Annotated in this window: 50 protein-coding genes and 1 tRNA gene (2 of these 51 cut by a window edge); 29 read left to right on the top strand and 22 right to left on the bottom strand. The window is 63.5% G+C overall.

Annotation, left to right across the window (positions count from 1 at the left end; all coding sequences use genetic code 11):
* Nucleotides 1–622, top strand: the 3' portion of a protein-coding gene (gene moeZ / locus R4P70_RS16665) for an adenylyltransferase/sulfurtransferase MoeZ (RefSeq protein WP_243617119.1). The gene continues 566 nt to the left of window position 1, outside the view; 622 of the gene's 1,188 nt are visible here — the last part of the coding sequence; its start codon lies beyond the left edge, outside the window; the stop codon is at nt 620–622.
* A 45-nt stretch (nt 623–667) separates the two neighbouring features.
* Nucleotides 668–1,522 (top strand): TIGR02569 family protein, encoded by an 855-nt coding sequence (locus R4P70_RS16660; RefSeq protein ID WP_007731227.1) that lies wholly within the window; start codon nt 668–670, stop codon nt 1,520–1,522.
* Here R4P70_RS16660 and R4P70_RS16655 read toward each other — a convergent pair.
* Entirely contained in the window at nt 1,519–2,199 is a 681-nt protein-coding gene (locus tag R4P70_RS16655; protein ID WP_243617120.1) for a FadR/GntR family transcriptional regulator, read from the bottom strand. The two genes, R4P70_RS16660 and R4P70_RS16655, sit on opposite strands and share 4 nt — an antisense overlap.
* 93 nt (nt 2,200–2,292) lie before the next feature.
* Here R4P70_RS16655 and R4P70_RS16650 point away from each other — a divergent pair, with 93 nt between their 5' ends.
* The 7 genes from R4P70_RS16650 (at nt 2,293) to R4P70_RS16620 (ending at nt 10,609) form a co-directional block, all read left to right on the top strand.
* Nucleotides 2,293–3,555 (top strand): MFS transporter, encoded by a 1,263-nt coding sequence (locus tag R4P70_RS16650; RefSeq protein ID WP_019747810.1) that lies wholly within the window; start codon nt 2,293–2,295, stop codon nt 3,553–3,555.
* Nucleotides 3,556–3,668: 113 nt separating this feature from the next.
* Nucleotides 3,669–5,069: an MFS transporter gene (locus R4P70_RS16645; RefSeq protein ID WP_085989607.1), complete on the top strand. Its 1,401-nt coding sequence runs from the start codon at nt 3,669–3,671 to the stop codon at nt 5,067–5,069.
* A gap of 49 nt (nt 5,070–5,118) precedes the next feature.
* The gene (gene nirB, locus R4P70_RS16640) at nt 5,119–7,620 is read left to right on the top strand and encodes a nitrite reductase large subunit NirB (RefSeq protein WP_084326442.1); all 2,502 of its coding nucleotides are present in this window, start codon (nt 5,119–5,121) and stop codon (nt 7,618–7,620) included.
* A 90-nt stretch (nt 7,621–7,710) separates the two neighbouring features.
* The gene (gene nirD, locus R4P70_RS16635; RefSeq protein ID WP_019747813.1) at nt 7,711–8,124 is read left to right on the top strand and encodes a nitrite reductase small subunit NirD; all 414 of its coding nucleotides are present in this window, start codon (nt 7,711–7,713) and stop codon (nt 8,122–8,124) included.
* Entirely contained in the window at nt 8,121–9,281 is a 1,161-nt protein-coding gene (locus R4P70_RS16630) for a uroporphyrinogen-III synthase (protein WP_019747814.1), read from the top strand. Before nirD ends, R4P70_RS16630 begins: the two co-directional genes overlap by 4 nt.
* Nucleotides 9,268–10,017 carry a sirohydrochlorin chelatase gene (locus R4P70_RS16625; protein WP_243617271.1) on the top strand — a complete coding sequence of 250 codons (750 nt, stop codon included), beginning with the start codon at nt 9,268–9,270 and terminating at the stop codon, nt 10,015–10,017. The genes R4P70_RS16630 and R4P70_RS16625 overlap by 14 nt, the downstream gene beginning before the upstream one ends.
* Nucleotides 9,962–10,609, top strand: a complete 648-nt coding sequence (locus R4P70_RS16620) for a maleylpyruvate isomerase family mycothiol-dependent enzyme (RefSeq protein ID WP_243617121.1) — start codon at nt 9,962–9,964, stop codon at nt 10,607–10,609. Before R4P70_RS16625 ends, R4P70_RS16620 begins: the two co-directional genes overlap by 56 nt.
* A 35-nt stretch (nt 10,610–10,644) precedes the next feature.
* Here R4P70_RS16620 and R4P70_RS16615 read toward each other — a convergent pair whose 3' ends face one another.
* On the bottom strand, nt 10,645–11,412 hold the full coding sequence (locus tag R4P70_RS16615) for a hypothetical protein (protein WP_003942311.1): 768 nt from the start codon (nt 11,410–11,412) through the stop codon (nt 10,645–10,647).
* A gap of 89 nt (nt 11,413–11,501) precedes the next feature.
* Here R4P70_RS16615 and R4P70_RS16610 point away from each other — a divergent pair, with 89 nt between their 5' ends.
* The gene (locus tag R4P70_RS16610) at nt 11,502–12,080 is read left to right on the top strand and encodes a hypothetical protein (protein WP_243617122.1); all 579 of its coding nucleotides are present in this window, start codon (nt 11,502–11,504) and stop codon (nt 12,078–12,080) included.
* The gene (locus R4P70_RS16605; protein ID WP_020907125.1) at nt 12,077–12,430 is read left to right on the top strand and encodes a hypothetical protein; all 354 of its coding nucleotides are present in this window, start codon (nt 12,077–12,079) and stop codon (nt 12,428–12,430) included. The genes R4P70_RS16610 and R4P70_RS16605 overlap by 4 nt, the downstream gene beginning before the upstream one ends.
* Before the next feature lie 5 nt (nt 12,431–12,435).
* On the opposite strand, the gene R4P70_RS16600 is transcribed toward R4P70_RS16605, so the two are convergent.
* From R4P70_RS16600 to R4P70_RS16590, 3 genes are read right to left on the bottom strand one after another with little or no spacing between them, the layout of a single operon-like run.
* Nucleotides 12,436–14,187, bottom strand: a complete 1,752-nt coding sequence (locus tag R4P70_RS16600; protein WP_243617123.1) for an NTP transferase domain-containing protein — start codon at nt 14,185–14,187, stop codon at nt 12,436–12,438.
* Between the two features lie 49 nt (nt 14,188–14,236).
* Nucleotides 14,237–14,533: an MGMT family protein gene (locus R4P70_RS16595; RefSeq protein ID WP_019747820.1), complete on the bottom strand. Its 297-nt coding sequence runs from the start codon at nt 14,531–14,533 to the stop codon at nt 14,237–14,239.
* A 10-nt stretch (nt 14,534–14,543) separates the two neighbouring features.
* Nucleotides 14,544–15,332, bottom strand: coding sequence for an alpha/beta hydrolase (locus tag R4P70_RS16590; RefSeq protein WP_080909755.1), 789 nt, complete (start codon nt 15,330–15,332; stop codon nt 14,544–14,546).
* A gap of 52 nt (nt 15,333–15,384) precedes the next feature.
* Between R4P70_RS16590 and R4P70_RS16585 the strand changes: the two genes are divergently transcribed.
* Nucleotides 15,385–18,747, top strand: coding sequence for an ATP-dependent helicase (locus R4P70_RS16585; RefSeq protein WP_020969239.1), 3,363 nt, complete (start codon nt 15,385–15,387; stop codon nt 18,745–18,747).
* Complete coding sequence (locus R4P70_RS16580; protein WP_060938626.1) at nt 18,748–22,140, top strand: ATP-dependent helicase; 3,393 nt, start codon at nt 18,748–18,750, stop codon at nt 22,138–22,140.
* Here R4P70_RS16580 and R4P70_RS16575 read toward each other — a convergent pair.
* The gene (locus tag R4P70_RS16575) at nt 22,137–22,538 is read right to left on the bottom strand and encodes a membrane protein (protein ID WP_019747824.1); all 402 of its coding nucleotides are present in this window, start codon (nt 22,536–22,538) and stop codon (nt 22,137–22,139) included. The two genes, R4P70_RS16580 and R4P70_RS16575, sit on opposite strands and share 4 nt — an antisense overlap.
* 156 nt (nt 22,539–22,694) lie before the next feature.
* Here R4P70_RS16575 and R4P70_RS16570 point away from each other — a divergent pair, with 156 nt between their 5' ends.
* A complete protein-coding gene (locus R4P70_RS16570; RefSeq protein WP_003942296.1) occupies nt 22,695–23,762 on the top strand; it encodes a potassium channel family protein in 1,068 nt (355 codons plus the stop codon).
* Between the two features lie 38 nt (nt 23,763–23,800).
* Complete coding sequence (gene nudC / locus R4P70_RS16565; protein WP_007731249.1) at nt 23,801–24,700, top strand: NAD(+) diphosphatase; 900 nt, start codon at nt 23,801–23,803, stop codon at nt 24,698–24,700.
* Between the two features lie 30 nt (nt 24,701–24,730).
* Here the strand turns inward: nudC and R4P70_RS16560 are convergent, their stop codons facing one another.
* Nucleotides 24,731–24,988, bottom strand: a complete 258-nt coding sequence (locus R4P70_RS16560) for a mycoredoxin (RefSeq protein ID WP_003942350.1) — start codon at nt 24,986–24,988, stop codon at nt 24,731–24,733.
* A gap of 103 nt (nt 24,989–25,091) precedes the next feature.
* Here R4P70_RS16560 and R4P70_RS16555 point away from each other — a divergent pair, with 103 nt between their 5' ends.
* Together R4P70_RS16555 and R4P70_RS16550 are read left to right on the top strand one after the other, a co-directional pair.
* Complete coding sequence (locus tag R4P70_RS16555; RefSeq protein WP_029537946.1) at nt 25,092–27,230, top strand: ATP-dependent DNA helicase UvrD2; 2,139 nt, start codon at nt 25,092–25,094, stop codon at nt 27,228–27,230.
* Nucleotides 27,231–27,742: 512 nt separating this feature from the next.
* A complete protein-coding gene (locus R4P70_RS16550; protein WP_003942321.1) occupies nt 27,743–28,066 on the top strand; it encodes a WhiB family transcriptional regulator in 324 nt (107 codons plus the stop codon).
* Nucleotides 28,067–28,071: 5 nt separating this feature from the next.
* Here R4P70_RS16550 and R4P70_RS16545 read toward each other — a convergent pair whose 3' ends face one another.
* The 3 genes from R4P70_RS16545 to R4P70_RS16535 all read right to left on the bottom strand — a co-directional run bounded on the left by R4P70_RS16545 (nt 28,072) and on the right by R4P70_RS16535 (nt 31,833).
* Complete coding sequence (locus tag R4P70_RS16545; RefSeq protein ID WP_243617124.1) at nt 28,072–29,415, bottom strand: ABC1 kinase family protein; 1,344 nt, start codon at nt 29,413–29,415, stop codon at nt 28,072–28,074.
* Nucleotides 29,416–29,419: 4 nt separating this feature from the next.
* Entirely contained in the window at nt 29,420–30,331 is a 912-nt protein-coding gene (locus R4P70_RS16540) for a hypothetical protein (protein WP_243617125.1), read from the bottom strand.
* A 101-nt stretch (nt 30,332–30,432) separates the two neighbouring features.
* Nucleotides 30,433–31,833: a zinc-dependent metalloprotease gene (locus R4P70_RS16535; protein WP_024487215.1), complete on the bottom strand. Its 1,401-nt coding sequence runs from the start codon at nt 31,831–31,833 to the stop codon at nt 30,433–30,435.
* Nucleotides 31,834–31,956: 123 nt separating this feature from the next.
* On the opposite strand from R4P70_RS16535, the gene R4P70_RS16530 reads away from it, so the two are divergent.
* Nucleotides 31,957–32,979 (top strand): PDZ domain-containing protein, encoded by a 1,023-nt coding sequence (locus R4P70_RS16530; protein ID WP_020907134.1) that lies wholly within the window; start codon nt 31,957–31,959, stop codon nt 32,977–32,979.
* Nucleotides 32,980–33,020: 41 nt separating this feature from the next.
* On the opposite strand, the gene R4P70_RS16525 is transcribed toward R4P70_RS16530, so the two are convergent.
* A complete protein-coding gene (locus R4P70_RS16525; protein WP_019747831.1) occupies nt 33,021–33,623 on the bottom strand; it encodes a PPA1309 family protein in 603 nt (200 codons plus the stop codon).
* Between the two features lie 174 nt (nt 33,624–33,797).
* Between R4P70_RS16525 and R4P70_RS16520 the strand changes: the two genes are divergently transcribed.
* Nucleotides 33,798–36,713: a UPF0182 family protein gene (locus R4P70_RS16520; RefSeq protein ID WP_020907135.1), complete on the top strand. Its 2,916-nt coding sequence runs from the start codon at nt 33,798–33,800 to the stop codon at nt 36,711–36,713.
* Between the two features lie 88 nt (nt 36,714–36,801).
* Here the strand turns inward: R4P70_RS16520 and R4P70_RS16515 are convergent, their stop codons facing one another.
* Nucleotides 36,802–37,356: a transglycosylase family protein gene (locus R4P70_RS16515; RefSeq protein ID WP_019747833.1), complete on the bottom strand. Its 555-nt coding sequence runs from the start codon at nt 37,354–37,356 to the stop codon at nt 36,802–36,804.
* Nucleotides 37,357–37,806: 450 nt separating this feature from the next.
* Here R4P70_RS16515 and R4P70_RS16510 point away from each other — a divergent pair.
* Nucleotides 37,807–37,880: transfer RNA gene (locus R4P70_RS16510), tRNA-Met, on the top strand.
* A 73-nt stretch (nt 37,881–37,953) separates the two neighbouring features.
* The gene (locus tag R4P70_RS16505) at nt 37,954–38,730 is read left to right on the top strand and encodes an esterase/lipase family protein (protein WP_069145909.1); all 777 of its coding nucleotides are present in this window, start codon (nt 37,954–37,956) and stop codon (nt 38,728–38,730) included.
* Nucleotides 38,731–38,734: 4 nt separating this feature from the next.
* Here R4P70_RS16505 and R4P70_RS16500 read toward each other — a convergent pair whose 3' ends face one another.
* From R4P70_RS16500 to R4P70_RS16485, 4 genes are read right to left on the bottom strand one after another with little or no spacing between them, the layout of a single operon-like run.
* On the bottom strand, nt 38,735–39,379 hold the full coding sequence (locus R4P70_RS16500; RefSeq protein WP_020907137.1) for a GntR family transcriptional regulator: 645 nt from the start codon (nt 39,377–39,379) through the stop codon (nt 38,735–38,737).
* 47 nt (nt 39,380–39,426) lie between these two features.
* Nucleotides 39,427–40,497: an isopenicillin N synthase family dioxygenase gene (locus R4P70_RS16495; RefSeq protein WP_243617126.1), complete on the bottom strand. Its 1,071-nt coding sequence runs from the start codon at nt 40,495–40,497 to the stop codon at nt 39,427–39,429.
* Nucleotides 40,494–41,399 carry an ABC transporter permease gene (locus tag R4P70_RS16490; RefSeq protein ID WP_020969249.1) on the bottom strand — a complete coding sequence of 302 codons (906 nt, stop codon included), beginning with the start codon at nt 41,397–41,399 and terminating at the stop codon, nt 40,494–40,496. Before R4P70_RS16490 ends, R4P70_RS16495 begins: the two co-directional genes overlap by 4 nt.
* Nucleotides 41,396–42,178, bottom strand: a complete 783-nt coding sequence (locus R4P70_RS16485) for an ABC transporter ATP-binding protein (RefSeq protein WP_243617127.1) — start codon at nt 42,176–42,178, stop codon at nt 41,396–41,398. Before R4P70_RS16485 ends, R4P70_RS16490 begins: the two co-directional genes overlap by 4 nt.
* 251 nt (nt 42,179–42,429) lie before the next feature.
* On the opposite strand from R4P70_RS16485, the gene R4P70_RS16480 reads away from it, so the two are divergent.
* Genes R4P70_RS16480 through R4P70_RS16470 form a run of 3 tightly spaced genes read left to right on the top strand, consistent with a single transcriptional unit; the run spans nt 42,430 to nt 45,982 of the window.
* Nucleotides 42,430–43,620 (top strand): nitrate ABC transporter substrate-binding protein, encoded by a 1,191-nt coding sequence (locus R4P70_RS16480; protein ID WP_243617128.1) that lies wholly within the window; start codon nt 42,430–42,432, stop codon nt 43,618–43,620.
* Between the two features lie 15 nt (nt 43,621–43,635).
* Nucleotides 43,636–44,613, top strand: a complete 978-nt coding sequence (locus R4P70_RS16475; protein ID WP_020907141.1) for an isopenicillin N synthase family dioxygenase — start codon at nt 43,636–43,638, stop codon at nt 44,611–44,613.
* Between the two features lie 40 nt (nt 44,614–44,653).
* Nucleotides 44,654–45,982 (top strand): amidohydrolase family protein, encoded by a 1,329-nt coding sequence (locus tag R4P70_RS16470; protein ID WP_243617129.1) that lies wholly within the window; start codon nt 44,654–44,656, stop codon nt 45,980–45,982.
* Nucleotides 45,983–45,988: 6 nt separating this feature from the next.
* Here R4P70_RS16470 and R4P70_RS16465 read toward each other — a convergent pair whose 3' ends face one another.
* The 3 genes from R4P70_RS16465 to R4P70_RS16455 form a co-directional block, all read right to left on the bottom strand.
* Entirely contained in the window at nt 45,989–47,623 is a 1,635-nt protein-coding gene (locus tag R4P70_RS16465; RefSeq protein WP_084326428.1) for an acyl-CoA synthetase, read from the bottom strand.
* Between the two features lie 173 nt (nt 47,624–47,796).
* The gene (locus R4P70_RS16460; RefSeq protein ID WP_003942363.1) at nt 47,797–49,002 is read right to left on the bottom strand and encodes an acyl-CoA dehydrogenase family protein; all 1,206 of its coding nucleotides are present in this window, start codon (nt 49,000–49,002) and stop codon (nt 47,797–47,799) included.
* Nucleotides 49,003–49,029: 27 nt separating this feature from the next.
* Nucleotides 49,030–50,478, bottom strand: coding sequence for an acyl-CoA dehydrogenase family protein (locus R4P70_RS16455; protein ID WP_029255064.1), 1,449 nt, complete (start codon nt 50,476–50,478; stop codon nt 49,030–49,032).
* A gap of 142 nt (nt 50,479–50,620) precedes the next feature.
* Here R4P70_RS16455 and R4P70_RS16450 point away from each other — a divergent pair, with 142 nt between their 5' ends.
* Both R4P70_RS16450 and R4P70_RS16445 read left to right on the top strand, forming a co-directional pair.
* Nucleotides 50,621–51,727 (top strand): sensor histidine kinase, encoded by a 1,107-nt coding sequence (locus R4P70_RS16450; protein ID WP_243617272.1) that lies wholly within the window; start codon nt 50,621–50,623, stop codon nt 51,725–51,727.
* Entirely contained in the window at nt 51,724–52,362 is a 639-nt protein-coding gene (locus R4P70_RS16445) for a response regulator (RefSeq protein ID WP_069145913.1), read from the top strand. Before R4P70_RS16450 ends, R4P70_RS16445 begins: the two co-directional genes overlap by 4 nt.
* On the opposite strand, the gene R4P70_RS16440 is transcribed toward R4P70_RS16445, so the two are convergent.
* The 3 genes from R4P70_RS16440 to R4P70_RS16430 form a co-directional block, all read right to left on the bottom strand.
* On the bottom strand, nt 52,356–53,888 hold the full coding sequence (locus R4P70_RS16440; protein WP_317831017.1) for a multicopper oxidase family protein: 1,533 nt from the start codon (nt 53,886–53,888) through the stop codon (nt 52,356–52,358). The two genes, R4P70_RS16445 and R4P70_RS16440, sit on opposite strands and share 7 nt — an antisense overlap.
* Before the next feature lie 137 nt (nt 53,889–54,025).
* Nucleotides 54,026–54,808: a histidinol-phosphatase gene (gene hisN, locus R4P70_RS16435; RefSeq protein WP_243617131.1), complete on the bottom strand. Its 783-nt coding sequence runs from the start codon at nt 54,806–54,808 to the stop codon at nt 54,026–54,028.
* 19 nt (nt 54,809–54,827) lie between these two features.
* Entirely contained in the window at nt 54,828–55,322 is a 495-nt protein-coding gene (locus R4P70_RS16430; RefSeq protein WP_243617273.1) for a beta-class carbonic anhydrase, read from the bottom strand.
* A gap of 133 nt (nt 55,323–55,455) precedes the next feature.
* On the opposite strand from R4P70_RS16430, the gene prfB reads away from it, so the two are divergent.
* The 3 genes in view from prfB to R4P70_RS16415 are tightly spaced (at most 22 nt apart) and all read left to right on the top strand, a layout consistent with a single transcriptional unit that may run on beyond the window.
* Complete coding sequence (prfB, locus tag R4P70_RS16425; RefSeq protein ID WP_003942364.1) at nt 55,456–56,562, top strand: peptide chain release factor 2; 1,107 nt, start codon at nt 55,456–55,458, stop codon at nt 56,560–56,562.
* Nucleotides 56,563–56,584: 22 nt separating this feature from the next.
* A complete protein-coding gene (locus R4P70_RS16420) occupies nt 56,585–57,469 on the top strand; it encodes a mechanosensitive ion channel family protein (protein WP_019747849.1) in 885 nt (294 codons plus the stop codon).
* Nucleotides 57,466–57,671: the start of a hypothetical protein gene (locus R4P70_RS16415; RefSeq protein ID WP_317831016.1), read on the top strand. It continues 280 nt past the right edge of the window; only the first 206 of its 486 coding nucleotides appear in the window; it begins with the start codon at nt 57,466–57,468; its stop codon lies beyond the right edge, outside the window. The genes R4P70_RS16420 and R4P70_RS16415 overlap by 4 nt, the downstream gene beginning before the upstream one ends.

The raw sequence follows: 57,671 nt of genomic DNA, 5'->3' as shown, positions 1-57,671 counted from the left end.
TTATCGCGATCTTTACCCGGAGGCGCCGCCGCCCGGCATGGTCCCCTCGTGCGCCGAGGGCGGTGTTCTCGGAGTCCTGCCTGCGACCGTCGGTTCGATCATGGCGACCGAGGCGGTCAAGATCATCACAGGGATCGGCGAACCGCTTCTCGGGCGCCTGATGATCTACGACGCTCTTGCGATGACGTTCCGGACGATCCGCCTTCAGCGTGATCCGACCCGCGTGCCGGTCACCGCCTTGATCGACTACGACGCGTTCTGCGGTGTCGTGTCCGAAGAGGCGAGCGCTGCTGCTGTCGGCTCGACGATCACGGCGCCGGAGCTGGAGGCCATGATCGGCGAGGGACGATCGATCGAGCTGGTAGACGTACGAGAACCGGTTGAATGGGACATCATGCATCTGCCGGGGGCGGTGCTGATCCCGAAGGACCGCATCCTTTCCGGTGAAGCTCTGGCGACGTTGCCGCAGAACAAGCAGATAGTTCTGTACTGCAAAACCGGCATTCGTTCGGCCGAGGCACTGGCCTTTCTCAAGAACGCCGGTTTCTCCGACGCAGTTCACGTTCAAGGCGGCGCGATCGCCTGGGCGAACCAGGTGGATGCGAGTCTGCCGGTCTACTAGGCGCGCCTCGCGGGAGGCGGCGCCGCGCACCGGTAGCGTTGGGGTGTGAGCACAGGCCAACCTCCCCAGCACGTGTGCTCCACCTTCGGCCTCCGTGAAGTCGATCCCATCCCACTCGGTGCGGATTGGGACGGCGGGTGGCTGTGTGGAGACGTCGTCCTTTCAGCAGTCGCGGATCATGCCCGCGCAGCGTGGTCGGCGAAGGTGCGAGAGAACCTCGAAGTCGACGGCGTTCGGCTGGCTCGACCGGTGCGTTCGACCGACGGTCGTTACGTCGTCTCGGGCTGGCGTGCCGACACATTCATCGTCGGATCGCCGGAACCACGTCACGACGAAGTGGTCTCGATGTCCTGCCGACTGCATGCGGCGACGGCCTCGCTCGAGCGCCCGCGCTTCCTTGCACAACCGCCGGTGCCGCCGTGGGCCGAGGTCGACGTATTCGTCGCCGCTGATCGCGCGGCATGGGAAACGGTTCCGCTGAGGATCGCGAAGGGCGTCGAGCAACTCGAGACGCCCACTCCTGACGGTCGCAAAAGTCTGGAACTGATTGCCGGGCTCGCTACTTTGCGGAAGCCGGTGCAGAGCCCGGACCAGCTCGTGCACGGCGATCTGTTCGGGACGGTGCTGTTCTCGGGCAGTATGGCCCCCGGAATCACCGACATCACGCCGTATTGGCGACCGGCTGCGTGGGCCGCTGCCGTCGCTGTGGTCGACGCGATCTCGTGGGGCGGTGCCGACGAGGCACTGGTCGGCCGGTGGGAAGACCTTCCCGAGTGGCCGCAGATGCTTCTACGTGCGGTGATGTTCCGCTTGGCAGTTCATGTTCTGCATCCCCGCTCGACGGCGGACGCGTTCCCGGGGTTGGCCCGTACTTCCGACATCGTGCGCTTGCTGCTCTAGATCGGGGCGCCGGTACCGAAGTCCGAGACCAGGCCCTCGAACAGCTCGCGTGCGGCGTTCGAGGCGGCCACGGTGTTCCCGTCGACGACAGCGTTGACGAGGTTTGCGTGCTGCGAGTGGAATCCTTCGCCGGTTGCATCGATGTGCTGTTGGATCGTGGTCTCGATGACGGGGAGCAGGGAGTCGTAGAACTCCAGGTAGACCTCGTTGTGGCTGGCCGCGACGATTGCTCGGTGCAGGGCGACGTCCGCGGTGGTGGCAGCGTCGATGTCCTGACCCTCCCATGACACGGTGCGAAGCTCGAGTAGTCGCGTCAGTTCGGCGATGTCGTCTTCGGTTCGCCGTGCGGCGGCGAGGGTGGCCGCGGTGATGTCGAGTGCGCGCCGAAGTTCGAGTACATCCCGCTGGTGGGCGCCGGCAAAGTAGTTGCCGAGAGTGCCACCGAGGTCGGAGACAGCAACGACGTAGGTGCCCGATCCCTGACGACGTTCCAGCATTCCGGCGTGAACGAGCGCCTGGACCGCCTCGCGCACGGTATTGCGACCGGTCCCGGTCAGCTCCGACAGTTCCGGTTCGGTGGGGATTTTGGAACCGATCGGCCAGGTTCCGCTCCGGATCTCGTTGCGGAGTTGTTCGGTGACCTGCGAGATGAGACTTGCGCGTCGAACGGGTTGCACGTGGTTGTTTCCTCGGATCCGGGTAAGTGGTGTGAATGTGACGTTAGATTACCGCGCTTGTGCGAGTTCGTCCGGTCATCCTATGATTTCCCGGTGACTGCTCAACTGGAGAGAACCGAAACCCGCTCGTTGATACAAGGCCGTGTGCTCGTTTTCGCGGCGATTGCGATGTCTGCGCTCGTACTTCGACTTGCGGTGACCTCGTTCTCGCCCTTGGCGGCCGAGATTCGCGACGAGATCGGCTTCTCCGCCTCGATCGTCGGTGTCTTCGGCATGGTTCCGACCGCAATGTTCGCCATCTTCGGTCTCATCACTCCCGCCATCGCGAAACGTATCGGGCTCGAGCGAACGGCCCTCGTCGCGATGCTCATGGCCGGCGTCGGAATGCTGTTGCGCGCCATGATGTCTCAGACATGGTCGTTGCTGGCCCTCTCAGCTCTGGCACTGGCAGGCATGGGAATCGGCAATGTCGTGATCCCGCCGTTGGTCAAGCGGTACTTCTCGGATCGCCTCGCCACCATGAGTTCGGTCTACATCGTGGCCGTGCAGATCGGCACCATCGTTCCGGCGTTCGTCGCAGTCCCGGTCGCCGACGCCTTCGGGTGGCGGTTCTCGATCGGCTGGTGGTCCGCCTTCGGCTTCGCCGCAGCAGTGCCGTGGTTGATCACCCTCGCTCGCTCGCGCAAAGCTCGCGCGAACGAAGCCGGGTCCGTCGAGAATGCATCGGATTCGGTTGCGGCAGTGGCAGAACAGCCACGCGGTCAGGTCTGGCGTTCTCCCGTGGCCTGGGGGATGGCCGGCATGTTCGGCATGACCTCACTGATCACGTATTCGATGTTCACGTGGATTCCCTCGATCCTTCGTGACGCCGGAGCCAGTGATGCCTTCGGCGGAACGATGGTCGGAATGTTCTCGGTGATCGGGCTCGTCGCAGCGTTCGGTGCGCCGACCCTGTGCGCCCGCATGGCCAATCCCTTCCCTGTCGTGATCGCGTGTGCCGTCTGCTACCTGGTCGGCATGGGCGGGCTGTACTTTGCCCCGATGGCGGCGCCGGTCGTGTGGGTTGTCGTCCTGGGCCTCGGTCCGAGCACGTTCCCGATGTCGCTCACGCTGATCAACCTGCGTACTCGTTCGCACATCGGTTCCTCGGCACTGTCCGGCTTCACCCAGGGCATCGGCTACTCCGTTGCCTGCCTCGGTCCGCTCCTGTTCGGCGTTTTCCACGACGTGTCCGGTGGATACGCTGCGCCGTTCGGCCTGCTCGTCGTCGCTGTGATCGTGGTGCTCCTGGGCGCCTACCAGGCATGCAAGCCTCGGATGCTCGAGGATTCCTGGCACGCACCTGCGAAAAACTAGCTCACACCCGGTCTTGTTACCGGGTGAGGATCAATTGACTTCGCGGTCATCGCACGCAGCACCGGCGCAATAACCGTTTTCTACCTTTGGGTCTCCAACATATTCAGGAGGCCCTGGTGAGTCATTACATCGAGCATTGGGATGCAGAGGACGTCGACGCCTGGGAATCCGGCGGCAAGGACATCGCGAAGCGGAACCTGATCTGGTCAGTGGTAGCCGAACACGTCGGCTTCTCGATCTGGTCGATCTGGTCCGTGATGGTGTTGTTCATGCCGACGGATATCTACGGCATCGACGCGGCCGGAAAGTTCTTCCTCGTCGCAGTGCCCACACTTGTCGGGTCGGTCCTCCGCATTCCATACACGGTTGCCACCGCACGGTTCGGCGGTCGTAACTGGACCGTCATGAGTGCGCTGTTCCTCTTCGTACCAACACTTCTCACGCTCTACCTGATGATGAACCCGGGTGCGTCGTACACCACGTTCATGTTGGTAGCGGCCACTGCAGGTATCGGCGGCGGCAACTTCGCGTCGTCGATGACCAACATCAATGCCTTCTACCCGCAACGCCTCAAGGGGTGGGCGCTCGGTCTCAATGCCGGCGGCGGCAACATCGGTGTGCCGATGATCCAGCTGATCGGTCTGCTGGTGATCGCCACCGTCGGTAACCGTGCTCCGTGGATCGTGTGCGCTGTCTATCTCGTGTTCATTGCCGCTGCTGCCGTCGGTGCCGCGCTGTTCATGGACAACCTGGGCAACCAGAAGTCGGACCTGCGCTCGATGGCCAAGGCACTCAAGTTCTCCGAGTCGTGGGTGATCAGCTTCCTGTACATCGGTACGTTCGGTTCCTTCATCGGATTCAGCTTCGCCTTCGGTCAGGTTCTGCAGATCAACTTCCTCGCCGGCGGTGCCACTCCGGCCGCGGCCGCGCTGCATGCAGCACAGATCGCCTTCATCGGTCCTCTCCTCGGTTCGATCGCTCGCCCCCTCGGCGGCAAGCTGGCCGACCGGATCGGCGGCGGCAAGATCACCATGTGGACGTTTGTCGCCATGGCATTCGCTGCATCGATTCTCGTGACGGCCGGAACGATGGACGACAACACCGCGGGCGTCGCCAGCGCCGGAATCATGGTGACATTCGTTCTCGGATTCATCGCCCTGTTCCTGCTCTCCGGCATCGGAAACGGATCCGTTTACAAGATGATCCCGGCGATCTTCGAGGCGAAGGCTCAGAGCTTCGATCACATGGATCGAAGCGAGAAGGCAACGTGGTCGCGCAGTATCTCCGGTGCTCTCATCGGATTTGCCGGTGCGGTAGGCGGTTTGGGCGGCGTAGGCATCAACCTGGTGCTGCGCGCGTCGTACAGCAGCCCCGCGAAGTCGGCGACCATGGCCTTCTGGGTGTTCCTGGCCTTCTACATCGCCTGCATCGCAGTCACCTGGTTCGTCTTCCTGCGCAAGCCGTCGACGCTGACCACAGACGTCGACGAGGCGAAGGTCGCAGTCACGGCGTGAGCGGTCCGCAGAATCTCAGAACTATCTCGTACCTCAGGAAGTAGGCGTCATGAGCAAGTCGGTTGTTGTCATCGGACACGGAATGGTCGGACACCGATTCGTCGAGGCACTGCGTTCGCGCGACGAAGCGAACAACTGGTCGGTGACCGTACTCTGCGACGAGCAGTACGCAGCGTACGACCGAGTCGGGCTGTCCTCGTACGTCGGAGCGTGGGACCCCAAGGAATTGGCACTGGCCGGTAACGATTACGTCGGTGACGGCCTGGTCGATCTCCGAGTGGGGGAAGGCGCGCTCTCGATCGACAAAGATGCACGCACGGTCACGACGACAACCGGCGAGACGATCTCCTACGACGCTCTGGTGATGGCGACCGGTTCGTATCCGTTCGTGCCTCCCGTGCCGGGGCACGACGGCGACGGATGTTTTGTCTACCGCACCCTCGACGACCTCGACGGTATTCGGGCCGCCGCCGAGAAGGCGGGTCCTGGCGCTGTCGGCGTCGTGGTGGGCGGCGGTCTTCTCGGACTCGAGGCCGCAAATGCTCTCTCGCTCATGGGAATGACGGCACACGTCGTCGAACACAATGCGCGATTGATGCCGATGCAGGTCGACGAGGGCGGCGGCGCACTGCTCGCTCGCCTCGTCACCGAACTCGGTCTCACCGTTCACACCGGAGTCGGGACGGCGGGAATCTCGCAGGCCGACAACGGAATCGTGGTCGAACTCTCCGACGGCTCCACCATCGACGCTGCGCTGCTCGTCTTCTCCGCCGGAGTTCGTCCGCGTGATCAGCTGGCCCGCGACGCCGGCATCGCAGTGGGGGAGCGCGGCGGCATCCTGACCGACCTCGGCTGCGTGACTTCGGACGAGAACATCTATGCCGTCGGAGAATGTGCTGCGGTGGAAGGCCGTTGCTACGGTCTGGTTGCTCCCGGCTACACGACGGCCGAGATCGTGGCCGATCGTCTGCTCGGCGGCGCCGCGGATTTCCCGGGCGCCGACATGTCCACCAAGCTCAAGCTCATGGGCGTCGACGTCGCCAGTTTCGGTGACGCGATGGCGACCTCACCGGGAGCTCTCGAAGTTGTCCTCAGCGACGCGTCCAAGGGGACGTACGCGAAGCTCGTGGTCTCCGATGATGCGAAGATCCTGCTCGGCGGCATTCTTGTCGGTGACGCATCGGCCTACGCGTCACTGCGCCCGCTGGTCGGTCGCGAACTACCCGGTGACCCGGCGACATTGATCTCGCCTGCGGGGGAGAAGCCGGGTGCAGGCTCGCTGCCCGACGATGCCGAGGTGTGCTCGTGCAACGCGGTGACCAAGGGAGCCATCTGCGGTGCAATCGCGGCCGGCGCATGCGACATTGCTTCGGTGAAGGCGTGCACCAGCGCCGGAACCACCTGTGGCGGTTGCCTTCCCACTGTGAAGCAGCTGCTGGCCGATTCCGGCGTCGTGATGTCGAAGGCACTGTGCGAGCATTTCGCTCAATCGCGGGCCGAGTTGTTCCAGATCGTCCAGTCGACGCAGACCAGAACCTTCTCGGCGCTGATCGCCAAGTACGGCAAGGGCGCCGGTTGCGACATCTGCAAGCCCGTAGTCGCTTCGATTCTGGCATCGACGGACTCCGATCACATCCTGCACCGCCAGCAGGCGTCGTTGCAGGACACCAACGATCACTTCCTCGCGAACATCCAGAAGAACGGTACGTACTCCGTGGTACCTCGTATGCCTGGCGGCGAGGTCACGGGTGAGCAGCTCATTGTCATCGGTGAGGTGGCGCGTGACTTCGGCTTGTACACGAAGGTGACCGGCGGTCAGCGCATCGACTTGTTCGGGGCTCGTGTCGAACAGTTGCCCGCGATCTGGAAGCGTCTCGTCGACGCCGGGATGGAATCGGGTCAGGCGTACGGCAAGTCCCTGCGGACGGTCAAGAGCTGCGTCGGTTCGAGCTGGTGCCGCTACGGCGTTCAGGACTCGGTAGGAATGGCCGTCGACCTCGAGAACCGCTACCGCGGCCTGCGTTCGCCGCACAAGATCAAGTTCGGCGTCTCGGGATGTGCTCGTGAATGCGCCGAAGCGCGTGGCAAGGACGTCGGCGTCATCGCGACGGAGAACGGTTGGAATCTGTATGTGGGCGGCAACGGCGGACAGTCGCCCAAACACGCTCAACTGCTTGCCGGAGGCCTCGACGACGCAACCTTGGTCAAGTACATCGACCGCTACCTCATGTTCTACATCCGCACCGCCGATCGCCTCCAGCGCACGGCGCCGTGGGTCGAATCACTCGAAGGCGGACTCGATCACCTCAAGGCCGTTATTTGTGAAGACAGCCTGGGAATCGGCGAAGAACTCGAGGCTCTGATGGCCAAGCACGTCGAGGGCTACCAGGACGAATGGGCTGGTGTGCTGGGTGATCCGGAGAAGCTGTCGAGGTTCGTCTCATTTGTGAATGCACCGGAAGAAGCCGACCCGACGGTTGTGTTCGACGAGACCGGAGTGCGCAAGGTTCCAGTCCTGATGGGTATGCCGAGCATCCCTACGCGCCGGTAATAGTCGCGTAACCCGTGGGAAACACGGGGTCCGTAGAAACGTAGACAAGAACCCGCGCGACGTTGTCGCCGGATCGACAGGAGGACTTCGATGAGTGTCATCGATGCGCAGATCGCCAAGCTGGATTCGGATCGACTCGAATGGACGTCGGCCTGCCCGCTGAGCCATCTGATCCCTGGACGCGGGGTCGCCGTGCTTCTTCGCGGCGGCGAGCAGGTGGCGCTGTTCCTGCTAGAGGACGGCACACTGCGGGCTGTCAGCAACTTCGATCCGTACGGCCGCGCCGCGGTGATGTCACGCGGACTCGTCGGCGACCGGGACGGTGAACCGATCGTGGTCTCGCCGCTGCTCAAGCAGGCGTTCTCGCTGGTCGACGGCCGAGCGCTGGACGACTCCGCGGTCGCGCTGCCGGTATACGGAGTTCGCGTGTGGGCCGGCGTCGTTCAGGTACACAGCCTTCAGATGCAGGGCGTTCGCTCGACTGTCGCCGATGCAGTCTCGTGAGTGACGACATGCCGTTGGCTGGATTCACGGTAGGTATCACCGCTTCGCGCCGCGCCGAGGAATTCGCGACGTTGCTGACTCGTCGGGGAGCGGACGTCGTTCACGCTCCGGCGATTCGGATCATCCCTCTCGCCGACGACCGCGAGCTCGAAAGGGTGACACAGCAGATCATCTCGGATCCTCCCGAGGTGGTTGTCGCCACCACCGGGATCGGATTCCGGGGTTGGCTGGAAGCAGCCGACGGGTGGGGTGAGGCGGAAAATCTCGGATCCGCGTTGGGCTCGGCTCGTCTGCTCGCGCGCGGACCCAAGGCGAAAGGGGCAATCCGCGCGGCCGACCTTCGTGAAGAATGGTCTCCGGCATCCGAGTCTTCCGCCGAAGTGCTCGAACATCTTCTTGCAGAAGGTGTCTCGGGAAAACGAATCGCCGTTCAACTGCACGGCGCCACTACCGAATGGGAGCCGATTCCCGATTTCTGTCAGGTGCTGCGCGACGCGGGCGCCGAGGTCATCGCGGTCCCTGTCTATCGATGGGAACCGCCGGAGGATCCGACGCTGCTCGACCGGATGATCGACGCCATCGCTTCAGCCGGAATCGACGCCGTCAGCTTCACCAGTGCACCGGCCGTTGCGTCGATGTTGATGCGCGCCGACAAGACCGGGGATCTCGGCGACATTCTCGACGCGATGCGGGGTCCGGTGGCGGCAATGTGCGTCGGCCCGGTCACCTCGGCGCCGCTCGAAGCCTTGAATGTACCGACCACAGCCCCGGCGCGGGCGCGTCTCGGGGCGCTCGCGCGACACATCGTCGACGAACTCCCGCAGCGAGCCAACAAGATTCAAGCCGGTGAACACGAAATCAGCATCCGCGGCGGTTGCGTCGTCGTGGACGGTGAAGTGAAGCAATTGCCGCCGGCTGCGATGTCGTTGATCCGCACTCTCGGTGCCAGCCCCGGCCGAGTCGTCTCCCGCGACGAACTTCTGGCATCTCTTCCCGGAGGCGGCGGCGACACCCATGCCGTCGAGACCGCCGTCGCCCGATTGCGCGCGTGCCTCGGTGCGCCCAAAGCCGTTCAGACCGTGGTCAAGCGGGGCTATCGACTTGCCCTCGACCCCGGCGACTACGTACAGAATCCAGGTGACTATGCAACGCGATGACGATGTACTCGTACTGGTAGCTCACGGCACGCGTAGCCCACGCGGCGTGGAAATGGTTGCCGCCCTGGCCGAAGCCGTCGGCACGCGCGTCGGGCGCACGCGCGTTGCCTTTGTCGACGTGCTCGGTCCGTCACCTTCTGAAGTCCTCCGGGACACTCCGGGGCGAGCGATTCTCGTACCGGCCTTCCTGGCGTCCGGCTACCACGTTCACACCGATGTTCGACGCGAAGTGGCGATCAGTGAGCACTCGGCTGTGACTGTGACGCCCGCACTCGGACCCGATCCGGCGCTTGCGCGCGTGCTGCTCCGACGCTTGACCGAAGCGGGGTGGAGTCCAGGCGACGCGATAGTGCTTGCTGCCGCCGGGTCCTCCGATGCGCGGGCGCTGCGAGACGTCGAGCGTGCTGCGCTGATGCTCGCCGAAGCGGCGGGGATCCGGGTGGACATCGGATACATCGCGACCGGGGAACCGAAGGTAGCCGATGTCGTTGCAGCAGCACGCGTTCGCGGCGCGAAGCGAGTGTTCGTTGCCTCGTACCTCCTCGCACACGGACTGTTTCACGAAAGATTGCACGCTGCAGGAGCCGATGGTGTGACCGAATCGCTCGGCGTCGATCCGGGAGTGGTCGACCTTGTCGTGAATCGGTATGAGAGTGCGCGAAGGGAACTAGTATCGCTGAATGACGTCTCACTCCGTAACGCCGACGTATGCCGACCTGGTCGCCGCAGTTCGTGAATCCGACGTCAAGGCACAGGCTCTCATCGGCGGACTGACCGAAGAGCAGGCGCGGGAGCCCTCCGGGCTCCCCGGGTGGAGCCGGGGACACGTCGTGACGCACATGTCGCGCAACGCCGACGCGCTGGGCAGATTTGTTGCCGGAGTGCAGGGCGGCGAATCGGGGGAGATGTATCCCGGGGGACCGGACGCGCGCAATGCTGCAATCGAGGAAGGTGCAGATCGCCCGGCTGAGTTGTTGGCTCTCGACTACCGCTTCTCGGGAACGAGACTGGTCGACGCGTTGTGCGAGATCCAGGCAGATCGACTGGACACGCCGGTGCCGTGGCGCAAACCTGTGACGGCATTCGATCTGCCGATTCTGCGCTGGAACGAGATCGAGATTCACCTGATGGACCTCGACATCGGCTACACCTGCCACGACTGGCCTGCCGAGTTCGTGGAATTCACTCTCGCCCGTCAGTTGGGCGCACTGGAGACAGCGGTCCCGGTTGTACGTGTTCCTTCGCTGTCGGATGCGGAGACCTTGGCCTGGTTGGTCGGGAGGCCGACGAGGGTGGGGCTGCCTACCCTCCCTGCCTGGCCTTTCTGAGACACGGCCTTTCTGAGACACGGCCTTTCTGAGGATTAGAACAGGGTGGGGGCGCTGACGTCGTTGCGTGCTTGGGCCAACCGCGCACTCCACCGTTTCACCAACCACATCTCGACGATCTCGGGTTGGGTGCCGGCGGCATAGGCCCAACTGTCGAGCAGTTCGCAGTACCGGCGGTAGCGACGCGTCGTGAAGCCCGTGACGGAAGGATCCTCGAGCCAGCCCTCGTGGATGAGTGTCGAGACGCCGTACTGATCGATCATCTGAGCGCGTCGGCCTTCGTCCTGTACGCCCACCGCCCACATGAAAGCGGCCATGAGTGATACCCCCACGCCGGGGGTGAGTGGCCACCCGGACCAGGTGTCGCGCCGCACGACCGGCATCGACTTGTTTTTCGAACAGTGATCGAGAATGGCTGTGATCTGGGTCAGCGGATCCTCGTCTTCGCGGTGATGCGGATTGAAGACGTTGGGGAACCGCCGCGTGAACCGTCTGCTTTCGTGCGAGCCTTGCCAGGCCGCGCAGAGAAAGAGCAGTCCGAGGCCGTCGTGCTGGGCGACAACGAGGTCGCTCGACGGGCGAAGGTCGTTGCGTTGAACGATGGCTCGGCCTTCGGTGATCACTTTGCCGTCGAGGTCACGCCCGCGCAGGCTGATGGTGTGGCCGGCGTCCTTCAGGTGCGCGTTCCACCAATCCAGGTCGACGGTCGCTTCGTCGTCGAGGACGTGCAGTGGAAAGGTGCGGGAGCGGCACCACTCGACCAATGCGTCCGGCGGTTCGAATCCTTCGTCGACACGATTCATGGCGCGATGATCCCACGAGTCGCCGACAGGAATTCGTCCGACGCGCAGGTCACCGAGATGGAACCGGACACTCGCGGTACGCTCCGCTCATGAATTTGGCGTCCTCGCAGGTGCGGCCGGCGCTGTGGACGGTAGCCATCGCCTTGACGGCCACGGGTCTGAGCGGATGCATCGGTGCCGTCGATCGGATGGATTTCGACAACCAGATGCGCGAACGTGGCGGTGGGATGACGTCGGAGTTGGTGCGAGGCGGGTTCGACAGCCTCGCACATAGATACGGCGTCGCCGTGATATCGGTGACCAGCATCGACATCAGCCCGATCGAGACGCTCGGCGTCACCGTTCGTGACCCCGGGAAGCCGTCACAGCTCGACAGATTCTCTTTCGACGACGTCATTCTCGGCGAGCCCATCCCCGTGCAAGTCAGTGTCACCGACGATCTCGATGCGCGATCGTTCACGCTGGATCAAGTGCCGGCATTGGCGAATGTCGAGAAGTTGGTCGACGACGCGCTGGCGAGCAGCGGAGTCGACGACGGCGAAGTCTCCGGGATCTCGGTCAGTCGCACCGAGTCGATACACGCCTCCGTGATGGTGGAATCCCCACGCTCGCGAGTACTTGTGGTCTTCGAGCCTGGCGGAACTCCCTTTCTGGTGCAGCCGCTGTGAGCCGCCGAATCGCTCCGTTACTGATCTCGGTAGCGGTGATCGTGGTCGTGGGAATCTTTGCCGCACTGCTGTCTTCGGTGATCTGGCCCGGCCAGGTCGCGCACTTGGCGCCGATCTTCTGTGAAGAACCGACATCGAGCGCGATGGTCGTCTCGGATTCCTTTACCGACGGCGACGGTACGTCCACCAATTTCACGCTGTACTGCGTCGGACCGCGCGGTCAGACCGTTGATGCCGGCTGGCTGCTGCCGTTCTTGGTGCTGTGGGGCGTGTATTCGCTGGTGCTCGCGATCGTGGTCGGCGTGATCGTGCTGGCGGACGTCGGCCGGCGCGGGCGCCGAAACCGCTGACCCCGTCAGCGTGGGAGGACGACCAATTCGGCGACGGCGCCGTCGCCGGAGTGTGCCGGTACGAGTGCAAACGCCGAGCGTTCGATCAACCCCGCAAGGTGCGCGGTACGTACAGACGGATCGGCGCGCCAGCGACCGTCTTCGGATTGTGTCACCGGCAACAGGCGTACCGCATCGGAACTCACCGCAGCGGCGTTCTCGATGATGCCGAGTAGTGGCGGCGGCGTGTCGCTTCCGGTCAAGGCGGCCACGACGGTGGGCAGCATCGTCAACAGGGTGGTCACGGCGGCATACGGATTGCCGGGGAGGCCGAGAACCACCAGACCACTGGGCAGGACGGCCGTTATCTGAGATCCGCCGGGGCGCGAGGCGACTCGCCCGACAATCGTGCGAGCGCCGAGTCGATCGAGCGCACTGCGCATTTCGTCGGCAGCGCCGCCTCCCGTCGCACCGATGACGACGAGTAGATCGGCTTCCTGGTCGACTCCGTCTGCGAGCACCCGCTCGAAACTGTCCGCAGTGTCTCGCAGGTGCGAATTCGCCACGCACCGTACGCCGTTGCTTTCCAGTAGGTAGGGGAGAATCCCGCCGACGGAGTCGCGAGTCTGACCTTCACGCAGTGGACCGGTCCGCCGGATCTCGTCGCCGGTGACTATCAGGCGTGCCCGTACCGGACCACGGACGAGGGCGTCGAACACTTCACCGCTGGCAGCTGCGGAGATCACCGCCGGAGTCACCGCGGTACCTGTCGGGGCGATCGTGAATCCGGTGGTCCAATCTTCCCCTCGTGGTCGAGCGTCGTTGCGGTGCGGCGCATCCGGCAGTCTCCGTACCATCCGAGATGGCTCGTCGACGGACAGATACTCGTCACGAATTACCGAGGTGGCGCCGAGGGGCAGGTGTGCTCCCGTGGCAATGCGAATCGCTTCACCTTCGCCGAGTTCGAGTTGCCCGTCGGCGCCCGCGATGCGGATCTCGGTGCGGATTCGCCAGGGGCCCTCGCCGGAGACCGCGTACCCGTCCATCGCCGAAACGTCTGACCTGGGAAGATCACCCAGGGCGACCAGAGGCTGCGCGAGCGTTGCTCCGAGGCTGTCGGCGAGATCGGCACGGTGCGGCGGCAATGCTGTCAGCGAGTTCCTGACGGCGGCGCGGGCTTGATCGACCGTCAGCCGCGGATGGCTTCGCGCGCGATCGATGTCTTCCGGTGTGTCGCAGTCGGTCGTACCAGCGACACTCAGCGTCGAGAACGGCTTGGTGACAATCGCTTTCATAGGTTGGTTCTCCAGCCCCGAACTCTCCCGCAATGTGGACAGGCGTTGCCGGAGTTCGCGAAATGTCCATGCGGAGAACAGGAATTGGGTTCGGTTGTTCTCGTCCACGGCACACGTCACCGGATTGTCCGTCGACGTGGCAGCGATCAAGGCGTCGACTGATTCGGCCTCGATGTGCGGCAGGTCGGACGCCAGCACCACCACCACGGCGTTATCGGGTAACCGGGTCGCAGACAACCCGGCCCAGATCGCCTCGACAGGGCCGGCTCCGGCCGGAGATTCCTGAGTTTGGGTGATTCCAGGATCAAGTTCAGGTCGATGCGGGCCGACCACGACGACGGCGTCGAGATGCGACGTTGCTGAAAGCGCGATGTCGAGGAGCCTGCGACCGTGTACGAGAAGGCCAGGTTTGTCGACACCACCCATTCTGGTCCCGCGACCACCCGCCAGAATGACGGCGGCGGTCGGCGGCGTGGTGGTCATGCCTCCATGCTGCCCCATCGCCGGGGTGAGGACGACCGGTGACACGGGATCAGAAGTGAAACCGTGCCTTCTTCAGGTCGATCCGACCCTCCTTGATCGGTACCCCTTCGAGTTCGAGCTTGGCGATCTGACGATGAGCCAGGTGCGCCGACGGTTTGCCGGAGGCGCCGAGAACCCGATGCCACGGCAGGTCGGCAGAGTCCGTCCGCATGATCCAACCGACCGTGCGAGCACTGGAAAGTCCTGCAGCATCAGCGATATCGCCGTACGTCGCCACGAAACCGGCCGGAATCGACGCGATGAGTCGCCGTACCTCTTCGATCTGCTCTTCGGTGGTGGCTGCCATGTCGGTTCCTTCAGAGCACGCTGCGAACGAGGGCGGCGACTTCGTCGGCCCGCACGTGCGGGACCATGTGGTCACAGTCGAATTCGACGCTGGTCAGATTTTCACCGAGGTGCTCGGTGAGCGCTGCCCGGAACTCGTCGGTGACGTACGGAGGCTGGACTTTCATTGCTTGAACCAGCACGGTCGGCATCGAAGGCGGTGGCAGCACGATCGGGCGAGCGAGTTCGCCCCACCCGGTCACGATTGCGGGCGTGGACAGGCGCCAGTTGACGCGCCCGTTGCCCAGTTGAATCAGGTGCTCGGCCATCTCGACGTCGAGGTCCTGGGTGGGAACCTCACCCCACGAGCCGTGAATCTTCTCGGAGTACGCCTCGGCCGCATCGGTGTAATCCGGTGAGCCGATTGTGAGTTCGGCCACTTCCTGCATGAAAGTCGGATCCAAGCCGATCGCTGGATCGAGCAGAACGAGCCCACGAACGCGTTCCGGCGCGGTGGCCGCGAGGTGAAGCGCCAGCATTCCGCCGAACGAATGCGCGACGATCACCACCGGTCCGTTTGCATGTTCGTCCAGTGTCTCGAGCAGGCTCTCGACGTGGGATTCGATGTTCCACGGGGGAGCCCAGGTCGAGCGCCCGTGACCGCGCAGATCGGGCGAGATCCAGCGCGCTTGGGGCAGTTGGTTCTCGGCCATCGACTGCCAACGGCCGCCGTGACCGGTCAGACCGTGCAGCGAAAGGATCTCCGGCGCCCCGACGGGGCCGTAGAGATACGTATGGAGTGCAGACACGAGGTCAATCATGCCGGATGCAGGCGATGTGTGAGTTGTCGGTGCGCTCTGGTGGAATGCCTGGGTGAGTGAGACGGCAACACGCAGCAAGGTCACCATTCCGCGGGCGCGGTTGGTGCACCGAACTGCGCCGTCTCCGATACCCCGAACGTGGGATGAAGGGACGACGCGGCTCTTCGCGCCGCCGTCCGAGGATCCGTTCCAGCTCGCGTTCGGCCCTGTTTCATTCGGTTCGGCAGCGGCTTGGAATCCCTGGCAGGTACTCGGCAGTCCCGGAACCGGCAAGACGTCCCTTCTCGTGGATCTGGCAGTGCAGAAGATCTCGGGTGGCGAAGATCCTGAATCGGTCCTGGTGCTCACCCAGTCACGCCGAGCCGCGACGCAGGTCCGCGAGCAGATCACCGCTGGGTTGCTCGGGTACCAACAGGAACGCGGACCGCAGGCAACCCGTGAGCCGCTGGTACGCACCGTTCACTCTTACGCCTTTGCCGTTCTCCGGCTTCAAGCCGCAGCACACGGCAACGCGCCGCCACGCCTGATCACCGGCGCCGAGCAGGACTCGGTGCTCCGCGAGATGTTGCGCGGCGACATCGAAGACGGTGCGCTCCGGTGGCCGGAGCGCCTGCGACCCGCATTGGGTTTGAACGGCTTTGCCGTCGAACTTCGAGATCTGATGCTGCGAGCCAACGAGCGCGGGCTCGGCCCCGAAGATCTGGTCAAGCTCGGCAAGAAGCGTGGCCGTCCGGAGTGGGTGGCGGCCGGGCGGTTCGCCGAGGCCTACGAGCAAGGCGTGCTGCTGCGCGGCAGTGTCGGTGTCGAGGCTCCGGAGGCGACGGCGCCGGCACTCGACGCGGCCGAGTTGATCGGTGCGGCCTTGACCGCGTTCGCCACCGATCCCGAATTGCTTCGCTCCGAGCGCGCTCGGATCCGGCACCTCCTTGTCGACGACGCACAACATCTGGATCCGCAGGCGGCGCAACTGGTTCGGTTGATCGGAACCGGAACTGCGGGCACGGTCATCGCCGGTGATCCCGATCAGTCCGTCTTCGGATTCCGCGGTGCGGATTCGGCGTTCCTGCTCGGACTGGCCGAGCGCGGAGACGAGCGCCAGATCGTTCTGCCCGTCACGTATCGCAACAACGCCGACGTCGCGTCGATCGCGGCCAAGATCGCTGCGCGGCTGCCTGGCAACTTGGCTCATCGCATCGCGGTTCCATCCGATCTCACCGATGAGAATCCGGGACGGGCGTCGGTGCGGGTTCTCGGTACGACGGCCAAAGAGGCGGCAGTCGTCGCAGATACCTTGCGCCGGGCGCATCTGCTGGACGGGATTGCGTGGTCCGACATGGCCGTCATCGTGCGGTCGGTCCCGCGCACTCTCGCCCCTCTCCGGCGAGCCCTGCTCGCGGCGGGGGTGCCCGTCACGACCGCTGCCACCGAATTGCCGCTCGCGCGGCAACACGGAGTGTCCGGCCTGCTGCTGGTCCTTCGGGCGCTCGGCGGCGATCAGTTCACCGGCGACGACGCGCTTGCCCTGATGGCCGGTCCCATCGGCGGCGCCGAACCGGTCACCCTGCGCCGGTTGCGTCGTGGCCTGCGCCGGGTCGAGTTGGCATCGGGAAGTGATCGGGACTCTTCGGAGTTGTTGCGGCTCATTCTGATCGACGAGGATCGTGCGCAGTCCAAGCGCCTGATGGGCAAGCTGACAGACGTCGAAGCTGCGGCCCTCAATCGCGTGCTGTCGGTCCTTCGCAAGGCCCGGGTGCCTCTCGAGCGTGGTCTCGGGGTCGAAGAAGTTCTGTGGGCGGCCTGGCAGGCGACGGGGCTGGAACGGCGGTGGGCGGCCGCGTCGGCGCGCGGCGGACCGATCGGCTCACAAGCCGATCGAGACCTCGATGCCGTAGTCGCACTCTTCGACGCGGCTGCCAACTACGTCGACCGGCTGCCGCGTTCGCAACTCTCCGGTTTTGTCGACTACTTGACCAGCCAGGAGATACCGACCGACTCGCGGAGCCGATCGGTCATCGCTCCCGACGCCGTCACCGTGGTCAGCGCTCACGCCGCGGCGGGGCGCGAATGGGCGGTGGTGGCGGTGGCGGGTGTGCAGGAGGGGCTCTGGCCGAGTTTGCGGGCACGCGGCTCGCTACTGCGTACCGAAGCACTTATCGACCTGGTCAACGGAGTCTCCGACGGCAGTGACTCGGCTGCCGAACGACTCTCGCGAACCGCGCCGCTTCTGGCCGAAGAACGCAGGTTGTTCCTGGTCGCCTGTAGCCGTGCTCGTCGCCGTCTGCTGATCACCGCAGTCGAATCGGCTTCGGGGGACACCGACTTGGTGCCTTCGCGGTTCGTGGACGAATTGATCCGTGGTGACGCGTACTCGGACGACCCGTCGTCCGATCTCGACGTCGTTGCACCCGAGACCGGGGATACCCGGGTTCTGTCGCTGCCTGCACTGGTCGCACAGCTTCGCAGCGTGGTGTGTGATCCCGACATCGCGCATTTCGACCCCGAGAAGCATTCTCGGGCTGCTCGCCAGTTGGCCCGTCTGGCTGCGGCCGGAGTACGAGGCGCGCATCCGGATCAGTGGTACGGCACAGCCGAGCCGAGTACCGCTGCTCCCATGTGGCAACCCGAGGACGGACCGGTTTCACTGTCCCCGTCCACCATCGAGCTTCTCGAAACATGTCCTCTCCGATGGGTGTTCGAGCGCCACGGTGGCAGCGACGGAGACAACACTCATGCGATCGCCGGTACGCTGGTCCATACCTTGGTGCAGGCACTGGCCGGCCGGATTCCACCGGATCAGGTCGAGAAGGCACTCGAAAATGCCTGGGAATCCATCGATCTGGGATCGCAGTGGTACTCGCGCCGTGAACTCAATCGAACTCGGGAGATGCTGGCGACGTTCACGGCCTGGATGAACGCAACTCGCGGTGAGCTGACCGAAGTCGGCGTCGAGGTGGCGGTCGAGGGGGTCCTCGAACCGCGCGAAGAAGGAGCGCCTGCGGTCAAGCTACGTGGCCGGATCGACCGGCTCGAGCGCGACACCGAAGGTCGTCCAGTGGTTGTCGACGTCAAGACTGCGCGAAACCCCGTCAGCAACGAGGCCGCGCAATCTCATGCGCAGTTGGCGGCGTACCAGGTCGCAGCGGCCGAAGGTGCGATTGCCGGCGAACCGGCCACACAACCCGGCGGTGCACGCCTGGTATTCGTGGCCAAGTCCAACAAGAAGGACGGTGCGGCGCAGCGAGTTCAGCCGCCGCTGACGGCCGAAGCCGTCGAGATGTGGCGAGACGTCATTCACAACGCTGCGGCAGCGACCCAAGGACCGCAGTACCTGGCCAGGGTCAACGATGGATGTAGACATTGCCCGGTGCGTTCGAGTTGCCCGGCACACGACGAGGGACGACAGGTGAGTAACTAAGTGGCTGCCGCGACGCAGAAGGCACGCCGACCGAAGATCGACCCTGTCGACCTGGCGGTCGCGCTCGGTCAGCACCCTCCGACGCCCGAGCAGGCAGCAGTGATCGCCGCACCGCTCGGTCCGACATTGGTGGTCGCCGGCGCCGGTGCCGGAAAGACCGAGACGATGGCTGCTCGCGTCGTGTGGCTGGTGGCCAACGGCTTCGTCGACCCCGAGGCGGTTCTCGGCCTGACCTTCACGCGCAAAGCGGCGCAACAGCTCACGTCGCGAATCCGCAAGCGGTTGGCGCGGCTGGCGGGTTCGGACGTTCTGCGGGCACTCGACCCGACCGGCGGAGTGCGTTCCCGGATTCTGGCCGGCGAACCCGAAGTCAGTACCTACCATGCTTACGCGGGACGGTTGCTCTCCGAACACGGACTGCTGTTGCCCATCGAACCCTCGGCGACGTTATTGTCCGAGACCGAACTGTGGCAGGTTGCGCACCGCGTCGTGAGCGGCTGGGACAGTGATCTGGACACCGACAAGAATCCGGGTTCGATCACCGAAACCGTTCTGGCCCTTGCCGGTCAGTTGGCGGAGCACCTGGTCGATCCCGAGCAGTTGCTCGAGGCACACACCGAGCTGGACAAGCTGATTCACACTCTGCCCGCCGGCCCGAAACAGCGGGGTGGACCGAGCAAGGAGCTGTTGAATTACCTTGATGTGCAACATAAGCGCATCGAACTGTTGCCTCTCGTCGCCCGGCTGGGTGAGACGCTGCGGCGTGAAGGCGCATTGGATTTCGGCAGCCAGATGTCGCTGTCTGCCCGGGTCGCCGCCGAGCATCCCGAGGTCGGGCAGACCGAGCGTGAGCGCTTTCGGGTGGTTCTTCTCGACGAGTACCAGGACACCGGTCACGCTCAGCGAGTGTTGTTGTCCTCGTTGTTCGGTGGGGGAGCCGACGGCCGTTTGGCGCTGACGGCCGTCGGCGACCCGATGCAGTCGATCTACGGTTGGCGCGGCGCGTCGGCGGCCAACCTGCCCCGGTTTGCAACCGATTTCCCGCTTGCCAACGGAAAACCGGCTCCGACGCTCGAACTGCTCACGAGTTGGCGTAACCCGCCGGAGGCTCTCGAGCTGGCAAACCTGTCGTCGGCACCGTTGCGTCGACGCGGCGTGGCCGTCAGTACCCTGCGTGCGCGGCCCGGAGCCGTCGCCGGAGACGTTCGACTGGCGTTGCTGGGAGACGTCGAACAGGAACGTCAGTGGGTGGCGGAGAAGATCGCCGGAGAATACGAGGCGGCACGTGCCGAAGACCGCCCGACGCCCACGGCAGCGGTGTTGATCCGCCGGAACGCCGATGCCGCTCCGCTGGCCGAGGCCTTGCGGTCCAAAGGTCTGCCGGTCGAAGTTGTCGGGCTCGGTGGGCTCCTGCACACACCCGAGGTTGCTGACGTGATCGCCATGCTCCGGGTGGTCGCCGATCCACTTGCAGGAAGCGCAGCCGTTCGGCTGCTCACCGGCGCGCGATGGCAGATCGGCGCGAAGGATCTCGCCGCACTCTCTCAACGCTCCCGCGAACTTGCCATCTCCGCGGGATACGGAACGGCGGGTGCGGTCACCGACGCCGAGGCGCTTACCTCGGCGGTCCACGATGCTCTGCCCGGGGAGAACGCCGAGCAAGCAGGATTGGTCGACTCGATCTCCGATCCAGGCCCGGCAGAACGCTATTCGGCTCTCGGGTACACACGCATCAACGCGATAGCGGCAGAGTTGGCGTCGTTGCGCGAACGTATCGGCCAGCCGCTCACCGAATTGGTGGCGGAGGTCGAGCGGGTGCTCGGGATCGGAATCGAGGCGGGCGCACGGACCCGAGTCGGCGTCGTCGGGACCGCGGGCCGCGAGCACCTCGACGCATTCGCCGACGTTGTCGCCAACTACGCGACGCGTCCAACTGCCAATCTGACCGGGATGCTGGCTTTCTTCGCGGCAGCCGAACAGATCGAAAAGGGCCTCACGCCAGGCGAAGTGGAGGTGGCGCCGGATCGGGTCCAGATCCTGACCGTGCACTCGGCGAAGGGGCTCGAATGGGAAGTAGTGGCGATCCCGCATGTCAGCGACGGGGTGTTCCCCTCGTCCACCGCGTCCGGATCGTGGCTCGGGGCGCTCGCCGAACTGCCACCGTCGTTGCGTGGTGACCGGGCGGTCGACGCGGATTCGGCCGACGGAGTTCCGGTGCTCGACCTCGAGGAGCTCTACAACCGCAAGGACCTCGAGAACGCGATAACGGCGCACAAGAAGGCCTTGTCCAACCGTCGCCTGGACGAGGACCGGCGGTTGTTCTACGTCGCGCTGACCAGAACCGAACGGGCGCTGTTCATCTCGGCGCATCACTGGGCGGAATCCGGTGCGGAACCGAAGGGGCCTTCGGAGTTCCTGGACGAGCTGCATCAGATGGTCACGGCCGACAACGATGCCGATGAGGAAGACTCACGCGGTGCGATCGGCGTCGTGGAGGAATGGGCGCCGGCCCCGGAACCCGATACCGAGAACCCGTTGGCCGCCACTCCCCGTACGGCGCAGTGGCCGCCGGATCCGCTGGGTGCGCGGCGCGGCGCCGTCGAGGCCGGAGCCGCGAGCGTCCTGTCCGCACTCGCTTCGCTGCCGCAAGACAGCGAAGAGGCGGAAGAACCGGAGGACGATCCGGAGAACTGGGCCTCGGACGTCGACGTTCTCCTGGCCGAGCGCGAGGCCCGCGCAAACGCGCGGGCCGAAGTGATTCTCCCGGCGCAGCTTTCGGTGACTCAGCTCGTCGACCTCAAGGCAGATCCGGACGAACTGGCGGCTCGCCTACGTCGTCCGCTGCCGTATCCGCCCAACCCGTTGGCTCGTCGCGGAACCGCTTTTCACGCCTGGATCGAGCGAAGGTTCGGTGCGACTCGGCTGTTGGATCTCGACGAGCTACCCGGCGCCGCGGATACCGGCGCGGGTCCCGAGACCGACCTGGTGAAACTTCAGGATGCGTTCTTGCGGTCCCCGTGGGCCAATCGCAGCCCGATCGAAGTGGAAGTTCCTTTCGAAACATCCATTGCCGGAACGGTTTTGCGAGGTCGGATCGACGCTGTGTTCGCCGATCCCGACGGCGGATGGACGGTGATCGACTGGAAGACCGGTGCCGAACCGTCGGCCGCCAACGAGGACGCTGTTGTGATGCAGTTGGCCGCGTATCGGGTGGCCTGGGCCGAATTGATGTCAGCCAGAGCTCGTTCGGCGGGGCGCAACGAACAGTTTCCGGCCGACAAGGTGCGGGCGGCGTTTCACTACGTTCGATCGGGTCGCACCATCGCACCCGAGAACCTGCCGGACGGTGAGGCTCTCGCTCGCCTCATCCGAACGGCAGGCGCGCAAGATTAGCTTGCGTTTCGACGAGCCTTGAGTGCTTCGGTCACCAGTGGAACCTGCAGGGGGAGACGTGCGATCGAACCGATCTTCTGCGGGGTGGACGTCTTCGGGCTTCGGCACCAGTCGATCGCCATCTGGATGTTGGCGGGGAACACGGCAACAAAGAGCGCGGCGGCAAGGCCCGCGCCGAGCTTGCGGGTCTTCGGCACGGCCAAGGCAGCGCCGATCGCCAGTTCCGCGACGCCGGACACCTGGGTGTAGGTGCGGGCCTGTCCGGGAAGCTGGCGGGGAACGGTGCTGTCGAAGAACGAGGGCGCTGCAAAATGCATGGTGCCGGCGCCGAGAAGGAGGGCCGACAAACGAAGAGCGGCTGCTTGGCTGGGAGTGGACGTCGAACCGGTGAAAGGCATTTGCCCAGCCTGCCTCACGGTGGACCTTCTTGCCACTACCGGCGCCACGACCCGCACGCTATTCGGCGCCCGAGTTCCGAAGTCGATCTTCGAGGGTTACGCTGCCTGCCGATGTCCGTGTAGGTATTTCGTAAGTTCGAGTGAGAGAGTCGATGTATGGCCGGTAAGCTCCGGGCGCGTTTGACCAGGTCGGAAGCATTGACCGATCAGCCTGACTTCGCCCTTGTCGGGGTGCTGCGCATTCCCCAGCTACAGACCAGTCCGGCGCGGGCCATCTACAAGCGAGTTCTCATCGCGTTGGGTGCTCTCGGTGCCGCCGTGTTGATCGTGTACATCGATCGCGCCGGATACCGAGACGCACAGGACAACGAGCTTTCGCTGCTCGACTGCATCTACTATGCGACGGTTTCGCTCTCGACCACCGGCTACGGCGATATCACTCCGTTCACTCCGTCGGCGCGCCTGGTCAACGTCCTGTTGATCACGCCACTTCGAATCTTCTTCTTGATCGTGTTGGTCGGAACCACACTTTCAGCTCTGACCGAGAGTTCGCGTCAGGCGTTCAAAATTCAGCGTTGGAGGCAGCACGTGCGTAATCACACCGTCGTCGTCGGATACGGGACCAAGGGGCGGACGGCAATCGAAGCAATGCTCGGTGACGGTGTACCGGCGTCGGAGATCGTGGTCGTCGATACCGATCAGACAGTCCTCGACTCCGCGGCGAGCAAGGGCCTGGTGACGGTGTTCGGTTCGGCGACGAAATCGGACGTACTTCGGTTGGCAGGCGCGCAGAATGCGTCGTCGATCATCGTCGCCACGAATCGTGACGACACCGCAGTGCTCGTGACGCTCACAGCCCGCGAAATCGCGCCGAAAGCCAAGATCGCCGCAGCCATCCGTGAAGCCGACAACGCGCATCTTCTGCGTCAGTCCGGCGCAGACTCGGTGGTCGTGTCCTCGGAGACGGCAGGTCGACTCCTCGGCATCGCCACCACAACGCCGACTGTCGTGGAGATGATCGAAGACCTTCTCACCCCGGAAGCCGGATTCGCGATCGCCGAGCGCGCAGTCGAACGTGACGAGGTCGGCGGCTCTCCGCGTCATCTCTCCGACATCGTGCTCGGGGTAGTTCGCGACGGCCGTCTGGTTCGCGTCGGTTCGCCCGAGGTGGACGCCGTCGAGGAGAACGATCGCCTGCTCTACATCCGCCGCGTCACGAACTGAGTGCTGCCGAGCTTCGTGCGCGCAGTAATGTCGTGAGCGTGAACGACTTCCAGCTGACCGAAACACCGCTGCTCTCACGCTCGAGCGTCGGCCGCGCCGAGGAATTGCGGTCGGATGCCGCCGCACTGACCACGGGTTGGGCGGACGCGCTGCTCCTCCGTGTGAATTCACGGGGTCAGGTCAAGGTCTCGCCGGAAGGTCAGTTGGTCTTCGCCGAGGCAACCGAACTGGGTCCGGAGCCGGTGCGCGGTGCAGTGTTCCTGGGAATTCGGGAGAATCGCCACGTCTGGGCGGTGCGGGTGTCGCTGCTGGCGGGCACGTTGTCCGAATTGCGCATGCTCGGCGGAACACTCGACGACGCCGACGCCGGTTTGTTGACCGGTGCCGTCGCGATTCTCAACTGGCACGACAGTGCCGGATTCAGCGCTATCGACGGCGCACCGAGTGAACCCACCATGTCCGGCTGGTCACGCATTTCCACGTCCACCGGCCACGAGGAGTTTCCCCGAACGGATCCGGCGGTCATCTGCCTGGTGCACGACGGCGGCGATCGAGTTCTACTCGCGCGTCAGCCGACCTGGCCGCAGCGACGTTTCTCGATTCTCGCGGGATTCGTCGAGGCCGGGGAGTCGCTCGAAACGTGCGTTGTCCGCGAGATCAAGGAAGAAGTCGGCATCGACGTGCACAGCGTTCGATACCTCGGGAGCCAGCCTTGGCCGTTCCCGCGTTCGGTGATGTTGGGCTTCGCCGCAATCGGCGACCCCGCCGCTCCGCTTCTGTTCGCGGACGGCGAGATCGCCGAGGGCACCTGGTTCACGAAGGACGAGGTGCGTGCCGCTCTCGAACTCGGCGACTGGGGTTCGGAAGCGGACGCGCCACTGCTGCTGCCCGGCTCGATCTCCATCGCTCGCGGAATGCTCGAGAGCTGGGTCAAATAAGAGCTGGGTCAGACAGCAGCCTGAAAGGCTCTAAAGACCCAGGGCCTGCTTGACCTGGTTGAGCGACGGGTTGGTCGCGACGCTGCCGTCGCCGTACTTCACGGTCGGAACGACGTGATTTCCACCGTTGACGCTGCCGACGAAATCGGCTGCTGCCGGATCGTTCTCGATGTCGATCTCGGTGTACTCGATCCCCGACGCGTTGAGCTGCGTCTTGAGGCGGCGGCAGTAGCCACACCACGTGGTCGAGTAGATGGTCAGGGCAGGCGCATTTTCGGTAGAAGTCACGGCCGATATAACACCACGACCGAGAGCGTTGTTCCGTATCGGCCCGTGTTCTCTTGCCCACATACCGTCGGGCGCGGCGAATGGAGTGTCGGAACGTCCTGCCATGATGGTCCCCATGCCTGCGGACACCGGACTGGATCCAGAACAATCGGCCGCCGTGCTCGCGCCACGCGGCCCGGTATGTGTCCTCGCGGGCGCTGGAACAGGCAAAACCCGCACCATCACGCGCCGGATCGCGCATCTGGTTGCCGACGGTCATGTCTCCGCCGGGCAGGTGCTTGCCGTGACATTCACAGCGCGAGCGGCCGGCGAAATGCGTGGACGGCTTCGTGAGCTGGGGGTTGGTGGGAGTGGGCCGCAGGTACAGGCTCGCACCTTCCACGCCGCCGCTCTTCGTCAACTCAAGTACTTCTGGCCGCAGGTGATCGGTGACACGCCGTGGCGTCTGCTCGATCGGAAGTTCGCGGTTGTCAGCAGTGCCGCCGCTCGTGTCGGGTTGTCCACCAGTACGGAAAGCGTGCGCGACCTCGCCAGCGAAATCGAGTGGTCCAAGGCCTCACTGATCGCGCCCGAGGACTACCCACGCGCGATAGCCAAGATTCGTCGCGAGGCGCCGGTCGATGCCACCAAGGTTGCGCAGGTCTACGCGGCATACGAAGAGCTGAAGGCACGTGGCCAGGACGGAATGCTCCTCGATTTCGACGATCTCCTACTTCACACCGCGGCTGCGCTCGAAGAGCATTCGACGGTTGCCGACGAGTTCCGCGAGCGGTACCGCTGCTTCGTGGTCGACGAGTATCAGGACGTCACCCCGCTGCAACAGCGGGTGCTCGACGCCTGGCTCGGCGACCGCGACGACCTGACCGTGGTGGGCGATGCGAATCAGACCATCTATTCCTTCACCGGCGCCACCCCGAACTATCTGTTGGACTTCTCGCGGAAATTCCCCGAAGCGACCGTCGTCCGGCTCGAACGGGACTACCGCTCCACCCCTGAGGTCGTGTCGCTGGCGAACCGCGTGATCGGTGCAGCGCGCGGACGGATCGCCGGGACGCGTCTTCAGTTGATCGGGCAACGCGCTCCGGGGCCTGAGCCGGAGTTCATGGAGTTCGACGACGAGCCTGCCGAAGCGCTCGGCGTTGCGCGGGCGATCAAACGGCTGATCGCGGCAGGCACTCCAGCGGCCGAGATCGCTGTTCTGTATCGGATCAATGCTCAGTCGGAGGCGCACGAGCAGGCACTCACCAAGCTCGGCATTCCGTTCCAGGTGCGTGGTGGAGAGGGCTTCTTCACCCGCACCGAGGTCCGTCAGGCCGTGGCGGCACTGCGTCAGGCCGCCGGACGAGACGACCTCCCCGAAGGCGCAGACAACGGCGAAGCGCTGGTTTCACTGGTTCGCGCTGTACTCGCGCCACTCGGTCTGACCAACGAAGAACCTTCGGGCACGCAAGCCCGCGAGCGCTGGGCGTCGCTCTCGGCTCTCGTGGCGCTGACCGAAGAACAACTCGTCCACGAACCCGAACTGTCGCTCACCGGGCTTCTACAGGAGCTAACAGCCCGAGCCGAGGCGCGGCACCCACCGACCGTGCAGGGCGTGACGTTGGCTTCCCTTCACGCGGCCAAGGGGCTCGAATGGGATGCGGTGTTCCTGGTCGGCCTCAACGACGGCACCCTGCCGATCCAACACGTTCTCGGCGACGCCAATTCGGGCGCCGACGACGTCGCGGTGGAGGAGGAGCGTCGGCTTCTGTACGTGGGTGTTACCCGCGCCCGCGAGCATCTGCAGCTGTCTTGGGCATTGGCTCGCAATGAGGGGGGACGCAAGTCCCGTCGCCGGTCGAGGTTCCTCAACGGGCTCATCCCCGAGGACTCACCGGCTTCGCGCGTTGCCGCGCCGTCGTCGGGGAACAAGAAGCGTCCGCGCTGCCGCGTCTGCGGCAAGCCGTTGATCGGGACGTCGGCGACAATGCTCGGGCGCTGCGAAAAATGCCCGTCCAATGTCGACCTGGAATTGCTCGAGCACCTCAAGGCCTGGCGGCTGGACAAGTCCCGAGAACTCAAAGTTCCGGCCTATGTCGTCTTCAGCGACAACACACTGATGGCTATTGCCGAACAACGACCACAAGACAATCGTGGACTGGTTTCGATCCCTGGAATCGGGCCGAAGAAACTCGACAACTTCGGGGAAGACGTACTAGCTGTCATTCGCGGCGAACTGCGTGCGGCAACACTCGATATCTGAAATGCATCCGAATCGACAACGGTGAGTTACATAACCGCAGGTCAAAAATAGGTTGTGCAGATTCGACGGATTCTCTACTCTGGTTTTCAGTGTTACGGGGCAACCTGTGCGCAGAAACTATCCGGACCGACACGAAATGGAGGTGGCAAATAAATGACGAACTTGATCTCGTATGAAGCGTGCGCAAGCGCAAAGTTCGCTGTTGCCGCCCCCATGCTGCCGCGTGCAGCGGGATGGGCGCAGCATGCGTTCCGCCTGCGCCCTCAAGCAGCAGCAAAGAAAGCAGCTGTCGAGTCCGTGTTCTTAAGCCATCGAGGTATTTCTCGGTAGGACACATCCGTTCACTTACGGCCACGGACCCGCAGCCCCTGCGGACCGTGGCCTTTGTGTTGGATACCCCTCTTTATCCGGTTTCCGACTCGGCTCAGGTTCGCACCCATCGAACCCATATCGTGCGACACAGTTTCGCATCCGAGCACTAGGAGACCGAGTTGTCTGCCCAGACAATCCGCGTGGAATCCGAAAACTCCACCACTGCAGTAACTTCCACCGACGTCACTTCGGCTGCAGTCACGTTCATCGAGGTCGCGTCCACCCGCCGCGACCTGCCGTGCCGGGCATCCAACCCCGATCTCTGGTTCGCCGAAGCTCCGGCCGAACTCGAGCAGGCGAAGGCACTGTGCGCGCAGTGCCCCATCCGTTCCCGTTGTCTCAGTGCGGCTCTCGACCGCGCCGAGCCGTGGGGGGTGTGGGGAGGCGAGATCCTCGATCAGGGGGCCGTCATAGCGCGCAAGAGACCGAGGGGGCGCCCACGCAAGCAACTCGTGTGCGCGTGAGAGCCTTATTCGGCGGAGCCGGTGTCGTCCAGAACCGGCTCCGCGAACCCTGGCAACCAACGAGTCAGGATTTCCATGTACGGGGCATATGCGTCCAACTGGGCGCATATGCCGACCGAACCGAGAAGAACTCGGAAGATCATCAAATACTCGGCCGGAAGGTTGAGTGCACGGGCCGTTCGGAACTGCGCACTGTTGAAGTCAGTGGCGGTTCCGGCGGCCTTTTGCAGCCACGACCGAGTGAAATGAAATGACTCGGTCTGGATCGGGTCGGTGAAGGGTCGCAGGTAATCCGCGATCTCCTTGTCGGTCACCGTGCGTCCGGGAATCACGAAACCGTTGGCGCGCAACAACTCCGTCAATTCGTCGAATTGTTCCTCGACAGCCAAGCGCACCATCGTGCCGAGAACCCGTGGCAGTCCGTTCGGGAACGGCGCAGCCGCACCGAAGTCGATGACGCCGAGTCGGCCGTCCGCGAGAAGCATGAAATTGCCGGGGTGCGGGTCGCAGTGGAGCAAGCCGACACGGGCCGGAGACGCGAAGTGGAATTCGGCGAGTAGTGCACCGGCAGCATTGCGCTGCTCCGGCGTTCCACTTTCGATGATTCTGGTCAACGGGGTTGCCGTCATCCATTCGGTCACGACCACTTTCGGCGCGCTCGCCACGACGTGCGGGATCACGAATTGGGGATCTCCGTCGAATTCTTTTGCAAAAGCTCGCTGATTGTTCGCCTCGATCCGATAGTCGAGTTCTTCTTCGGTGCGCGCGGTGAACTCCTCGATCACGGGGCGCACATCGACACCGGGCATGACCGAACCGAAGAGACCGGCAAATCTGCCCAAGGTCTTGAGGTCGGCGCGTAGAGCTTCGTCGGCGCCGGGGTACTGAACTTTCACGGCTACGTCGCGGCCGTCCGCCCAGACCGCACGGTGAACCTGCCCGATGCTTGCCGACGCGGTCGGTTCGTCGTCGAACGACTGGAATCGGTCGCGCCATTTGGTTCCGAGTTGCTGATCGAGCATCTTGTGTACTTGCTTGGTCGGCAGCGGTGGGGCGGCGGCTTGGAGCTTGTTCAGCGACTCGCGGTACGGCTCCGCGAATTCCTCCGGAATCGCCGCCTCCATGACGCTGAGCGCTTGGCCCAGCTTCATCGCGCCGGCCTTGAGTTCGCCCAGCACCGCGAACAGTTGCTCGGCGGCCTTCGCGCTCAACTGCGCGTCGATCTCGCCTTTGTCGCCGCCGGCGAGCTTGCGTCCGAAGCCCATGGCGGCGCGACCGGCCATCCCCAGGGGGATGCTCGCGAGTTTGGCAGTACGGGCAGAACTCTTGCGTGGGATCTCGGACACCACACCATCATGTCTGACTGGGGCGTCCTTTGCCCGAAACAGGTGCCAGGTATTGGCAACTGCAAGATATTTGCCGAGGCCAGCGCCTGGTTGTGATCCGATACGGACGGAGCGCGATCTCGAGCGTCGACGACAGACTCGCCGCATACGTCGCCGCTGTCTCGGATAATGCGGAGTCGATCTCGGCCAGGGCCAGCGCGACACTTGCATGGATCATCGCCGATTCCGCGTGGCCGGCGCTGCCGAGTAGCTGCGCGGACAGATGAAGCCAATGAGGGTCGAGTTCGGATCGGATGATGTCGGCGCATCGCAGGCAACTCGACTGGCCCGGCAAGACAAGAGGACCGATCACACCGTTGCCGTCGCGGATGCGGACGGAAAGGTGGGGGAGTCCGCAGCGAACGAGATCGCTGACCAGGCGAGGATCAGTGACCACGTCGTCGGCCAGCACCACCAGTTGTTCGTTCCACGTGCGCACGACGTCGGTGTTGCGATACCCGCGCGAGCGACGCGTGCTTACCCCGCCGGTGACCAGGGCGCGCTCGACGGCGTCCGAGAGTGGACCGACACCGTGGATCCGGACGGACACGGTCCTCCTGGCGGCAGTGTGGACGAATCCGGAATCGGTGAGTTGCTCGAGCAACTTCTCCGTCACCGACGTCGAAATCCCGCGCGTCGATGCTTCCCACAGGATGGTCGCGCGGGATCTGGAGCCGTCCATTTTGCGGAGGATCGACTTCACCGCGCGCGCATCGACCCCGACAGGCAGCGTCAGCAGGACGGCACGTCCGGGTGTCCATCCCAGCTGCAGCCGACCGTCCGGGCGCGACAGAACAGCGATCCGCGGGTCCCATCGGGGTCCCGCGGATCGCTGTGACGTGCTGTTCTGTGTGGTGTCGTCTTGCGTGTCACCGGTCATCGTTCGATGCTGGCACGGCGGGCCGTCGGCGAGTCCGCGTCAGTGACAGTTATCCACAGGACGTCAGCATGGCTGAACTGCGAAAATGTGTCGAGAAGGAATTATTTCTCTTCGTCGTCCTCGCGGGTCTTGTCCATCGCTGCCTCGGCCGCACGCTCTTTTGCCTCGACGGCTTCGAGCTGGGCGATCGGGTCGTCGAAATTGCCGGCTTCGCCGCCGCCGAGGACCCGGGCGACAAATCCGTCCGGTGCGTCGAGATCGCTCGAATCGGGCATGAGGTCGGGATGTGACCAGACGCCGTCACGAGTGTCCATACCGGCTTCCGCGGTGAGCTTCTGCCACAACCCGGCCGCTTCACGGACCTTGCGAGGACGAAGTTCGAGTCCGACCAGCGTCGCAAAGGTCTGTTCGGCGGGGCCGCCGGTGGCACGGCGACGCCGCAACGTCTCGCTCATCGCGGCAACACCAGGCAGTCGCTCGCCGAGTGCGGCGGTGACGACCGTCTCCACCCAACCCTCGACCAGCGCGAGCAGAGTCTCGAGCCGTTCGAGAGCGGCTTTCTGCTCCGGGGTGTTCTGCGGCTCGAACGTGCCCTGCTGCATCAGTGCTTCGAGCTTGCTCGGATCGGTGAGAGCGGACGGGTCGAGGTCCTTGGCAAATTCTTCCATCGCCGAGAAGTCCATCGTGATCCCGCGGGCGTATTCCTCGACTGTGGCGAGAACGCGCTGTCGCAGCCACGGAACGTGACTGTAAAGGCGCTGATGAGCTGCTTCCCGCGCGGCGAGGAACACCAGAACTTCCTGATGCGGCTGTTCGAGACCCTCACTGAACGCCTGAACCGCAGCGGGGAGAAGGGCCGCGGTGCCCTCTGGTCCGAGGGGCAAGCCGATGTCGGTGGAGGAGAGCACCTCGGTGGACAGTTGGCCGAGTGCCTGGCCCAATTGCGAGCCGAACGCGAGTCCACCCATCTGGCCGAGCATGCCCAGCATCGGGCCCGCCATCTGCTGTGCTTCGGCGGGAAGTCCCTGGACCCACATGCCCGCCACCTTCTCGGCCACCGGATCACAGAGCCGCTTCCACGTGTCGATCGTGTTGTCGAGCCAGTCGTTCGGAGTCCAGGCGAGAGTGCGGCTCGCTCCGGCAGGAAGCGTCGTTGCGGCGTCCAGCCACATCTCGGCCAGATGTGCGGCGTCGGCGATCGCCTTGACATTGCCCTCGGTGATCGGTGTAACCGATCCGATCTGTTGGCGTGCCAGCTTCTTGGCGATGTCGTAGTTCACCGGACCGGAAGTACCGCCCTGGCCCATCGACGAGCCCATCCCGCTCAGCATCTGACCGAACTGGGTGAGCATCTGGCCGAGCTGAGCCGGATCGAATCCCTCACCGCCCGCGCCGAACCCGAACGGCGTGTCACCACCCCCGAACGGATTGCCACCCGCCGCGTTCTTGTCGCGATCGGGATCGTCGTCGGAGTTGGAGAAGCCGAACGGCATATTGCTCATACCTCAACGGTACAAGGCTCGAGCGGTCGGAGTCGCCCTCCGAGTCACGCTGACGGCGAACACGCACGGCGCTCAGGCGGTGCGATCGGTGCTCCGGCGCCTTCGCGCTTTACTCTGGATCAGGTGAATCGACGGATAGTGACGCTCTTGGCCGCACTCGCACCCATCGTCGTGTTGGGAGTCGTCGGAACAATGGTCACTGTTCCTTATGTCGCACTCGGTCCTGGCCCCACCTTCAACACCCTCGGCGACGTCGACGGTAAGCCCGTCGTCGACATCCAGGGGACCGAGGTCGATCCCACCGACGGCAACCTCAACATGACAACGGTGTCGGTTCGCGACGGCCTCAACATTTTCGAAGCGTTCGGACTGTGGGCGAGTGGCAGCAACGGACTCGTCCCACGCTCGGAGATCTATCCGCCCGAGAAGTCGAAGGAAGAGATTCAGCAGGCCAACACCGCCGACTTCCAGCAGTCCGAGGACAGTGCCGAGTTGGCTGCACTCCACTTTCTCGGTAAGCCGGTGGCACTCACTGTCTCGAAGGTGACCCCGGACGGCCCTGCCGCGGGTGCCCTGCAAGAGGGCGATGTCCTGGTCAAGATCGGCGACACTCCGGTAACCACCATCACCGGCGTTCAGGACACGGTCGGTGCGATCGCGCCAGGCACCGCGATCGACGTCACCGTCCTTCGCGAGGGTGTGGAGACCGTTGTACCGGTCACCGTTGGGGCGCGGCCCAACAAGCCCGAATCGGGTTACCTCGGCGTCACGCCCAACGAGGTCCCGGACGTTCCCTTCACCGTGCAGTTCAACCTTGCCGACATCGGCGGTCCTTCTGCCGGACTGATGTTCACACTGGCGTTGGTGGACAAGCTGACTCCAGGGGAGCTCAACGGCGGAAAATTCGTGGCCGGAACGGGCACCATCGACTCCGACGGCGAGGTCGGTCCGATCGGCGGTATCAGGTACAAGTTGATCGCCGCCTCCGAAGCCGGTGCTGAGACCTTCCTCGTGCCGGCCCAGAACTGTGACGAGGCGAAACAGAATGCGCCGGACGGGCTTCGACTCGTCAAGGTCGACAACCTGCCCGGCGCAGTGGACTCACTCGAAAGCCTCAACACGGGCGGTGACGCACCCCGCTGCTGAAACCTGCCTTGCCGAAGACCGGCTCGGTCAGTCTTCTTCTTTCAGTCTTCTTCGACCTCGTCGAGCGTCGCGTACAACGCGTGAACCAGGTGAGGTGCAAGACCGTCGTAGGTAAGCAGTTCCAGGTCACCGTACGGATCCGCATCTTCGTCGGGACGCATCTGCAGAAGCGACAGCGAAGGACCGTCACGGAGCACGCCGACGAACAGTCGAGCCTCGCGTCGATCTGGATGCGCGTTGGCCGTCAGTCGCGCGACCTCGTCGGCAGCATGCTGATCGGTCAATACCGGCGCCGTGGCGTGATCGAGATCCGATTCCGCCTCAGGCGGCAGGACGACAATCTCCTGAACCAGGATGCAACCCTGCACCGACTCGGGCCAATGCGTCGTTGCCAGGAACTCGTCGAGTGCCCGTGAACCGCCGATGATGTCCTCGGGAAGCGATTCCTGTTCGATCGGTGTGTATTCGGCGCCCTCGGCGAGTTGGTCGAGCAGTCCGGGTTCGGCCGCGGCGAGCATTTCGGTAGGCACCAACGCGTACAGCTTCGGCGGTTGATCCCAGCCTTCGGCGTCGATGTGGTCGACAACTTCATGAACGCACCGGGCGAGGGCACTCGGTGATCTGCTCATATTCTCTTCACTCACACGTTCATCCTCCCACCTTCTGTCCGGCTCCCTGCTCTCCGTGTTGTCAACCCGTGACCGTTGTTACGTAGAGTGGTCGGAAACGGCCAAGTCCACTCGGGCGTGGCCGCAGTGATCGATGCAATCGGTTGCGACGCCACGGCGTCGCCAAATCTTGGAGCGTGGCACGTGGGCATGCGGCCCCCCGCAGGTTTACCCTCTCTGTCCAGACGCAGTCGAATCTTGTTGGTGGTGGCTGTCGTAGTGGCGGCCTTGCTGCTCGTGGGGCCGCGACTGATCGGCATGTACACGGACTGGTTGTGGTTCGGAGAAGTCGGCTACCGCGGTGTCTTCACCAAGGTTCTGCTGACGCGATTCGTGCTCTTCCTCGTGGTCGGAATTGTCGTCGGAGCCATCGTGTGGCTCGCGATGCTTCTCGCGTACCGCGCACGTCCGGTGTTCGTCCCGGTCTCGGGACCCAACGATCCGATCGCGCGCTACCGCACGACCGTCATGTCGCGACTTCGTCTGTTCGGCGTGATCATTCCGGTCGCGATCGGCATTCTCTCCGGTCTCATCGCGCAGGCCAACTGGGTCACCATCCAGTTGTTCCTCAACGGTCAGCCGTTCGGCATCACCGATCCTCAGTTCAACTTGGACGTCGGCTTCTACACGTTCGACCTGCCGTTCTACCGCTTCGTTCTGAACTGGTTGTTCGTCTCGATTCTGCTTGCCTTCGTGGCAAACCTGGTCACCCACTACGTTTTCGGTGGGATCAAGTTGGCCGGGCGCGCTGGGACATTCACGACTGCCGCACGTGTTCAACTGGCTGTCATCGCCGGCACCTTCGTGCTCCTCAAGGCGGTGGCGTACTGGTTCGATCGGTACTCGTTGATGTCGAGTAGTCGTAAGGAACCGACGTTCACCGGTCCGGGCTTCACCGACATCAATGCGGTTCTGCCGGCGAAGCTGATTCTGTTGTCCATTGCGGTCATCTGCGCCTTGGCGTTCTTCGCCTCGATCTTCACGCGGGATCTTCGGATACCGGCCATGGCAGTCGCTCTACTGGTTCTTTCGTCGGTGCTCGTCGGTGCGGTCTACCCGATGATCGTCGAGCAGTTCTCCGTCAAGCCCAATGCGGCGCAGAAGGAGAGCACGTACATCGAACGAAACATCGAAGCGACCCGTCAGGCGTACGGGATTACGGAAGAAAACGTCGACTACGTCGACTATCCGGGAGTTGGCACCAAGCAGCCCCAGGACGTTCCGGCCGACCGGACCACGATCGCGAACACCCGACTGTTGGATCCGACGATCCTCTCGCCGACGTTCACCGCTCAGCGTCAGCTCAAGAACTTCTACGGGTTCCCGCAGACGCTCAACGTCGACCGCTACGAACAGGACGGCCAGCTGCGCGACTTCGTTGTCGCAGCGCGTGAGCTGTCGCCGAACAATCTTTCCGGCAACCAGACGGACTGGATCAACAAGCACACGGTCTACACGCATGGCAACGGCTTCGTCGCGGCCCAGGCAAACGAAGTCACGGCCGTGCAGGGCGACAGTCAGAACAACACCGGTGGTTACCCGATCTACTCGGTCAGCGACCTGACGACCACGCCCGAGAACGAGAACCTCAAGGTAGACAATCCTCGGTCGTACTACGGCGAGGTGATCAGCCAGTCGGACGCCGATTACTCGATCGTCGGTTCCGTCGACGGCGAGGGACCTCGTGAGTACGACACCGACACCTCGAAGTACACCTACACCGGTTCGGGTGGTGTCTCGATCGGCAACTGGTTCAACCGTCTTGCCTTCGCGGCGAAGTACACCGAGCGCAACATCTTGTTCTCGAGTGCAATCGGCTCGAACTCCAAGATCATCTTCAAGCGTGATCCGAAGGAAAGGGTCGAGGAGGTCGCGCCTTGGCTGACGACCGACGGCGCTGCCTACCCCGCAGTGGTCGACGGCAAGATGCAGTGGATCATCGACGGCTACACCACCGCCCAGGACTACCCGTACGCGCAGCGCAGTTCGCTCGACGGGTTGGTCGAGGACAGTATCGACCAGACGACCGGGCGCCTCATTCCGCGTCAGGAGTTCTCCTACATCCGTAACTCCGTGAAGGCCACGGTCGACGCGTACGACGGCACGGTCACGCTCTACCAGGTCGACGAGCAGGATCCGGTTCTGAAGGCGTGGATGGGAGTCTTCCCGAACACGGTGAAGCCGAAGAGCGAAATCTCGGACGACCTGCAGGCGCACTTCCGCTACCCGGAAGACATGTTCAAGGTTCAGCGAGAGATGCTGGCGAAGTACCACGTCGACGATCCGAGTGAGTTCTTCACCAACAACGCGTTCTGGTCGGTTCCGAGTGATCCGACGATCGACACGTCGGCCAACCAGCCGCCGTACTACGTGCTGGTGGGCGACAAGGACACCGCGAAGGCGGATTTCCGTCTGACCAGTCCGATGGTCGGGTTCAGTCGTGAGTTGCTGTCGGCCTACATCTCGGTGGCGAACGACAAGGAGAACTACGGCAAGTTCACAGTGCTGCAGCTGCCGACCGATACGCAGACTCAGGGTCCACAGCAGGCTCAGTCTGCGATGACGTCGGATTCGCGTGTTGCTTCGGAAGTGTCACTGCTCAAGCAGTCGAACAAGATTCAGTACGGAAACCTGCTGACTCTGCCGATTGCCGAGGGCGGAATCCTCTACGTCGAACCTTTGTACTCGCAGCGAAACTCGCAGAACGCGTTCCCTCAGTTGGCGCGTGTGCTGGTGAGCTTCAGCGACACCAACGGCATTCGGATCGGTTATGCACCGACCGTCTCCGAGGCGATCAGTCAGATTTGGCCGGGCGCAGGTTCGGCAGCGACTGTCACCCAGCCGGCACCCGATCCGGATACCGGAGCGCAACCGGAAACGCCGACTACTCCGACGGCACCGGCCCCGCCGGCTTCCTCGGATGACGTCACGAAGGCGCTGGCCGAGGTCAATTCGGCAATGGCGGCATTGAAGTCGGCGCAACAGAGCGGTGACTTCACCAGCTACGGTGCTGCGCTCGACCGCCTGCAGAAGGCTGTTGACGCGTACCAGGCGCTGCCGAGGTAAGCGGCGTCAGTTCATGAATAGCAGAAGGCCCACCATCCGATCGGATGGTGGGCCTTCTTGTGTGCTCAGTGAAGCTGTATGAGCTGAATCAGCGCAGTGCTGCAACGATCGGTGCGTTGGCGTCGGAGAGCTGCTGGAACTGTGCGGCGAATCCGTACTGGCCGGCGAGGTCACGAGCGGTGTCGTAAGCCTGCTGTGCGGCGGGCTTGAGCTCGGCCGGGATTTCGACGGCGGGAGCAACTGCGGGTGCCTCGGCGACGGGAGCCGGTGCTGCGGCGGGAGCCTCTTCGACTGCCGGCTCGCTTGCGACGGTCAGACGCTGGCCGCAGACGGGCCATGCGCCGGGGCCCTGGCTCTGCAGGGTGTTCTCGGCGACGCGGATCTGCTCTTCCTTGGAAGCGTTGGCGGGCGAGCCGGTGCCACCGTTGGCGGTCCAGGTGCTCTGCGAGAACTGCAGGCCGCCGTAGTAGCCGTTTCCGGTGTTGATGTTCCAGTCGCCACCGCTCTCGCACTGTGCGACGCCGTCCCAGTTGTGGGTGGCTGCGGAAGCGGTGCCGGTGCTCATGGTGAGGGGCACTGCGACAAGTGCGCCGGCTACTGCCAATGTGCCGAATGCACGCTTGCTGATGCTGGTGTACGTCATGTCGGGGTAAATCCTCTCCGCGCTTGCTGACATCGGCGGGCCTGCGGGTCGGCGATGATGCTGACTTTCCCGGGCGCTTGTCTCTCCGTGTCTCTGCCCCTCGAAGGTTTCGGGGGTTCCGATCCCGCGGGGCAGAGTGGAGCAGCGGCGGGTCGGCGTTCGCCCGGTTGATTCGGGCCGGGACCGACCGTACGGGAGCGCTGAACGAGGGTCGATTCGCGATTTTCCGGACCACCTGGTCTTCTCCCATCCAGGATTTTCGGCGTTTGTGCTGGTAGAGCCTTTCCGATGCCGTTTCGAGGTACGTTCGTTACATGCTTGTTATGTGTTGATGCTCACGGGCATTTTGTGAACCCAGTCACCCGATTCTTCGACTTTCAGGCGTGTATTTCGCTCCAGCGCAGGCGATTTGCGTTCCGTTCATCTGCTCGTGTAACTTTGTCAATGCATCGCGGGGTGGAGCAGCTCGGTAGCTCGCTGGGCTCATAACCCAGAGGTCGCAGGTTCAAATCCTGTCCCCGCTACTAGAAAAGGACCGCCGCACTGGATTCCAGTGCGGCGGTCCTTTTTTGTGCGCAGCCGTCGTAGGGTGGCGGCGTGCGACTCTCGAAGATTCTTTTGGCGATGGCGGTGACTACTTCGCTGGTGGCCACCGCTCTGGCGTTCTCGGCAGGAAGCGCTGCCGCCGGTGGGCGGATCACCGATGCGAAGCGCGTGGTCTTCATCGTTCCAGGGCAGCAGCTCTACAACTCGGGAGAAACGCACCAGGCGACCTACCGCGCCCTCGACGAGGCACTGAGCGCTGCGGGCTACGAGACACACTTCGTCGACGCACCCGGCAAGATGATTGCGGCCGACGCCGAGCTGATTGCCGATTCGATTCGCTCCTACGCTGCCGGCGCTGACTCCGTCGGGGTGATCGCGCACAGTGCGGGTGGACTGAGCTCCCGGTACTACGCGAAGTTCCTCGGTGGCTCCGAAGTAGTGGATTCATTCGTCGCCATCGGTGCTCCGCAGTACGGTAGCCCCGGTGGCTGCGTACAAGGCCCTGCCGACGGTTACGACACCTGCATGTTCTCCGAAGTTCTCACCAAGCTCAATGCCGGTGAGGACACTCCTGGATCTGCCTACTATTCGGTGGTGCAGAGCTCAGGCGAGTGGGCGGACGGTCGGTTGGACGGGGGCCAGTGCCGGGTGTACGTCGATGGCGTTCCCGGGGCCGGAACCGGAGCAGACCATCTCACCGAGCTCGAGCATCCAGAGGTCATCTCGGGAGCGATCAGCGCTTTGGGGCGCGACTGTGTCGGTACGTTCGTGGACGAGAACGACGGCGACATCACCTGGCCTGACACGTTGTTCCCGTCATTTCGGTAAAGCTTCAGGTCCGGGTTGTTCGGACGAGTAGCCCGGCTACGTGTGCGCTCGCGGCAGTTCTGGCCCCCAAGGCGTCACCCGATTCGATGGCCGCGACTATACGAGCGTGCTCGGTGACGGCGATCCGTCGATTGAGCTCGAGGCTCCACATGTCCGAACGGTAGAGATGTGACTGTCCGTCGAGACGATGTAGGGCTTCACTGAGCGGGTGATTGCATGCAGTCTCACGAATCAAGGTGTGGAACTCGAGGTCCAGCGTCGAATCGCGACGCTGATCCGGCGGGCTCTCGAGAAGTTCGCGTTGCACCTGCACCATCTTGTTCAGCTGTGACACGGTTTCATGCGTGGCATTGGCCGTCGCGTTGAACGCCGCGAGACCGTCGAGTACCTCACGCACCTCGAAGACCGCGCGCAGAGACTCTGCGTCAAGCGAATCGACTTTTGCACCCGCATTTCGGGTGTGGACCGCAATGCCCTCGTAGATCAACTGCTGCACGGCCTCGCGGACCGGCGTTCGACTGACATTGAGCTTGCTCGCCAGCGCGGGAACACTCAGTGGTGTCCCCGGCGCCAGCTCTCCCGAAAAGATCAGTTCTCGAAGCGTCTCGTGCACGGACTCGGTGAGCAAAGCTCGTTCGGTGGTGGTCATCTTGTCCTCACTTCGATCCTGCACGATATCGACGGTACCCGGGAGCGCTATCCGGCGGCGCGCACCCGGTCAGCGCTGCGACTGTCGACCTCGGGCGCCGTCGCGCCTTTCAGTCCGGCCACTTTGGCCGCGATGTTCTCGGCGATCGTGATCGGCGGGTATCCCACCTCGCCCGGTTCGAGAGTCCCTGGCAGTGCTTCGATGACGGCGTCGTAGTTTCCGTCGAAAAAGAATGCGGCAGAGCGACGTCGGATGATCTGACCATCGACGATAGGTGGGTCGACTCGGTGCACTGTCGAGCGCCATCGGTCGTTCGTCCATCGTGCCATCGCGTCGCCGAGGTTGATCAAGAGTGCGCCGTCGGCAGGTTGGACGTCGTGCCATATGCCATCGGTGCTCAGAACTTGAAGGCCCGGAACTTGATCTGCCCACAGGATGGTCAAGATTCCGAAGTCGGTGTGAGCGCCCATTCCCGTCATGTCGCCGGAGATGCGGATCTCGCCCTCAGGCAGTGCGTAGTTGTTCATCTTCATCGCGTCGATCGAATGGTCGAGCATCGAATCGAAGTACTCGGGCTGCAATCCGAGGGCGTCGGTAAAGGCGCACATCAGGATTCGTGCCAAGCCCTGGGCATGACGGAAATACTCTTCGATTGCCGGTCGGAATCCGGGCGCGGCCTCGGGCCAAGTGTTGGCGGCGTAGCTGGACTCGGGTAGGTCGACGCCCGGATAGTCGCTCACCTCTGTGCCCACGACTATTGCTTCGTAGAAATCGTTCATCTGGTTCGCAGCGGCGACGCCCAGGCTCATGCTGAGTGATTCCGACTTCGGTGGTGAGTAGCCACGGTTCTCGGACGATGGACGGCGATAGTTGTTCTTCACCGTCAGTGGGAGAGCAAAGAACTCGTCGAGAGCGTCGGCCAGTCCGTCGGTCGCCGATCGTGGAATGCTGTGTCCGACAATCTGTATGAATCCGACCTCCCGGCACGCGCGATCGAGTTGAGCTGCCACTTCCGCACAGGCAGTGCTGTTGGTGGCGTTTGCAGCCGATGCCTCGCCGGTGAGGTACGGGCTGATATCGATCGTAGGGATTTCGAAGGCGGGAATTTCGTGGGTCATTTAAAGTCCTTGCGGCCGGACGTGTGCCACTTACCGACGAGCACACGTGAGAGGAATCCAAAGGCAGAGAAGACGAGGACGCCGAACACCGACGCGATCACGATCGCGGCGATCAGATCCTCGGACTGAAGGCGGCTTCGGTAGACGTCGAGCAGGGTCCCGATCCCGGGTTGTCCTTTGGCGAAGAACATGTCGCCGATGATGGCACCGACGACAACAAGGCCGGAGGCGGTGCGGATACCGGTGAGAATGGCCGGCATTGCCGCTCGCAGTTCGAGTTTCACCAGTCGATCCCAACGCGAGGCGCGGCCGAGGGTGAAGAGTTCGTGCAGTCCGCGATCGACCGATTGCAACCCGAAGTGTGTGTTGGTGATGATCGGGAAGGCTGCGATGAGAACGCAAACCAGGGTGCGCGCGGTCATGCCGTAGCCGAACCAGAGCCCGATGAGGGGGACGATGGCGAGGATGGGAATGACCTGCAGCACAACGGCATATGGATAGACGATCCGCTCGATCCACTTGGCCTGGCTCATCAGCACGCCGGTTCCGACGCCGACTGCCACCGCGACGACGAAGCCGACCAGCGCAACCTGTGCCGTCACTGCGAGGGCTTCGAGCATGGGAGAGAGGTGTTTCCAGTCGAGTAGCGACTTCGTCAGTACTTGACTCGGCGGCGGAAGGAGAAATCGACGTTCCGGGGAGAGAACGAGGTAGCTGACGATCGACCACGCTGCGACCGCGCCGGCAAGTGAGAGCAGCGGATAGAGCAGGAAGGTGCCGAGCGCTCTCATTCGAGAGGGCCGTCCGGACTGTGCCTGTGCTTGCGCCGTGGTCGCAGAATCAGTACGAACGGCGGTATTGCGTACGGTGGTGCCCTGTTGTACTGCAAGGACTTCGGTCATCGTGAGCTCCCATGGAGGCTGGCCGAGATCTCGGCGACGTGTTCGGTGTATCGGGCGTCGTAGCGCAGTTCCGGGCTACGCGGGTACGGGAAATCGATGTCCACGACCGAATGTATTCGTCCAGGCCTGGCGGTCATGACGACCACCTTGTTCGCGAGGTACACGGCCTCGGATACCGAGTGCGTGATGAACATCGAGGTGAACCCTTTGTCGGTGTAGAGCCTTTGGAGCTCTACCTGCATCTCCAGTCGTGTCATCTCGTCGAGCGCACCAAAAGGTTCGTCGAGCAGCATCACAGCGGGTGCGAGGGTGAGCGCACGCGCCAACGAGACACGCATCTTCATTCCGCCTGACAACGCATTGGGCAGTTGTTTCGCAAAGTCCGAAAGGCCGACTGCGCGGATTGCCTCGTCGGCGCGCAACTTTCGCGCTGCTTTGTCGCCGCCACCGAGTTCAGCCGATAATTCGACGTTGGCCTGCACGGTTCGCCAGGGGAGCAGAGTCGGCTCCTGGAAGATGAAGCCAACTGATTCGGTGTCGAGGGCAACCGCACCACTGGTCGGTCGCTCGAGGCCGGCCGCCATGCGCAACAAAGTCGACTTGCCACAGCCTGAGGGTCCGACCACGGCGACGAAGTCTCCTCGCTCCACGTCCAGATCGATGCCGTCCAGCGCGACAGTGCCGGTATCGAACTTCTTGACGACATCGGAAAAGACCATCTGCATCGGCGCGGTGAGCTTGCGAGCGTCGGCATCCTGCATCGTGTTCGCGAGTTCCATCTGAGCCTCCGGTTCGGTAATGCATGCAAAAGTTCTTCAAGATGTAGGAACTATCTTGAATTGCATGTATGTCGCTTAGATTGCTGAATGTAAATGTGAGGTGACATTGCAGGTGAAGCGATAATCCTGGCGCGCGTTACCTGATGGAAACAACGAGGCGATTGCATGTAATCCACGTGCTGCAGAGTGTGCTCATCGGATCACCCTTCTTGGTTCGCCCACATCCCAATTGTTTTCACGAAGGAGACGCTGTGTATTCAAATCGCAAGGTGCATTCCAATCGCAGAAGTGTGGGAGCGGCGGGCGCGGCACTGGCCATGTGTGCAGCCATCGGATTGACTGCGTGCAGCTCCAGTGAGGCTGAGACGGCGAAAGCCGAATCTCTCGAACCAGCTGCCGAGGCGCAGAACCTTGCGGGTCTCTGTCCGGAAAACGTTGTGGTTCAACTCCAATGGCAGCCACAGTCGGATATGGGAGCGCTCTTCGAGATGCTCGGTCCTGGCTATTCGGTCGACACCGACGACAAGTCCGTCAGTGGGACTCTTGTTGCCGGAGGGAAGGACACCGGAGTCGACCTGACCTTGCGGGCCGGGGGACCGGCAATCGGGTTCCAATCCGTCAGCTCCCAGATGTACGTCGACGATTCCATCACTCTCGGCTTGGTGCACGGGGATCAGGTGATCGCGGCAGCGGCAAGTCAGCCCGTTGTGGCCGTCACGCCATTGCTCAAATACAGCCCGGCAATCCTCATGTGGGACAAAGAGTCTCATCCGGACTGGACGAGTGTTGCCGATATCGGCAAGTCCGACGCGAGTGTCGTCGTTTCCAAGGAGCAACTCTTTCCGCAGTGGCTCGTGGCGAAAGGACTACTGAAGCAGTCTCAGCTCGACACGAGCTACGACGGAGCTCCCTCGCGATTTGTCGGTGACCCGACCATCGCTCAGCAAGGATTCGCGAATTCGGAACCGTACACGTACGAGAAGGAGACGCCGGCGTGGGACAAGCCGGTTTCCTATGACCTGCTGAAAGATTCGGGTTTCGACATCTACGCGTCCAATGTTTCGGTTCGTGCCGACAAGGTCGACACACTCTCGCCGTGTTTGAGCAAGCTGGTTCCGATCATTCAGCAGGCCACCGCGGACTACATCACTGCGCCGGATACGGCGAATGCTGCCATTGTCGACGTCGTCTCGCAGGACGTGTCGTTCTCTCCCTACACCGAGGGTGAAGCAGCGTTCAGTGCCCAGCTCCTGAAAGAGAAAGGCCTGATCGCGAACGAGGCAGACGGATCCGTCGGCACGTTCGACATGACGCGAGTCGCTCACACCGTCGAAGAACTGAAGCCCATTCTCGACGCCGGGGGTGCGGCGATACCGCAGTCATTGACTGCTGAAGAGATCTACACCGACAAATTCACCGATCGGTCCATCGGAATCCGCTGAAGGAGCTCACAGCAAATGACGTACGACATGACAGAACTCAACCGCGAGACCCGCATGGGTGGCCTGGGCACGGAGACCACCGACCGCGAGGTCCGAAGAATCGATCTCTCGGATTTCGAGAACCGGCGCAGCGAGATCGCCGAGGAGTTGTGGTCGGCAGCGACCGACATCGGATTCTTCCAAATCGTCAATCACGGAATCGATCTGGACCAGGTCCGCGAGGCTTTCGCGGCGGCCGAGCGATTCTTTGCACTGCCCACCGAGGTCAAAGCGCAGTATCCGCTCAAGAAGGGTTTCAACTCCGGCTGGGAGAGCATGACGCAGGTGCGTCCGTCCATCGGAACGCCTGATCAGAAAGAGTCCTACCAGGTGACCCGCCCGCATATGGGTGATCTGTGGCCCACTGCAGACGAATTGGGTGGATTCCGCGAAACGATCCTGGACTTCGAAGCCAAGTGCTGGGGCATTGCGATGGACCTGTTGTCGTGCTTCGCCGAGAAGCTGGGATTCGAACGAGACTTCTTCACCAGGGCACATGACCCGTCGGTGGCCACCTACCAGAGCACACTGCGACTACTCCACTACTTCCCCCTTGCCGCCGACGCAGATGTCGAAGGGATGTGGCGTGCCGGAGCGCACACCGATTTCGATTGCCTGACATTGCTTTTCCAGCGTGACGGTCAGGGCGGGTTGCAACTGTGCCCGGGCAAGGAGATGGACACCCAGGAATGGACGTCGGTGGTGCCGGCCGAGGAAGCGATCACCTGCAACATCGGCGACATGCTGATGAGATGGAGTGATGATGTCCTGCCGTCGAACTTCCACCGGGTCAAGAGTCCCGGAGTCACCGACTATCGGGGAGCCCGCTACAGCCTCGCGTTCTTCGCTCAGGCGAACCGCGACGTGACCATCGAGGGGCCGGCGGGCAAGTACCCGCCGATCACTGCCGAGGACTACATCGACCAGCGAGTACGCGCGAACTTCGCGCGTTGATCCGTATCCGTTCCGTCACACACTTTCAGGAGAACTGGCGATGACTACCGCGCCCAAGAACATGACCGACGCGATCATCCGGGACGTGACGTTGTACAGCGGCGGGCAATGGCTGACCGGCCGCGACGTCGTCGTCTCGAATGGGGTGGTCGAATCGATCGAGAAGTCGACCGGCACCGCCACACCTGGAAGTGTGGACGGATCGGGGGCGTATCTGATCCCTGGGTTCGTCAACACCCATACGCACCTTCAGCAGTCACTGATGCGTGGGATCGCCGAAGGGACACCGCTTCTCGAATGGCTACTCGCGGTCGCAGAAGAGTCGGTTCAGATCACGCCGGAGCGCGCATACACGGCCACTGTCGCAGCCTCGCTGGAGGCATTGCGCAGCGGTACGACGACCCTGGTCGAACACATGTGGCCGCACCCGTCCAGCGAGGTTCACGACGCTGTGATCCGGGCGTTGCACGACACCGGGATTCGTGCGGTGCTGGGACGCGGAACCGCAGACCGGGCGGACAAGACGAGGAAGTGGGGCTTCGATCCGCGGCTCATGCAACCACTCGGAGATGTTCTCGCACATACGGATCAGATGATGCGCGACGTCGCCGGTTCCCGCATTGACGTGGCAGTCGCGGTACCGAACCCGCGTTCGCTGACCCCGGACGGGATGTCGGAAGTGCGTGAGTTCGCGCAGGCTCGCGACCTGACGGTCTCGATTCACCTGCTCGAGACGCAGACCGACAACACGATGTGTACCGAACACGCGGGCATGAACGCGGTCGACTACCTGGATTCCCATGGGTTCTTGTGGGACCGGGTGCTGGCGGTCCACTGCGTCGAACTCGACGACCGTGGTCAGAAGGTGCTGGCGGAGCGCGGCGTCGGAGTGTCGTACAACCCCGTCAGCAACATGCGCCTCGGTAGCGGAATCGCGCCCGTCCCGAGTTTCCTCGACGCGGGGATCGCGGTGGGGTTGGGTGTGGACGGCGCAGCCAGCAACGATACTCAGGACATGCTCGAGACGCTGCGCACCGGCGCCTACGTGCAGCGAGCCGCGCGTGGCCGCGCCGACCTGCTCGGCTTCGAAGCCATGATCGACATCGCATCCGGCGGTGCGAACGCAGCACTCGGTCTGCCGGCCAGGTCGGGCGGGATCTCCGTGGGCGATCCCGCCGACCTCACCATGATTCGGTTCGAACGCGACTTCGGTTGCCTCCCGGTGCGAGATCCGGGCGCGTCCATTCTCACGACGGGCAGTCGTCAGATCGTGGACACGGTGTTGGTTGCGGGCGAGGTCGTGCTCCGCGAGGGGCACTCCACTCGCGTCGACGAGGCGGAATTGATCCGGACGCTCAGCGCTTTGTGACTGTGCTCAGTCTTCGCTGATCTCCATCTCGATCAGGACGCGGCGCAACAGCTTTCCGGTGGCGTTGCGGGGAAGTTCGTCGATGAAGACGATCTCGCGGGGAACCTTGTAGCGCGCGAGATTCGACCGGACGTGATCCTTCAGCTCGTCGGAGTTCTGGTCGGCGCCGTGGGCGACGACGACAAACGCTCGCAGGCGGTGCCCGAAGTCGGCGTCCTCGACTCCGATGACTGCCGCTTCCAAGACGTCCTCTCGATCGGCGAGCAGGTTCTCGACTTCGAGCGGGTAGACGTTCTCGCCACCGGAGACGATCATGTCGTCGTCGCGGCCGTCGACGAAGAGGAGGCCGTTGGCGTCGAAGTGTCCGACGTCGCCGGTCGAGAGAAGTCCGTCGATACGTTCCTTGTCACGCCCGTCGGTGTATCCCTCGAAGCTCAGCCCGCTGGCGACGAAGATTCTGCCGATCGTGTGTGGGGTGGTGATCTTCTTGTTGTTCTCGTCGAACAGTTCGACGTGACAGGTTACCGGCGCGCGGCCCGCGGTTCCCGGCGCAATGGTCAGATCCTCGGGAGTCGCGACTGTTGCCACCGCGACCTCGGTGGATCCGTACAGGTTGTAGAGGACGTAGCCGAACGAGGCCGTGACTCGTTTGCACAGGTCGGGTGAGAGTGACGAACCTGCCGAGAAGATGATCTTCAGGTTCGACGTGTCGTACTTGGACAGCACTTCGGGACCGAGGTCGATGATGCGAGTGAGCATCGTCGGGACCACGACCAGACTGTCGCACTTGTATTGTGCGACAAGTTTGATCGTGTTCTCCGGGTCGAACTTTCGATGCATGACGACGGTCTGGCCGAGCGCCAACGCGAGAGCGAACTGCGAAACGCCGGTTCCGTGGAAGGCAGGGGCCGCCATCATCATGGTCTGTCCGCGGCGCAACGGCACGCGGTCGAGGAATTGCGCCGACGCGAGAGGGGAGGTGTGGCCACGCGGCGCACCCTTGGGAGTTCCCGTTGTGCCGCTGGTGAGGAGGACGAAGCCACCGTTCTTCTCGGGTGCCGGCACCGACGACGTGGTGCGTCCGGCGATGGCCTCGTCGAGAGTAGCTGCCGTGGAACCGTCCGCGGCCGTGCCCTCTGGCCAGGAACGATAGACGACGACGTCGTCCGGCAAGGCATCGGCGATGTCAGCGAACTCGTCGTCGTAGACGAAGGCGACCACCTTCTCACGCGCGGCGACGTCCACGAGTTGGGGCCGTGCGAAGCCCGTGTTCATGAGAACGAGCTTCGTTCCGTTCTTCGCTGCCGCCAGCATGGTCAGGACCAAGCCTCGATGGTTACGGCACATCGCACCCATGACGGAGTCGGACGTGATGCCGTCGGCCTGCCACGCCCGGACCAACGCGTTGCTCTGACGCTCGAGCTCGGCATAGGTGATGGGTCCGCGCTCGTCGATGATCGCCACCGCGTCGTAGCCGTTCTCGGCGTGTGCATGGACCGGTCCGGCAAACGGTCCGTACTTGTCCACGGCTGCAATGGATTTGAGCCCGCGATCAAGGCGAGGGAACGGGACGAGTCCGGCTCGGAACATGACCCCCGCCGCGCCGATGGTGTCAGTGACCTTGGTGACCAATCCGGGCATACGTGAACCTCTTCCGAGCGTCGTTGTAGGACTGATTACACACTAATGGGCAATCAGGTTTCGGTGGTGAAGTTTCACGATGGCGACCGAGCAGTCCGCCCCGCCACCTCGAAAGGTGGCGGGGCGGAGGGTTTCGGGATCGGGTCTGTGCGACCGTCACTTCAGTTCGACCGTCACTTCAGTTCGGCGGACGACTTTCCGAGCAGGCGGCGTGCGACGATCAGCTGCTGGATCTGCTGGGTGCCCTCGAAGATGTCGAGAATCTTCGAGTCGCGGCCCCACTTCTCGAGCAACGGGCGCTGCGAGTAGCCGTAGGTTCCGGCCAACTCGACTGCCTTGAGCGTCACGTCGGTGCCGGTGCGGCCGGCCTTCGCCTTGGACATGGACGCTTCGAGCGAGTTCGGCTTCTTGTTGTCCGCCATCCACGCCGCGCGCAGAGACAGCAGGTACGCGGCCTCCCAGTCGGCTTCCAAACGGATGAACTCGGCTGCAGCTGCATGCTGGTTGTAGACCGGTGTGTCGTAGGAGATCTCGACACCGGCTTCGGTCAGGATGCCGCGCAGTTCTTCGAGAGCCGCGCGTCCGACGCCGACGGCCATGGCTGCAACGAGGGGCCGGGTGTTGTCGAACGTCTGCATGACGCCGGCAAAGCCCTGCTCGACGTTGACCTCCGGGCTGCCGAGAATGTTGTCCGCGGGAATGCGGCAATCCTGGAGCAGGAGTACTGCGGTGTCGGAGGCCTTGATGCCCAGCTTGTGCTCGAGGCGAGCAACGCTCAGGCCCGGTGCGTCACGCGGAACGACGAACGACTTGATGGCCGCTCGGCCCTTCGACTTGTCGACCGACGCCCACACGACGATGTGCGTCGAACGCTCACCGGCGGTGACGAAGATCTTCTCGCCGTTGAGAACCCACTCGTCGCCGTCGAGAACGGCGGTGGTGGTCACTGCGGCGGAGTCGGAACCGAAGCTCGGTTCGGTGATGGCCATCGAGGCCCACACCTTGCCGAAGCGTTCGAGCTGTTCGTCGGTGGACACTGCGGCGATCGCGGCGTTGCCGAGCCCCTGGTAGGGGATCGAGAGCATGAGTCCGACGTCGCCCCAAGATGTTTCGAGCGAGTTGAGGAGCGCAGACATGTTGCCGCCGTTGGCGTTGCCACCCTTGGCGCTCGCGTCGGACCGTCCGCCGCTGGCACCGCCGATGTCTCCACCGGAATCGGAGAGGCCTTCGACCATGGCGGCCATGGTGTCGAGCTCGACGGGATACTCGTGCTCAGCGAGATCGTACTTACGTGAAATGGGTCGGAAGATCTGCGCCGCGACCTGATGTGCCTGGTTCGCTGATGCTTTGAGCTTCTTGGGAAGTTCGAGGTTGATCATCGTGGTTCTCCTGGAAGTTCAGCGGCGTCAGATGAGGACGATGCCCTCGGCAACGCCGATGGCACGGAGGTCGCGGTACCAGCGCTCGACCGGGTGTTCCTTGGTGAACCCGTGTCCACCGAGGAGTTGCACACCGTCGAGGCCGATCTGCATGCCCTTCTCGGAAGCCAGCTTCCGGGCCAGAGCGGATTCGCGAGCGAAGGACAAGCCCTGCTCGGCGCGTGAAGCGCCGCGAAGCGTGACCAGACGCAGTCCGTCGAGTTCGATGCCGATGTTGGCGACCATGAAGGCAACCGCCTGGCGGTGGCTGATCGGCTCGCCGAACGCTTCGCGCTCGTTGACGTACGGAATCACGTAGTCGAGAACTGCCTGGCTGGTGCCGACGGCCATGGACGCCCAACCGAGGCGAGCCAGGCGAATCGCGTCGGCGTATTCGGCCTTGCGCTGCTCGGCGTCACCGTCGCCGAGCAGTGCGGACTCCGACACAGCGACGTCGGTGAGGATCAGGCGACCCAGGCCGGCGGCGCGCAGACCCATGCTGGGATCTGCTTCGACGACGAGTCCCTTGGTGTCGGATTCGACGATGAAGAAGGACGGCTTGCCGTCGAGTTCCGCGGCGATGACGAAGAGTTCGGACGTAGCCGCGGCGGGCACCAAGCTCTTGACGCCGTTGAGCTTGTAGCCGCTGGGCGAGCGCACTGCCTTGGTCTGCAAGGCAAACGGATCGAACAGTGCGCGTGGTTCGTTGACCACTACTGCTGCGCCGGGGACCTGCTCGCCGGTGAAGGCCGGAAGGTAGGTCTTCTGCTGCGCGTCGGTGCCCCACTGCGTCAGTGCGACTGCAACACCGCTCGGTGCGAGGATCGGAAGTGCAAGCCCCATGTCTCCGTGCGCAAGTGCCTCGGCAACAAGAGAATTGGTGACTGCGCCGCGATCGGCGGCTGCTCCGTCGAGTTCTTCGGGAACGTTGATCAGCGTGATACCGAGCTCGGCCGCGCGCTTGGAGAGATCGGCGGGGGCCTGAGCTGCGCCGTCGGCGTCGTAGGCCGCGGGACGCAGGATTTCGGCCGCGAACTCACGCACCGTCTCGACGATCATCTTCTGGTCGTCGTCCGGGGTGAGATCGAAGTAGTCGGCGTTCTTGCTCGGGTTGTCGGGCAGGCGCTTGGGTGCACCGTTGCCCGAGACCTTCTGGAATCCGCGAGTGGCGGCACCCAGGGTTTTGAAGCCCGTCTTGGTGCCCTCGTAGGTCACGCGATCGATGGTCTGACGCAGATTGAACTTCTCGGCCAGTTCCGAACCGGTGATCTTGGTAAGCACACGCATGGCTGCGCCCATGGCGTCGCGTTTGATCGGGTTCAGGCCGACGGCGGACGTGTCGCGGGGCGCACCCTTGGCGCCGCCGCGCTGCGCGCCCGATTCGCTGCGCTGAGCGCTCTTGTCGGGGGCAACACTGTCTTGCTTGGTCATGATCACCAGCTGTTTCTCGGTGTTGGGGCGTTGGACGATTTTTATCTTACTCATCAGTAAGGTCTGTTGTCGAGAAACCGCGAAATGATGCGCGTCATAGGCTCGAGGGGTGAGCCGGACAGAGGTGCCAGATCGGATACAGCGATATATGCGCTACGCGCCGTTGGTGGTGGTCCCGTGCCTGTTGATCGCCAGCACGTATCCGGGGGAGTATCGAGTTCCCGTCACCTACTGGATACTGTCGATGCTGTCGGCGCTCGCCTTCGTCGCCGGCCGTCGATGGCCGGTCTTCGCGTCCCTGGCCATCTCGGCGCTCGCCGTTCCGATGTTCGTCGCCGACGCCTGGGGGCTGTCCGAACTTGTTCCGTATCTCGGGGCTGTCGCCGTCGTCGACGTCACGATGCGGGCCGAGCGCAGAGAAATGGTTGCCGTATCGGCAGCAGGATGGTGCGGTTCGGTGCTCGCGGGGATCTGGTTCGAATCTCACGAAGCATTCTTCTCGGTCACCACGGCTGTGAAAGTGCTTGCGTACGTGGGGCTGCCACTGCTGCTCGGACTGTATCTGCGCTCGCAGCGTGAATTGGCCGCGAACAATCTTGCGCAGACCCGCGCTGCGGAGCGCAGTGCGCTCGCCCGCGAACTGCACGACCTGGTTGCACACCACATGGCATCGATCGTCCTGAGAATCGGCGTGGCTCAACATGTCTTGGCGCCCCAGGACGAGGCCGTGCGTGAGGTCCTCGCGGATGTGCGTGCGACGGCGTCGGACGCGTTGGCCGATATCCGTCGGCTTCTGGTCGCACTTCGTGATCCTTCGCTCGGTGAGGTCGCTCTGGTCGAGCCGGATGCCGTAGACGCGGAAATCGGGGCGGCGATAGATCGTGTGCGTGCGGCGGGTTTCGAGGTGCAGTCGGTCTTCGATACCCAGGAGAATGTCGAGTCAGGCGCAGCCGATCTCGATGCGATCGGCAGGCTGACGCTGTTGCGGGTGATTCAGGAATCACTGACCAACGTCATGAAGCATGGCGACAAAAAGGGGCTGGTATCGGTCTCGGTCGGTCGCGATGACAACCGGGTCCATGTCAGGGTTGTCAACGACGTCGAGGGATCGCCCCGGAATGCAGGTCATGGCCTGGTGGGAATGCAGGAGCGCGCGGAGTTGGTCGGCGGCGAGATGACCGCCGGCACGAACAGCGACGGGAAATGGGAAGTGCACGTGAGTATTCCACTGGTTGTCTCGGGCGGTCTCTCGTGATCAGCGTGCTGATCGTCGACGACCAGCGACTGGTGCGCGCCGGTTTGCGGATGCTGTGCGCGGCAGCCGAGGACATGACCGTGGCCGGTGAGGCGTCGAACGGCGTCGAGGCGGTAGCACTCGCTGCCGAATTGGATCCCGACGTGATTCTGATGGACTTGAGAATGCCGGGGCTGGACGGGATCGGTGCCACGCAGCAGATCGTCAAGGCCGGTCGACGAGCGCGCATTCTCGTGTTGACCACCTTCGACGACGACGATCATCTGTATCCCGCACTCGCCGCGGGGGCTTCGGGGTTCTTCGTCAAGGACACCGAACCCGCCGAGCTGCTCGGCGCCATTCGGCGGGTCGCCGAGGGCGAGATGGTGTTCACTCCGGAACTTCTCCGCCGCGTTGTGGATCGAGCGGTGATCGGTGGTATCGCAGACACTGCGGTGACAGCGAGGGTTCCGCTGACCGATCGCGAATCGCAGGTCCTCGCACTGGTGGCAGAAGGGAAGAGCAATCAGGAGATCGCAGACTCACTGCATCTGGGTGTGACCACGGTGAAGACGCACGTGGCGAACCTGATGTCGAAGACCGGTTGCGACAATCGGGTTCGCCTCGCTGTGTACCACTTGCAGAACTTTCAGTGACCGGAGTGCGAACCAGGCATCGGCATGTCCATCGGCATGTCCATCTGCATCGGAGCCGCCTTCTGTCCCGGTTCGAGGACGAGGAATTGGCCCATCATCCCTTGATCCTCGTGCATCAGCAGGTGGCAGTGGAACATGTACGGGAACGTGGGATCGGTGTACTCGGACCACTGCAGTGCGACGCGAACCCTGCTGCCCGGCGGTGTGTAGACGGTGTCCTTGAGTCCGCGCAAGTGCGGCGGGGGAGTGCGACCGTCGACGTCGAGGATCTGGAACTGTACGTCGTGGACATGGAAATTGTGTGGCCAGTTGTCCTTGTTGGTGATCGTCCACACCTCGGTCGCGCCGATCTCGGCCTCGAAGTCGATGCGGTTCATGTCCATTCGTTGCCCGTTGATCATGTACCACTGCAGATCGAAGGTTCGGGAAACGTCGGCCTTCGACGGATCGAGACGCGGCAGTGCGGCCAACTGCGCCGGGAGAGTCGACCGTGACGCGCGGCTGGCAACGCCCCGCAGTTCGATGATGTCGAAGCGGTCGTTCATGCCGAAGTTCTCGGCGTCGGAGGAACTCACGCCACCGCCGTCCTCGATCGGGAACGACACCAGTGTGGTCGTCGCACCGGGGTCGACGCGAACCACGATCTCGGCTCGTTCGCCGGGGCTGAGCTGAATCCGCTTGATCGCAATCGGTGATTCGAGCAGTCCGCCGTCGGTGGCAATCAGATCGAACGTGCGGTCGTCGGGGAACCCCAGGTTGTAGAGACGGCCGGAAGAGCCGTTCAGGATGCGCAACCGGACGACTCCGGTGGTGACGTCGAGGTAGGCGTCGGAGATGCCGTTGGTGACGATCGTGTCGCCGAGCAGGCCGATGTCGGTCGGATCTGATTCGTCGAAGCTGCCGTCGGCGAGGAATCGACGATCCTGGATTATCAGCGGAACATCGTCGACACCATAGGTTTTGGGGATGTCCAACGCCCGGGTGTCGGCATCGTCGATCAGGAACAGTCCGGCGAGACCGCGCTGCACGTGCCGTTCGGTGGATCCGTGCGGGTGTGGGTGATACCAGAGCGTCGACGCCGGCTGACCGATCGTCCACGCCGGTTCCCAGCGTCCGCCGGCTTCGATGGTCTGGTGCGGGCCACCGTCGTATCTGGCGGGCAGATGCATGCCGTGCCAATGGACGGTCGTGGGCTCTGCCAGTGTGTTGTCGATCGTGAATGCGACAGATTCTCCGCGCTCGGCGCGGACGGTGGGCCCCAGAATGGATCCGTTGAAACCCCAAGTGTCGGTGAGTTTTCCCGCGACGATCTCGGTGGTTCCGGCACCGGCACGGAGAGTGAAGTGGCGAACACCTGCGTCGTCGACGGTGGATTCGGCAAGCGGCGGAATCGGTAGCGGACGCGAAGTTCCGGCCACCGCCAACGTGGCGCTCTTCGCTGCCGGGTCGGGGCCGCAGCCCACCGCGAGCCCGAGGGGCGCTGCGGCCAGACCGAACAGAATCGTGCGCCTGGAAATCCGGTTCATCGTTCTCCTGGAAGTAGTGCGTGATCAACTACTTCCAGTCAACGGGCCGAGATGTCGTGCCGAATCCTGCCGACGGGCCTGTCGGAACTCCTCCCTCGGACCCTTGCGGCGGGTGGGATGTTCTGGTATTCGGGTGGTTACCGCAGGCGGGTTAGAACGTCTTCGTGCAGCAGTCCGTTGGTGGCGACCGCGCTGCCTCCGTGCGGACCTGCGCCGCCGTCCAGATCGGTGAACGCGCCGCCGGCCTCACGGACCAATACGTCGAGCGCTGCCAGATCCCACAGGGAAACCTCGGGTTCGGCAGCAATGTCGACGGCGCCTTCGGCCACTAGGCAGTAGGAGAAGAAGTCCCCGTAACCGCGCACGCGCCATACGTGGTCGGTGAGTTCGACGAACTGATCGCGAATTCCGCGGTCCTTCCACCCCGAGAGGCTCGAGAAGCTCAGGCTCGCTGACTCGCTGCGATCGACGGCGGATACCTGGATCGCCCGCGCATCACTGTCCCCGAAGGACGTATGTGCGCCCAAACCTGTTGCAGCCCACCATCGCCGATTCAGGGCGGGTGCGCTCACGACGCCGATAACGGGGACGCCGTCCTCGAGCAAGCTGATCAGCGTGGCCCACACCGGTACGTTGCGGACGAAGTTCTTGGTCCCGTCGATGGGGTCGACCACCCACTGCCTGCCCTCGAAGACTGCGTCGCCGCCGAATTCTTCGCCCAGTACGGAATCCTCCGGTCGGTGCTCACCGAGTGTCGCGCGCACTGCACGTTCGACAGCGAGGTCGGCGTCCGAGACAGGGGTGAGGTCCGGCTTGTCGTCGACTCGAAGATCGAGCGCACCGAAGCGGGCGCGAGTGATCGCGTCAGCCTCGTCGGCGATACGGAGGGCGAGTGCGAGGTCGGATGCGCGATCGGTCACGGGTACACAACCTACCGGCTCAAACGGGGAGGACTTCGTTCAGCTTTCCGGTGGCGACGTCGAAGACGAATCCGCGTAGGGAGGTCGTCGCGGTGACGAACGGACTGTTCTCGATGCGCTTCAACGACTGACGGACGTCCTCGTCGATGTCGGGGAACGATTCGGCAGCCCAGTTGGGTTTGATGCCGATCTCGTCCTGGATGGATCGCTTGAAGTCGTCGTCGGTGAACGTCAGCATTCCGCAGTCGGTGTGGTGGATGAGGATGATCTCGGTAGTTCCCAGCAGACGCTGGCTGATGGCGAGGGATCGGATCTCGTCGTCGGTGACGACTCCACCCGCATTGCGGATGACGTGCGATTCACCTTCCTGGATCCCCAGCACCCGATAGACGTCGATGCGGGCGTCCATGCAGGCGAGAACGGCAACGTGCTTGCTGGGTGGGAGGGGGAGCGGACCGGTGAACTGCTCGGCGTAGGTGGCGTTGTTCTGCAGGTATTCGTCGGTGACAGTCATCATTCCAGTAGGTTCCCTCGGACCCTGGTTGGCAAGGCTTCCAGTCGCGGTGATCCCAATAGGTGACGCACGGGGGAGCGGACAGGGTGACGCACAGCAGAGCCCAGGTCGGCACCCGGTAGCCTTGAGAACCGTGCATCCCGACGTAATTGCAGACCTGAACGCCCTCGACACCACCCTTCGCACCTGCGAATCGGTTGTGGACGTCGAGGAGCTGCGCCGACGCATCGACGAGCTCGAGCACCAGGCGGCCGACCCCGGTCTGTGGAACGACCAGGAACACGCCCAACAGGTCACCAGCCAGCTCTCCCACGCCCAGGCGGAGCTTCGCCGCATCGTTGCACTGCGCGAGCGGCTCGACGAGATGCCGATCCTCTACGAACTGGCAGAAGACGAAGGCCCCGACGCGGTGGCCGATGCCGACGCCGAGCGGGCGAGCCTGCGTGACGACATCGCGGCGATGGAAGTCAAGACCATGCTGTCGGGCGAGTACGACGAGCGCGACGCACTCATCAACATCCGCTCCGGCGCCGGCGGAATCGACGCCGCAGACTGGGCCGAGATGCTGATGCGTATGTACATCCGCTGGGCAGAGAAGCACGACTACGGCGTCGAGGTCTACGACACGTCGTACGCCGAAGAAGCCGGACTCAAGAGCGCGACGTTCGCGATCAAGGGCCCGTACACCTACGGAACGCTGTCCGTCGAGATGGGCACCCACCGGCTCGTCCGAATCAGCCCGTTCGACAACCAGGGGCGTCGCCAGACGTCGTTCGCCGAGGTCGAGGTCCTGCCGGTCGTCGAGACGACCGACCACATCGAGATCAACGAGAACGACATCCGCGTCGACGTCTACCGCTCGTCCGGTCCGGGTGGCCAGTCCGTGAACACCACTGACTCCGCCGTTCGACTCACACACATCCCGACGGGAATCGTCGTCACCTGTCAGAACGAGAAGTCGCAGCTCCAGAACAAGGTGTCGGCGATGCGCGTCCTGCAGGCCAAGCTGCTCGCGGTCAAGCGTCAGGAAGAGCGCGCCGAGATGGATGCGCTCAAGGGCGACAGCGGCAGCTCGTGGGGCAACCAGATGCGTTCCTACGTTCTGCATCCGTACCAGATGGTCAAGGACCTGCGTACCGAGTACGAGGTCAACAACCCGTCGGCAGTGCTCGACGGCGACATCGACGGGTTCCTCGAGGCCGGCATCCGCTGGCGCATGAGCGAGAACCAGTCCGCATAGCGTTCGGATACCGAAAGGCACGATGACTTTACTTCGACCTGGGCAGAACCTGCTCGATTGGCTTCAAACCACCGGTTTGTCCGTCCTCATGACCGTGCTCGGCGCGATGATTCTCGCCCGGTTGGTCAGTTGGGGCGGCAACAAGGTCACCGACCAGATCGACTCCAACTATCAGTTGGGCGATGCGCTGGTTCGCTCCGAGGCGACCAAGCATCGCCACTCGGTCGCGCAGGTCATCACCTGGGTGGTCATCACGTTCATCTACGTGATCGCGACGCTGAAGGTTCTCGACCAACTGAATTTGCCGATCGGCAGTCTCGTGGCGCCGGCAACTGTTCTCGGTGCGGCGCTCGGTTTCGGTGCACAGCGCGTCGTGCAGGACATTCTTGCCGGTTTCTTCATCATCACCGAACGCCAGTACGGCTTCGGTGACACCGTGCGACTTGCGATCACCGGCTCCTCCGACGACGCCGAAGGTGTCATCGAGGACGTGACCCTGCGCGTGACGCGAATGCGAAACTCCGACGGCGAGGTCATCACCGTTCCCAACGGCCAGATCGTGAAAGCGACCAACCTGTCCAAAGACTGGGCACGCGCCGTCATCGACGTTCCGGTTCCGGCGACTGCCGACCTCACCCGGGTCAACGAGGTACTTCGTCAGGTCGGAGTCGACGCGATGGCTGACCGTGGACTCAAGAAACTGCTGCTCGACGAGCCCACTGTCATGGGCGTCGAAAGCCTCGAGGTCGATCAGGTCAACGTGCGGATGGTTGCGCGCACGCTGCCTGGCAAACAATTCCAGGTCGGGCGAGCACTTCGTGTCCGCGTCGCCGCAGCACTGCGACGTCAGGGGATCACGGTGTCACCGGATCTGCACACCGCACGGACCGAGGAGGCGAGCGAATGACCGATCAGGAACCGCGCCGCGGACTCGACCGCCTGATTCACCTGGACTGGCTTCCGTCACGGATCTTCGGTGGCCGGATGCGCACCTCGACGTTCATTCTCGTGGTCGCCTGGATCCTCACGTATCTGCTGCACACGTACCTCAATCCGGAAGAAACGGCAGCAAACCCGCCGCCGAGCGTCGACACGTCGCAGACCGAGCC

The organism is Rhodococcus sp. IEGM 1241 (assembly GCF_033142365.1).
Taxonomy (GTDB): domain Bacteria; phylum Actinomycetota; class Actinomycetes; order Mycobacteriales; family Mycobacteriaceae; genus Rhodococcus_F; species Rhodococcus_F erythropolis.
Note: the sequence above shows the minus strand (reverse complement) of the source record. Positions and strands in the feature narration are given on the sequence as shown.

What these genes read in the sequence shown, in the direction of transcription:
- nirB (WP_084326442.1), top strand. Translation starts at nt 5,119, where the DNA reads ATGAGCAAGTCGGTTGTTGTCATCGGACACGGAATGGTCGGACACCGA.
- nirD (WP_019747813.1), top strand. Translation starts at nt 7,711, where the DNA reads ATGAGTGTCATCGATGCGCAGATCGCCAAGCTGGATTCGGATCGACTC.
- R4P70_RS16625 (WP_243617271.1), top strand. Translation starts at nt 9,268, where the DNA reads ATGCAACGCGATGACGATGTACTCGTACTGGTAGCTCACGGCACGCGT.
- R4P70_RS16620 (WP_243617121.1), top strand. Translation starts at nt 9,962, where the DNA reads ATGACGTCTCACTCCGTAACGCCGACGTATGCCGACCTGGTCGCCGCA.
- R4P70_RS16615 (WP_003942311.1), bottom strand. Translation starts at nt 11,412, where the DNA reads ATGAATCGTGTCGACGAAGGATTCGAACCGCCGGACGCATTGGTCGAG.
- R4P70_RS16610 (WP_243617122.1), top strand. Translation starts at nt 11,502, where the DNA reads ATGAATTTGGCGTCCTCGCAGGTGCGGCCGGCGCTGTGGACGGTAGCC.
- R4P70_RS16600 (WP_243617123.1), bottom strand. Translation starts at nt 14,187, where the DNA reads ATGACCACCACGCCGCCGACCGCCGCCGTCATTCTGGCGGGTGGTCGC.
- R4P70_RS16595 (WP_019747820.1), bottom strand. Translation starts at nt 14,533, where the DNA reads ATGGCAGCCACCACCGAAGAGCAGATCGAAGAGGTACGGCGACTCATC.
- R4P70_RS16590 (WP_080909755.1), bottom strand. Translation starts at nt 15,332, where the DNA reads ATGATTGACCTCGTGTCTGCACTCCATACGTATCTCTACGGCCCCGTC.
- R4P70_RS16575 (WP_019747824.1), bottom strand. Translation starts at nt 22,538, where the DNA reads ATGCCTTTCACCGGTTCGACGTCCACTCCCAGCCAAGCAGCCGCTCTT.
- R4P70_RS16570 (WP_003942296.1), top strand. Translation starts at nt 22,695, where the DNA reads ATGGCCGGTAAGCTCCGGGCGCGTTTGACCAGGTCGGAAGCATTGACC.
- R4P70_RS16555 (WP_029537946.1), top strand. Translation starts at nt 25,092, where the DNA reads ATGATGGTCCCCATGCCTGCGGACACCGGACTGGATCCAGAACAATCG.
- R4P70_RS16540 (WP_243617125.1), bottom strand. Translation starts at nt 30,331, where the DNA reads ATGACCGGTGACACGCAAGACGACACCACACAGAACAGCACGTCACAG.
- R4P70_RS16535 (WP_024487215.1), bottom strand. Translation starts at nt 31,833, where the DNA reads ATGAGCAATATGCCGTTCGGCTTCTCCAACTCCGACGACGATCCCGAT.
- R4P70_RS16520 (WP_020907135.1), top strand. Translation starts at nt 33,798, where the DNA reads ATGCGGCCCCCCGCAGGTTTACCCTCTCTGTCCAGACGCAGTCGAATC.
- R4P70_RS16515 (WP_019747833.1), bottom strand. Translation starts at nt 37,356, where the DNA reads ATGACGTACACCAGCATCAGCAAGCGTGCATTCGGCACATTGGCAGTA.
- R4P70_RS16500 (WP_020907137.1), bottom strand. Translation starts at nt 39,379, where the DNA reads ATGACCACCACCGAACGAGCTTTGCTCACCGAGTCCGTGCACGAGACG.
- R4P70_RS16495 (WP_243617126.1), bottom strand. Translation starts at nt 40,497, where the DNA reads ATGACCCACGAAATTCCCGCCTTCGAAATCCCTACGATCGATATCAGC.
- R4P70_RS16490 (WP_020969249.1), bottom strand. Translation starts at nt 41,399, where the DNA reads ATGACCGAAGTCCTTGCAGTACAACAGGGCACCACCGTACGCAATACC.
- R4P70_RS16485 (WP_243617127.1), bottom strand. Translation starts at nt 42,178, where the DNA reads ATGGAACTCGCGAACACGATGCAGGATGCCGACGCTCGCAAGCTCACC.
- R4P70_RS16475 (WP_020907141.1), top strand. Translation starts at nt 43,636, where the DNA reads ATGACGTACGACATGACAGAACTCAACCGCGAGACCCGCATGGGTGGC.
- R4P70_RS16470 (WP_243617129.1), top strand. Translation starts at nt 44,654, where the DNA reads ATGACTACCGCGCCCAAGAACATGACCGACGCGATCATCCGGGACGTG.
- R4P70_RS16465 (WP_084326428.1), bottom strand. Translation starts at nt 47,623, where the DNA reads ATGCCCGGATTGGTCACCAAGGTCACTGACACCATCGGCGCGGCGGGG.
- R4P70_RS16460 (WP_003942363.1), bottom strand. Translation starts at nt 49,002, where the DNA reads ATGATCAACCTCGAACTTCCCAAGAAGCTCAAAGCATCAGCGAACCAG.
- R4P70_RS16450 (WP_243617272.1), top strand. Translation starts at nt 50,621, where the DNA reads ATGCGCTACGCGCCGTTGGTGGTGGTCCCGTGCCTGTTGATCGCCAGC.
- R4P70_RS16440 (WP_317831017.1), bottom strand. Translation starts at nt 53,888, where the DNA reads ATGAACCGGATTTCCAGGCGCACGATTCTGTTCGGTCTGGCCGCAGCG.
- R4P70_RS16430 (WP_243617273.1), bottom strand. Translation starts at nt 55,322, where the DNA reads ATGACTGTCACCGACGAATACCTGCAGAACAACGCCACCTACGCCGAG.
- R4P70_RS16420 (WP_019747849.1), top strand. Translation starts at nt 56,585, where the DNA reads ATGACTTTACTTCGACCTGGGCAGAACCTGCTCGATTGGCTTCAAACC.